The organism is Streptomyces sp. NPDC001828 (assembly GCF_042892175.1).
Taxonomy (GTDB): Bacteria; Actinomycetota; Actinomycetes; order Streptomycetales; family Streptomycetaceae; genus Streptomyces.
Map to the genome: position 1 here is coordinate 115,344 of NZ_JBIATV010000005.1, position 53,953 is coordinate 169,296.

The window sequence follows — 53,953 nt, forward strand, 5'->3', positions numbered from 1 at the left end:
GGGTGCGGGAGGCATCCTCAGCCCGTCCGGCGTTTGAGGACGAGCGTCCTTCAGGCGCGAACGGGGGTCTGGGGGCGGAGCCCCCAGGGTCTCTTCAACCCCCGGAGGGTTGCGGGAAGGGGCGGGGTGGGGCGACTCCCGGGGTCTGGGGCGGAGCCCCAGGGGGCTGGGGTGGGCCACCCCCTAGGCGTTCGGGCGGGCGGTGTCGGCGGCGGCCGCCGCCATCGCCTCCAGTTGGGCGAGGAGCGGCATGGGGTCCACCCCCACCGTCCCGGGAAGGAAGTCCGCGATCCGCTCCGGGGTCCAGGCGCCCTCCGCGTACCCCGCACGGAGCTCCCGAGGCTGTGCCCACACCGCGATCTTCGGCCCCGCGATCGTGTACACCTGCCCGGTGATCCCCTCCTCCCGCGCCCGCGAGGACAGCAGGTACACCACGAGCGCCGCCACGTCCTCCGGCGAGCCGATCTCCTTCAGCTCCATGGGGACGTTGGCCGACATCCGGGTGCGGGCGACCGGCGCCACCGCGTTCGCCGTGACCCCGTACTTGTGCAGGCCGAGCGCCGCGCTGCGTACCAGCGAGATGATCCCGCCCTTCGCCGCGCTGTAGTTGGCCTGCGCCACGCTGCCCTGGTGGTTGCCGCTGGTGAAGCCGATCAGCGTGCCGGAGCCCTGCTTGCGCATGACCGCCGAGGCCGCCCGGAACACGGTGAACGTGCCCTTCAGATGCGTGGCGACCACCGGGTCCCACTCCTCCTCGGACATGTTGAACAGCATCCGCTCGCGCAGGATCCCCGCGACGCACACCACCCCGTCGATCCGCCCGTACTGGGCGAGGGCCGTGTCGACGATGCGCTGGCCGCCCGCCATCGTCGAGATGTCGTCGGCGACGGCCACCGCCTCGCCGCCGGCCGCGAGGATCTCATTCACCACCGCGTCGGCGATCTCGCTGCTCGGCTCGCCGCCCTCGATCGAGACGCCGTAGTCGTTGACGACGACCTTCGCTCCCTCGGCGGCCGCGGCGAGCGCGACGGCCCGGCCGATGCCCCGCCCGGCCCCCGTCACGGCGATGACCCTGCCTGCCAAGAAGTTCCCCACGTCCGGCCCCTTCCCGCGGTTTCTGACGGACCGTTAGATTTTATGACCCGTCAGATGCTTCACCACAAGCCCCCGGGAGGGACGGGTATGTCACTGCCGCCCGAGTTCCACGAAATCGCCAAACGCGTCAACAACTGGGGGCGTTGGGGTGCCGACGACGAACGCGGCACGCTCAACCACATCGGCGACGAGGTCGTCCGGGAGGCGGCCGGCGAGATCCGCTCCGGGCTCCGCGTCCCGCTCGCGCTGCCCCTCCAGCAGGACGGGGTGCAGACCGGGGTCATTCCCGGGCGGGTCAATCCGCTGCACACCATGGTCCAGATCAACCAGGAGATCTTCGGCCCCGGCACGATCGCGTGCAGCGACGACGCGGTGACCTTCGGGCTCCAGGCCGCCACGCACTGGGACGCCCTGACCCATGTCTCGCACTCCGGGAAGATCTACAACGGCCGCCCCGCCGCCACCATCACCCCGCACGGCGGCGCCGAGTTCAGCGGCATCGACAAGCCCGGCCACGTCGTCTCGCGCGGGGTCCTGCTGGACGTGGCCCGCGCCAAGGGCCTCGACCGCCTCGCGGGAGGCCACGCGGTCACCCCGGAGGACCTGGCCGAGGCCGAGGAGTTCGCGGGGGTCACCGTGCGCGCCGGGGACATCGTCCTCGTACGCACCGGACAGATCCAGGTCTATCTGGCCGGGGACAAGCACGGCTACGGCTATCCGTCGCCGGGGCTCTCCGTGCGCACACCCGAGTGGTTCCACGCGCGGGACGTCGCGGCGGTCGCCAACGACACCCTGACCTTCGAGATCTTCCCGCCCGAGATCGAGGACCTGTGGCTGCCCGTGCACGCCCTGGACCTGGTGGAGATGGGCATGCTCCAGGGCCAGAACTGGAATCTGGAGGCCCTGTCCACCGCCTGCGCCGAGGCATCCCGGTACACGTTCCTGCTGAGCGCCATGCCCGAGCCGTTCGTCGGCGGCACCGGCACCCCCGTCGCCCCGGTGGCCGTCCTCTAGGACGGACCCGGGACTCAGGGGTGGCGGCCACGCATGCGCGCCCCGAGCGCGGCACCGCCGCCGCCACCCCGGCATCGGCGTACCGGCTCTGCCCCTCGGGTGCCCTGAGAGGAGCCTCGCCCTGCTGACCCTGACGCCGTGCCACGACCCGCACTCGCCGAGGCGTGCAGTCCTCGGCGTCCCCTCGCGACGAATCGCTCATCCCAGGGTGATCAGGCGGCCACCACCCGTCAACACCCCGTTAATGTTTCGCGCCTTATGCCGTATTTGTGACAGCGTGCGGGGGCTCATACGCACCGTTCCCGTACGCCCCGCCCGTGCGCCCCTGACGCTCCTTGAGCCCCGAGTGACCCGAACGCTCCGGCACCGAGGGGGTGACGGGCGCGTCGCGGTCCACCTCGCACCAGATGGACTTGCCCGCGCCCTCGGCCCGCCAGCCCCAGCGGTCGGCGAGCCCGTCGACGAGTTCCAGGCCGCGCCCGTTGGTGTCGTCGCCCTGCGCGTGGCGGGGTTTGGGCGGACAGCAACTGCGGTCGGCCACCTCGACCCGCACGGTGCCGCCCTCGGCCGGCCCGAGCAGCATCCGGAGCACCGCCGGACAGCCCGTGTGGACCACGGCGTTGGTGACCAGCTCCGAGATCAGCAGGATCAACGTCTCGGCGAGTGGCTCATCGAGCCCTATGCCGCAGCCGGCCAGCCGCGAACGTGCCCACTTCCGGGCCCGGCCCACCTCGGCGGGATCCGGCCCGACCTCCAACTGAACCTGAAGCACCTGCACCGTTCACACCATCCGAACCGGCGGACACATCGCCTCGCGCCTCACAGGGGACCACCATCGGGGTCACGGAACGTGATTCCCGTGGGAGACAGCATGGTTGACGTACAGTCACCGCAACAAGCGCTTCGGGCATATTCCAGCGCGAAGGAGTATGCGTGGTGCATACTGTGCGGCTCACCTTGCGGGAAACCGAACGGGAGCGCGTACGACGCCTCCGTGCGGCGCGAGCGGCGTGCGGTCCCGGACCCGGAGCCACCGCACTGGCAACACCGGGAGAGCCGCTCCACACCACCACTCGCATCCCACGGAGAGTACCGGAGAGCGCCCCCGACTCCGGCTCGTGACGACTGCGCCGGGCCGCCGATGTCGACGCATCGTGACCGTCGGCCCGGTCCGGCTCAACTCCCCGGTGGTGCCTGGAGTGCGGCCGCGAGGGCCTCGCACGCCTGCTCCGCCGACTGCCACTGCTCGGCCCGCACCCAGGCCCGCTTCAGGTGCAGATGCACATCGGCCTCCCAGGTGAACCCCATCCCGCCGTGCACCTGGAGGCAGTCCCGCGCCCCGCGCACGGCCGCCTCGTCGGCGAGCAGCTTGGCCCCGGCGATCTCACCGGCCTCCCCCGTCACGGCCGCCGCGTACACGGCGGCCCGCGCCAGCTCGGTGCGGACGAGCATGTCGGCGCAGAGGTGTTTGACCGCCTGGAACGCGCCGACCGGCTGCCCGAACTGGACGCGCTCCTTGGCGTGTTGGACCGCCATCTCCGTGACGCGCGCCGCGCTGCCGAGTTGCTCCGCCGCCGCCAGGAGGACGGCTTCGGGGTCGGTCGCCGTGCGGGTGCCGGGGATCCGGTGGAGGGGGGTCAGCGGGTCGACCGAGCGCAGGGGGGCCGCGCCCGAGGCGTCTCCCTGGACGTGGTCGGCCTGCGCGAGCCAGCCGACGAGCCCGCCGTCGACCCGGGTCACCACCGCCTCGCCGGTCGCCGCGCCCTTCACGGCGCCGGCCGCCAGATGGGTGGCCACCAGCGGGCCCGGCAGCAGCGCGCGGCCCGCCTCCTCGAACAGGAGCACCGCCTCGGGGAGCCCGAGCCCGACCCCGCCCTCGTCCTCGGGCAGCCGCAGCGAGAAGAACCCGGCCTCCCCCAGGGCCCGCCACAGCGCCCGGTCGAGCCCGGGCCGCCCGACCGCCGCCCGCAGCGCGTCCCGGTCGAACCGCGCCGTGAGCAGCTCGCGCATGCCCGCCTTCAACGCCCGCTGATCGACGGTGAGTTGGAAGTCCATCAGCGCCCCTTGGGCAGGCCGAGGATGCGCTCGGCGACGATGTTCCGCTGGATCTGCGAGGTGCCCGCGGCGATGGTGTACGAGAGGGACGAGAGGCGGTCCAGGGTCAGGGCCCGGTCCAGGTCGAGCGCGTCGGGCCCGAGGACACGGGCCGCGGTGTCGAACAGCTCCTGACGGGCGTGCGAATAGCGGAGCTTGAAGACGGATCCGCCGACGCCGGGCACCCCGCCGCCGCGCTGCGCCTCGCTCACGTTCCACTGGGTGAGCCGCCACAGCGCCGTGAACTCGGCGTTCAGGCACCCGAGTCGGCGGCGCAGCTCGCTGTCGTCCCAGCTGCCGTTCGCCCGGGCGGCCGCCGCGACTTCGGCGAGCGTGCGGCGGCAGGCCACCACCTCTCCCACGAAAGCGGTACCGCGTTCGAAGGACAGCGTCACCATGGTGACGCGCCAGCCGTCGTTCTCCGCGCCGACCCGGTTGGCGACCGGGACCCGTACCCCGTCGAGGAAGACCTCGGCGAACTCGGCGGATCCGGCCAGGGTGCGCAGCGGCCGTACGGTGATGCCGGGCGCGTCCATCGGCAGGGCCAGCCAGGTGATGCCCCGGTGCTTGGGCGCCTGCGGGTCGGTGCGCACCAACAGCTCGCACCAGTCGGCGACTTCGGCGTGCGAGGTCCAGATCTTCGAGCCGGTCACGACGTAGTCGTCGCCGTCCCGTACGGCCTTGGTGCGCAGGGCCGCGAGGTCGGATCCCGCGTCCGGTTCGCTGAAGCCCTGGCACCAGATCTCGTCGCCGCGCAGCACCGGCGGCAGCCAGCGGGCCCGCTGTTCGGCGGTGCCCTCGGCGGCGATGGTCGGGCCGGCGTGCAGCAGGCCGACGAAGTTCGCTCCCACGTAGGGCGCGCCCGCCTTCTCGGTCTCCTCCAGGTAGATGAGGTGCTGGGTGGGCGTGGCGCCCCGGCCTCCGGCCGCCTCGGGCCAGTGCAGGCCCGCGTACCCGGCGTCGTACAGCATCCGCTGCCAGGCGGTGTCGTAGGAGCGTCGCGCGGGCCAGTCCAACGGGTCCGGTTTCGGCGGGAGTTGGGGAAGCGCGCGGCTGAGCCAGGCGCGCAGCCCGGCCCGGAAGGCCTCTTCCTCCTCGGTGTACGTCAGGTCCATCGGCGCTCCCCGGGGCGGGCGGGGCTCATCGGCGGGACCGGTCGAGGTCGAGGCCGAGCATGCGGATGGCGTTGCCGCGCATCAGCTTGTAGACGGTCTCGTCGTCGAGCCCCTTCACATGGTCGAGGGCGACCTCCTTGGTGTGCGGGAAGGTCGAGTCGACGTGCGGGTAGTCCGTCTCGAAGGTGGCGTTGTCGCGGCCGACCACGTCCAGGGACGCCACCCCGTGCTTGTCGCGGAAGAAGCAGCAGAAGATCTGCCGGTAGTAGTACGTGGACGGCGGTTCGGGGATCAGATCGCGCACCCCGCCCCAGGCCCGGTGCTCCTCCCACACGTCGTCGGCGCGCTCCAGGGCGTACGGGATCCAGCCCATCTGGCCCTCGCTGTAGGCGAGTTTGAGGGTGGGGAACTTGACCAGGACCCCGCTGAAGAGGAAGTCCATCATCGACGCCATCGCGTTGTTGAAGCTCAGCGAGGCCTGCACGGCGGGCGGCGCGTCGGGGGACGCGGCGGGCATCTGCGAGCTGCTGCCGATGTGCATGTTGACGACGGTGCCGGTCTCCTGGCAGACCGCGAAGAACGGGTCCCAGTAGCCGGAGTGGATGGACGGCAGACCGAGGTGCGTGGGGATCTCGGAGAACGTCACCGCGCGCACCCCGCGTGCCGCGTTGCGCCGGATCTCGGCGACCGCGAGGTCGATGTCCCACAGCGGGATGATGCACAGCGGGATGAGCCGGCCCCCGCTGTCCCCGCACCACTCCTCCACCATCCAGTCGTTGTAGGCCCGCACGCAGGCGAGCGCGACCTCCTTGTCGTACGCCTCGGCGAAGGTCTGGCCGCAGAAGCGCGGGAAGGTCGGGAAGCAGAGCGAGGCCTCGACGTGGTTGAGGTCCATGTCGTCCAAGCGCGCCTTGGGGTCCCAGCAGCCGCGCCGCATCTCGGCCCGGGTGATCCCTTCGAGCGTCATGTCGTCCCGGTCGAAGCCGACGGCGGCGATGTTGCGCTTGTACGGGAACTTCAGGTCCTCGTAGATCCACCAGTCGGTGGGCGGCCCGTCCGGGTCCATGGTGATCTGGTACTTGCCCGCCACGTACGCCAGTTCACCGATTCCGGCGGTGAGCGGCCGCGGCCCGCGCTCGCGGTACTTGGCGGGCAGCCAGACGTCGAAGAGATGGGCCGGCTCGATCACATGGTCGTCGACGCTGACGATCCGCGGCAGTTCGGTCATGAGGTCCCCTCCGCACATCTGATGCTCCGTCAGATTGCAGGCTAGCCCCGCACCCCTGGACCAGCAAGGAGCGGGGGCCTACGCTCTCCGCCATATCTGACTGACCGTCAGTTCGAGTGCTCGGCAGGACCATTGGGGGCCCTCCATGACCGACACCGCACACGTACTGGACTCCTCGGGCACGCTGTGGGAGCTGATCGAGCGGCGCGCCGAACTGACGCCGGACCGCCCGGTCCTGCTCCAGGGCGACCGCACCCTCACGTTCGGCGCCCTGCGCGAGCGCTGCGAGCGGGTGGCGGCGGGCCTGTACGGCATGGGGGTGCGGGCCGGGACGATGGTGGCCTGGCAGCTGCCGACCCGCATCGAGACGGCGGTCCTGTCCTTCGCCCTGGCCCGGCTCGGCGCCGTCCAGTCCCCGGTGATCCCGTTCTACCGGGACCGCGAGGTGGGCTTCGCCCTGCGCGAGTCCAAGGCGGAGTTCTTCGCGGTGCCGGGGGTGTGGCGCGGCTTCGACCACACCGCCATGGCACGGCGGCTCGGGGCCCGCGGCGTCTTCGAGGCGTACGACGAACTGCCGGACGGGGACCCCGGGCCGCTGCCTGCGCCGCCGTCCGACGGGACCTCGGTCCGCTGGATCTACTGGACCTCGGGCACCACCTCCGACCCCAAGGGCGTGCTGCACACCGACCGTTCACTGATCGCGGGCGGCTCGTGCCTGGCGCACGCCCTGCACCTGTCGTCCGCCGACGTCGGCTCGATGGCCTTCCCGTTCGCCCACATAGCCGGGCCCGACTACACGGTGATGCTGCTGCTCTACGGCTTCCCCGCCGTGATGTTCGAGCACTTCGCGCTGCCGGACGCGCTGGCGGAGTACCGGCGTCACGGCGTGACGGTGGCCGGGGGTTCGACCGCGTTCTACTCGATGTTCCTGGCCGAGCAGCGCAAACAGCCCGGCGAGAAGGTCATCCCCTCCCTCCGGCTCCTCGCCGGCGGCGGGGCGCCGAAGCCGCCCGAGGTCTACCACGCGGTCGTACGGGAGATGGGCGTCCAGCTCACCCACGGGTACGGCATGACCGAGGTCCCGATGATCACGATGGGCGCCCCCGACGACACCGCCGAACACCTGGCCACCACCGAGGGCTGCCCCCCGCCCGGCATGGAGATCCGCATCACCGACGAGTCGGGCGCGCCGCTGCCGTACGGGGTGGACGGCGAGGTGCGGCTGCGCGGCGAGGCGGTGTGCCGGGGCTATCTCGACCCGGCGCAGTCGAAGGCCGTCTTCGACGCGGACGGCTTCCTGATCACCGGCGACGTGGGGCACGTGCGGGAGACCGGGCACCTCGTGCTCACCGGGCGGATCAAGGACATCATCATCCGCAAGGGCGAGAACATCTCCGCCAAGGAGATCGAGGATCTGCTCCACACCCATCCGGCGGTGGGCGACGCGGCCGTGGTCGGCCTGCCCGACCCCGAGCGCGGCGAACTGGTCTGCGCGGTCGTCGAACAGCCGCCCGGCGCGGCCGAGTTGACGCTGACCGAGCTCACCTCGTATCTGCGCTCCCAGGGGCTGTCGGTGCACAAGCTGCCCGAGCGCCTTGAGGTGGTGGAGGCGCTGCCGAGGAACGAGGCGCTGCGGAAGGTCCTGAAATACAAGTTGCGGGAGCGGTTCGGCGGGGCATGACCTCAGCGCCCCGCCACACCCCCACGAGGACCACGAGGACCTGACCGATGGAACTCTCCCGCAGACACCTCATACTCGGCGCCGCCGCCCTCTCCACGACGGCGCTCCTCCCGACGACGGCACGCGCCGCCGCGCGCCCGCGCGCGAGCGCGGACCCCGCCAACTGGATGGCGGCGCTGCCCGACAGCCGCTCGCTGCTCCGCATGACGATCCCCGGCACCCACGACTCCTGCTGTACCAACCCGAACAACGGCACCGAGTGGTCGCACACCCAGAACTGGGGACTGACCCAGCAACTGCAGCAGGGCGTCCGCTTCTTCGACATCCGCGCCAACGGGCTCGAAGGCCATCTGAACGACGCGTTCGGGATCTACCACGCCGCCTACTACCAGGGCATGACGTTCGGCGACGTCCTCACCCAGAGCGCGGCCTTCCTCGACAGCCACCCCGGCGAAGTCCTGCTGATGCGGCTCAAGAAGGAGAACGGGACCAACAACGACGTCGGCGCCAACTTCAAGAACGTGCTCAACGTCTACCTCGACCAGAAGGGCTGGCGCTCCCGCTTCCTGCTGACCGACCGGGTGCCCACCCTCGGCGAGGCGCGGGGCAGGATCGTGCTCATCGCCCAGTTCGACAACGACTGGCCGGTGCTCCAATGGCCCGGCGGCGACAACGACTTCCTGTCCAACCAGTACATCCGGCTCCAGGACGTCTACCAGGGCCTGTCCTGGCCGTCGAAGAAGACGGCCAAGGTGACCCAGCAGTTCGACAACGCCTTCTACGACCAGAACTCGGCGCAGCTCTACATCAACTTCACCAGCTACGCGGGCGGCGGCTGGCCCAAGGTCAACGCGGACGCGATCATGCCCGGCGTCCAGAGCTATCTGAACGCGCGCGTGAGCCAGCAGACCCACCTCGGCGTGGTGCCCATGGACTTCCCGGACTTCCACTCGGACACCCTGCGCACCCTGATCGACTGGAACTGGCACTGAACGCCGGGCGCCGGGCGGCCTAGGGCATCGTCGTGAAGTAGGCGGCGAAGGCGGCGACCGCGTCCGGTTCCGTGATGCGGCCGTCGCCGTCCCGGTCCAGGGCCACGGCCACGTCCGCCGCGGCCCTGGGCGAGACGCCGAGGGCCCGCAGCGCACGCTCGCAGTCGGGCACCGACACCGTGCCGGCGCCGGCCGTGTCGGCCACCGCGAACGCGGCGTGCAGGAACGGGCGGGCGATCTCGGTGAACCCGGTGGTGCGGTCCCGCAGGCGTTTGAGGGCGCCGCCCACGAACTCCTGCCGGGTGACCCGCTGATCGCCGTCCACATCGGCGATCCCGGCCAGGCCCTGCCACATCGCCTCCGCGCCGCCGTACAGTGCCTGCCCCCGATCGCAGCGGGCGGTGGTGCCGAACTCGGTGAGCAGCGCCTTGGCCGCCATCGAGAAGTCCTCGCGGTCGATCCAGCCGTTGCCGTCCTGATCGAAGGAGGCGAACCTCGCGGCCACCCGGCGTTCGTATTCCGCACTCTCGGGACTGTCCATACTGTCCATGTCGGGAGCGTACGACTCGTGGCGCCCGGACGAGAGGGTTACGGCCAGGCGTGCCACGCGGAGCGCGGCTATGCGGAGATCGGCTCGGCCAGGTCGTCGGCGGCCGAACCCACATCCCCGTACACCTCGAAGAGGCGGCGTACGCCGAGTGCGGCAAGCACCTTGTTCACGTGGCTGCCGTCGAGGGCCCCGCGCGCGGGCAGTATGAGGCGCAGCCGGCCCTGGCAGGAGCGCATCAGGCGACGGGCCGCGATCAGCACGCCGACCCCGATCGAGTCGCAGAACAGCACTCCGGACAGGTCGAGGACCAGGTCGCGGCGGCCGTCGGCGACCACGGCGTGCACCTGGCGGCGCAGGCCCGGCGACGTCACCAGGTCCAGCTCGCCGCTGACCCGGAGCACCGTCCACGTGCCCTGCTCGGACTCGTCCACTCTCAGCGTCACGCCACCGGTCCCTCTCTGTGCTGCCGTGCCCCCATCCTGCGCGGCTGCCCATGCCCCACCCAGGCGAAACACCGCCTTTATCATCCGGCGGCCGTGCGGGGGCGTACTTGAGGCAAACCTCCGTGCATTGTCAGCCCGTCGCATTACATTCGTAGGTACGCAGAGACGGGCGCACAGGGGCACACACGGGGAACGACAGGGTTGGGGAGCCTATGCCTAAGGACGCACCACCTCGGTGGGACCGCCGGATGCAGCAGCGGCTCGCGCGCGGCGAGGCCGCCGCCCTCGGCGAGCTGTACGACCGGTTCGCCTCCCTCGTGCACAGCCTCGCCCACCGCGTGCTCAGCGACGAGGGCGCGGCGGACGCGATCACCCGCGAGGTCTTCGGCTACGTCTGGGAGAACCCGGACGCCTACGACCCCAAGCAGGGCTCGATGCGCTCCTGGGTCGCCAAGCTGACCCAGCGCCAGGCCGTGCAGCGCCTTCGCCAGGACGAGACGTCCTCGTACGAGGAGAGCGGCGTGGGCTCGACCGAGGAGCTGGAGCAGAAGGTGCGGCGGGCCTCGGCGGCCGCCCGCGCCGACTACATCGTGACGTCGATGCCCGCCCCGCTGCGCGCCGCCCTGGAGCTGGCCTACTTCCAGCGCCGGGACTACCGCCAGGCCGCCGCCGACCTCAGCATCACCGAGGACGAGGCGCGCCGGCGCCTGCGCCTCGGACTGCAACTGCTCTCCTCGGCCAACACCCGGCCGCCGGAGGGAGCCGCACCGCCCGGATACGGGCGGGCCTGGTGACCGGGCCCCTGGAGCGGGGCGAGCCGGCGCCCGACGACGAGAACACCCCGCGCATACCCTCGCCGCGCTCGGCGGGCGACGACCTGACGGGCGGCCGGGGCGGCTCCGGCACGTTCGTGCCCGGGCCGCGCGAGGGTAACCGTTTCGGCCCGCCGGCCCCCGACCGCCGGGCCGAGTCGGACGCCGAGGGCAGGGCCGAGCCGGACCCCGAGCCGGAGACGCCGCCCCCGCCGGACCCCGAACCGCCGTCGCCGTCGCCGTCGTCGTCGTCGGCAGAGCCGGAAGCACCGGTGCACGAACCCGTTCCACCACGAACCGCGCCCGTCGCCGAGCCGCCTTCGCACACCGTGCTGAAGTCGCTGCTCGGCGCCTGGGCGCTGGCCGCGTGCTCCACCGAGGAGACCGACGCCGTCGAGGCGCACCTCACCGAGTGCGCGCCCTGCGCCGACGAGGCGCTGCGGCTGCGGGACGCGGTGGGCCTGCTGCACACCGAGCGCAGCCTCGACCTGGACCCGATGCTGCGCGCCCGCGTCCTGGAGAACTGCCTCGGCCGGCGCCCGGCCCGCATCCCGGTGCCCGCGTGGGCGGCCCCCTACGACGCCGAGGCCGCCCGGCTCGACGCCCTGCTCAATGACTTCGGGGACGCGGAGTGGCATGCGCCGGTGCGCCTCAAGTGGTTCGAGGAGGAGCGGCAGACCGCCCGGCGCACCACGGTCGCCGGGGTGATCGGGCATCTGATGGCCGTCGACGCGCTGGTGGCGACCGCGCTCGGGCTCGACGAGCCGGTGCCGCTGGACCCCGAGGAGGCGGCGGGCGGCCCCGCCGCGCGCACCGAGGCGCTGTGGCGGGCCGGGCGGTACCCGCTGACCCGCACGGTCCGCGAGCCCTGGCGCGAGCAGTCCCACGCGCTGATCCGCACGGTGTCGTTCGCGGGCCGCGGCGTGGCCGAACTGGCCGTTCCCTACGGGGAGTTCGCACTGCCCTTGCAGGACGCGATGCTCGACCGGGCCTTCGAGTGCTGGATCCACGCGGGCGACATCGCCGAGGCGGTGGACTACCCGTACGACCCGCCGTCCGGGGCGCATCTGCACCGCATGATCGACCTGGCCGCCCGCATCCTGCCCGCCACTCTGGCCGGCCGCCGCAGGGCGGGCCTGGCCTCGCCGGCGCGCGGACTGGTCACGGCCGGCTCCCCCGGCCGCTCGCTGCGCCTGGAGATCGAGGGCGTGGGCGGCGGCGACTGGCTCATCCCGCTCGACTCGCCGGCCGCCGTCGCGTCCCCCGACCGCGAGGTGGCCCATGTGGCCCTGGACGGCGTGGAGTTCTGCAAGCTGGCCGCGGGCCATGTCTCGCCGCAGGAGGCGGCCGCCGGTCAGCTCGGCGACCGCGAGGCCATCAGCGACGTCCTGTTCGCGGCCGCGTCACTGAGCAGGCTGTGACGCCGACGGGCGCGACGGCTACGCGAAGACGACCGTGCGGCGCCCGTTGAGCAGGATGCGGTGCTCGGCATGCCACTTGACGGCCCGCGCCAGCGCCTGGCACTCGACGTCCCGGCCGATCGCGACGAGCTGGGCCGGAGTGACCTCGTGGCCGACGCGCTCCACCTCCTGCTCGATGATCGGCCCCTCGTCGAGGTCGGCCGTCACGTAGTGGGCGGTCGCGCCGATCAGCTTCACGCCGCGCGCGTGCGCCTGGTGGTAGGGCTTGGCGCCCTTGAAGCTCGGCAGGAACGAGTGGTGGATGTTGATGATCCGCCCGCTGAGTTCCTTGCACAGGTCGTCCGAGAGCACCTGCATGTACCGGGCGAGCACCACGAGCTCGACCCGCTCCGCGCGCACCAGCTCCAGCAGGCGCGCCTCGGCCTCGGCCTTGGTGTCCTTGGTGACCGGGATGTGGTGGAAGGGCACGTCGTAGGAGGCGACGAGCTCGGCGAAGTCGGTGTGGTTGGAGACGACCGCCGCGATCTCGACCGGCAGCGCGCCGGACCGGGAGCGGAACAGCAGGTCGTTCAGGCAGTGCCCGAACTTCGACACCAGCAGGACGATCCGCATCCGCTCCTCGGGGCGGTGGATCCGCCAGTCCATCTGGAAGGAGTCGCCGACGGCCGCGAAGCTGGCGCGCAGCTTGTCGACGGTCACCGGGGCCTCGGCCGAGAAGTGGACCCGCATGAAGAAGAGGCCCGTGTCGCGGTCGCCGAACTGCTGACTGTCCTCGATGTTGCAGCCCGTGATGAACAGATAGCTCGACACGGCATGCACGATGCCCTGTTTGTCCGGGCAGGAGAGCGTGAGGACGTACTGGTCGGTCATCCAGGCAGGATGCCACAACCGGGCGCCCCGGCGGCCCCCGGCCCAGGATCCGGACCTCAGGCCGAGCGGGTCAGGATGCTCAGCACTTCGAGGGAGCGCGGCGGCGCGTCCGGGTCCTCCCCGTCACTCTGCGCGAGCCGCACATGCGCCTCACGCGCCGCACGCACCGCCTCGGGCCAGGCGTGGTGGGCGAGGTAGGCGGAGACGGGGGCGTCGGCGCCGACCTGGTGCATGATCCGCAGCACCCGCAGCACGGCGAGGTCGACGAGGGCGGCCTCGCCCGAGTCCCGGAAGATCGTGCCGACGTACTTCTCGGCCGACCAGTTGTCCAGCCAGGTGTCCTCGACCAGGCGGTACACGGCGTCGGTGACGTCCCCGTACCCTTCGCGCCCGGCCGCCCAGGTCTCCTCGTGGAAGACGGGGTCGGAGAGCATGTGCAGCGCGGACCGTACGTTCGTACGCCAGCGCCACCACGGCATGTCATTCAACGGCATGCCGCCCATGGTGGAGGAGCGACGGCCGCGACGGGAAGGGCTTGCTGAACCTTGCTGCACGTTTTCGATCGTACGTTCCCCCTCGCGCCCGCCCGACCGGCCCCCGCAATTCACCTGGGTGTCACCCTCAGTTGACGCGTGCTCACTTTCCCGTTACCCGTGAGGCGGAAGTGTGTGGGCACATGACCGGTTACGGAGGGCAGCGTCCCCGGGGCTCGACCCGGCCCCGCCGCTCGCTCAGTTCGATCAGCACGACGGCCACCGTGTTCGCCGCGTGTTCGGCGGTCGGAGCGGGCCTGTTGACCGGCTGCGGTGTTCTCCCTGGAGTCGCGGGGGGCTCCAGGGAGCCCATCACCGTCATGACCTGGGCGCCCGACGGCACCTCCGCCACCAACGCCCCCGGCATGCCGGCCATGGCCAAGGCGTTCGCCCGCTGGGTCAACGCCAACGGCGGCATCGACGGCCATGAGCTGAACGTCCTGACCTGCAACGAGCACAACACCCCGGCCGGCGCATCGGACTGCGCGCGCCGCGCGGTGAAGGAGAGGGCGGTCGCCGTCGTCGGCTCGTACAGCCAGTACGGCAGCGCCTTCCTGCCGCCGCTCGAAGTGGCCGGCATCCCCTACCTCGGCGGATACGGCATATCCGACCAGGAGTTCACCAGCGCGCTTTCCTACCCGGTCAACGGCGGCCAGGCCGCCCTGATCGCGGGCAGCGGCCGGCAGCTGGCCCAGGACTGCGAGCAGGTCTCCCTGGTGCGGCCCGACACCATCGCGGGCGATGTCCTGCCGACCGTCCTGGACGCCGGTCTGCTCGCCGCGCACCGCGAGCCCGTCGCCGACATCCGTACGACCGAGGACGCCGGCGACTACACCGCCGAGGCCCGGCGGGCGCTCGCCGGGGCCGGGGCGGATCCCGCGCTCGTGGGCCGGATCGGACGCAAGGCGGCGGCCCAGAAGGCCGGCAAGGGCTGTGTGACGGCCGTGCTCGGCGACCGCACCGAGACGTTATTCGACTCCTTCAGACGGGTCGAGAGCGACGAGCAGAAGGTGCGGGTCGCCTCCGTGATCGGCTCGATCGGCCAGCCGCTCATCGACCGCACCGGCGGCAAGGACGGCCCGTTCGAGGGGGCGTACGTCACCGGCTGGTACCCGGAGAGCGACGATCCGCGCTGGGATCCGATGAAGAAGGTCATCCGCGAACAGGCCTTCGGGGACAACGACATCGACGCGGCCGACGCGACCGTGCAGACCACGTGGATCGCGTACACGGTCCTGAAGAAGCTCGTCGAGTCGCTCGGGCAGGACTCGGTCCGCGCGGTGGACGTCGTGCGCACCCTCAACAAGGGCGTGATCGTGAACACCGGCGGGCTCACGCCCGATCTGCGCTGGCGCTTCGAGGACATGCTGGCGGCGCCCGACTTCCCGCGCGTCGTGAACCGCCAGGTCACCTTCCAGGTGGTGCGCCAGGGCCGTCTCGTCGCCCTCAAGAAGGGCTTCACGGACGTGAGTTCAACCCTGGAGACGTCCGCGGCCAACGGCTGAGACCGGGGCCGCCCGCCCCGGCCGGGGGCCCCTAGAGCTGGGTGGCCGCCCGCTTGGTCAGGCCGTACTTCGTGGCGATCGCGTTCCACAGGCCCGAGGCCTCCTGCTTGGACTTGGTCGCCTCGCCGCTGGACTTGTCCCCGGCGCCCGCGTCCTTGGTGCGCTTGGCGTGCCCGTCCTTGCAGTTCTTGCCCTTGTCCCCGGCGACCGCGTCCGACCAGGCCGCGTAGTGGTTGTCGGCCGCCGCCGAGGACTGCCAGGCCTTGGTGAGCGCGCCCGAGAGCCGGTCGTGGTCGGGCAGCTTGTCGAGGGCGAGGCCACCGAGCCGGGTCACCAGGTCGGCGCGCTGCTTGGCGGCGCCGCGCAGGGACGCGGAGGCCTGGTCGAGCTTGTCGCAGCGGCGGATGTCGGCGACCGCGCCGATCACCGCGTCCCGGCTGCTGCCGCTGTCGGCGAGCAGCTTGTCGAGCGCCTCGGCCTGCGCCTTGGCCGGGTCCGCGTCGGCGTCCTTCTTGCCGCCGCCGTCGCCGGTGGCGGGCGAGCTGACGGCGGCGGGCTGCTTGTCGTCCTTCTTGCCGTCGTCGCCGCCGCTGAGCAGCGCGCCGGCGCCGAGCCCGATCACCGCACAGCCCACCACGACGGCCGCGATGAGCCCGACCGGCGACTTGCGCCGACGCGGCTCCGGCTCGTACCCGGACTGCTGCGCGGGCGGCTCCTGGTAGGGCGGCGGCGCCTGGAACTGCCCGGCCGGACCCTGGCCGCCCTGCGTCGGCTGGTACGGCTGTTGCTGGGCCCTGTTCAGCGGTACGGACGGCTGGAAGCGGGGCAACTGCGCGTTGTCCGCGCCCTGTTGGGCTCCTCCGTCGGCGCGGAAGAGGCTGTCGAACTCGGCGGGCGGCGGCCGGTCGCCCGGCGCGCCCGGACGTATCCCGTACGGGGAGTCCTGCGGGGCCGGGGGCACCGGCGGCAGCACCTGGGTGGGGTCGGCGTTCTGGCCGGCGGACTGCGCGCCGAACCGGCCCGGCTCACCGGCGTGCTCGGGCGGCAGCGCCCCGGGCCCGCCCGGCACCGGCGCGAGGTACTGCGTGGCCTCGCTCCCGAAGTTCCCGGCGCCGCCCGGCACCGGCGCGATGTACTGGGTCGCCTCACTGCCCGAGTTCCCCGGGCCGCCGGCCACCGGGGCGATGTACTGCGTGGCCTCGCTCCCCGAGTTGCCCGCGCCGCCCGGCACCGGCGCGATGTACTGGGTGGCGTCGGAGTCCCCGTTCCCGGGCGGCACCGGGGCCAGGTACTGGGTGGCCTCGCCGCCCGAGTGGCCCGGCACGGGCGCGATGTACTGGGTCGCCTCCGCGTCCCGCCCGTTGCTCTCGGGCGGCAGCGGCTGCCCGAAGGTGGCCGGGCCCTGCGGCGGCGCGGCCTGGCCCTGCGGGCCCCAGGGCTGACCCCAGGGCTGGGCTCCAGGAGGCGCGGGCAGGGGCTCCCCGGCGCGGGGGCCGCTTCCGTCGGCGGGCAGCACGACACCCTCGTGCGCGGGCCGCACAGCCGGAAGCTGCGGCTCGTCACCCTGTCGGCTCTGCGTCACCGGAACTCCTGTACGTGGACCTACGGAATCGTCGGTTCACGCTACCGGGTCCCCCCACGCCCTTGCCAAGCCCTCCCTCAACCCTCCACTTTCAGGCCGCCCGGACCTCAGGCGGCCCGCACGGCCCGCACCCCCTTCGGGCCGCCCGGACCTCAGGCGGCCCGGCACCCTTCAGGCCGCCTGGACCTCCAGGCGCTCCCCGAACTCCCGTACCGCGGGCTCGTCCCCGTACGGCTCCAGGCGCACCTGGAGGTCTTCCAGGTAGTCCGCGCCCCGGTTGGAGCGCAGGGTGGCCAGGAGTTCCACCGCGCGGGTGCCCGTCGCGCACGCCTCCTCGACCTCGCGCTGCTGGACCTGCGCGGTGGCCAGCAGGACGAGCCCGATGGCGCGGCGCCTCGCCCGGGTCTCGGGATGCCCGGACAGCGACTCCTCGGCCCGCCTGGCCGCGGCCTCCGACTGGCCCAAGTCCCGGTGGCAGTGCGCCAGTTCGTCCGCGAGGTACGCGTGGTCGAAGTGCGCGATCCAGCTGGGGTCGTCGCCGGAATCGGGGTCCGCGGACTCCAGGGCGGTCAGCGCCCGGCCCGCCACCGCCTGGCAGGTACGCGCGTCGCCGAGCAGCGCGTGGCCGCGCGCCTCGGCCGCGTAGAACATGGCCTCGGCGCGCGGGGTGACGCGGCCGCGGGAGCCTTCCTGCGCGGCGCGCGCCAGTTGGGCGATCTCGCGCGGGTTGCCGAGCTGGGCGGCGAGGTGGCTCATGGACGCGGCCAGCACATATCCGCCGTATCCCCGGTCGTCGGCGGCCTGGGCGAGCCGCAGGGCCTGGATGTAGTAGCGCTGGGCCAGGCCCGGCTGGCCGGTGTCGACGGCCATGTATCCGGCGAGCTCGGTGAGCCGGGCCACCGCCGCGAACAACTGCCGCCCCACGGACTCCCGGTAGGACCCGGCGAGCAGCCCGGACACCACGCTGTTGAGGTAGTGCACGACGACCGGCCGCACATGGCCCGCCCCGAATTGGTGGTCGAGCCGCACCAGCGCGTCCGTCATCGCCCTGACCGCCTCGACGTCGGCGGCGCCGACCCGCTGCCCCGCATTGCGCGCGACCTGCGCGTCGGCCCCGGTGATCAGCCAGTCCCGGCTGGGCTCGACGAGCGCCGAGGCCGCCACGGTGGAGCCGGTCAGGAAATCGCGCCGCCCCACATCGCTGCGCCACAGCTCGCAGACCTGCTCGATCGCGCCGAGCACGGTGGGCGAGAACTGCAGCCCCACGCCCGAGGCGAGGTTCTTGCCGTTGGCCATGCCGATCTCGTCGATCGTGACCGTGCGGCCCAGTTTGCGGCCGAGCGCCTCCGCGATGATCCCCGGCGCCCGCCCCCTCGGCTGCTGGCCGCGCAACCAGCGCGCGACGGACGTCTTGTCGTAGCGGAGGTCGAGGCCCCGCTCCGCGCCGACCATGTTCACTCGACGGGCGAGCCCGGCGTTGGAACACCCGGCTTCCTGGATGAGCGCCTGCAGCCTTTCATTCGGCTGGCGGGCGACGAGAGGCCTGGCTGCCATGAGAACCCCCTGGAGCGGCAGTGATCAGCACCCTGATCATTGCCCTGCGAATATGCAGAGAAACGAGCGTTATCCGGAATATGGCGTCATTGCCAGCATTCCCGTGTGCTTCCCCCGCATATGGCTACCCTGCCTCCGTGGCACAGCCGCACGCGCGCCCCCGCCCATGCACCCATGCGCCCCATATGCAGGACCGATCCCGCTGATCCCACGGTCGCCACGCCCGTAACCGTCGGTGGTGGGCACAGTTGAGTGCGTCGTGGAAGAAACCATCACAGGCACGGGCACCGACACGGAATCCGCACAGATCCCCAAGCAGCGCGGCGAACAGCTCCTGGACAGCGCCGTACGGTACGCCGAGGAGCGGCACTGGGACGTCTTCCCCGGCACGTCCCTGGAGGCCGACGAGGGAGTCGAGCGCTGCTCGTGCGGTGACACGGCGTGTCCGAAACCGGGTGGGCACCCCGCCCGGCCGGACTGGGCGACCCAGGCCACCGGCAGCGCGGTCGCGGCCCGCCGGCTGTGGTCCAAGAGCCCCCGGGCCTCGATCCTGCTTCCCACCGGGCGCACCTTCGACGCCATCGACGTGCCCGAGTCGGCCGGATTCCTCGCGCTGGCCCGCATGGAGCGGATGGAGCTCACGCTCGGCCCGGTCACCTGCACCCCCGACCGCCGGATGCTGTTCTTCGTGCTGCCGGGTGCGGGCGCCAAAGTCCCGGATCTGGTGCGGAAGTTGGGGTGGGTGCCCGCCTCGGTGGACCTGATCACCCGGGGCGAGGGCGACTACGTGGCGGCCCCGCCGACCCGGATCGGCGGCTCGGGCGCGGTGCAGTGGGCCCGCCGCCCCACCCCCGCCAACCGCTGGCTGCCCGACGCGGAGGAGCTGATCAGCCCGCTCGCGTACGCCTGCGGCCGCGAGGCCGCCGACGCGAGGGCGCGCCGCCCCTAGCGCGAGTGCCACCCTCCACTCCTATGGTGTCCGGGTAGGCACCATCACGGGGATGAGAGGCACGGCCATGCCGGACCAGGCATTCGAAGGAACCGCGGACACGGCGGGCGGAGCGCGTACGGCGCCGCCCGCCGTCCGCGTACAGGGGCTGTGGAAGCGGTTCGGCGAGCAGATCGCCGTCGCGGGGATCGATCTGGAGCTGCCCGCGGGCAAGTTCATCGGTCTGGTCGGCCCGAACGGGGCGGGCAAGACCACCACCCTGTCCATGGTCACCGGGCTGCTCAGGCCCGACCAGGGCACGGTCGAGGTGGCCGGGCACGACGTGTGGCGCGACCCGGTCGCGGTGAAGTCCCGCATCGGCGTACTGCCCGAGGGGCTGCGCCTGTTCGAGCGCCTGTCGGGGCGCGAGCTGCTCGGCTACTCGGGCCGGCTGCGCGGACTGCCCGGCGCCGAGGTCGACAAACGGGCCGCCCAGCTCCTGGACGTACTGGACCTCGCGGGCTCCCAGCACAAGCTGGTCGTCGACTACTCGACCGGCATGCGCAAGAAGATCGGGCTCGCCGCGGCCCTGCTGCACAACCCCGAAGTCCTTTTCCTGGACGAGCCGTTCGAGGGCGTCGACCCGGTGTCCGCCCAGACCATCCGCGGCGTCCTGGAGCGCTACACCGCCTCCGGCGCCACCGTCGTCTTCTCCAGCCACGTCATGGAGCTGGTCGAGTCGCTGTGCGACTGGGTCGCCGTGATGGCGGCGGGCCGCATCCGCGCCCAGGGCACCCTGGCCGAGGTGCGCGGCGAGGCCGCCTCCCTGCAGAGCGCCTTCCTCGAACTGGTCGGCGCCGGCGGGCGCACCACCGGTGACTCCCTCGACTGGCTCGGCGGCGGTACCCGGTGACCGCGCCCTCGCAGAGCGCCGCCGCCCTGACGCCCGTCTTCGTACGCCTCAAGCTGTCGCTGCTCAGGAACGGACTGCGGCAGTCCGGTGGCCGCCGGGCCGCCTACATCACCTCGGCGGTCCTCGTGCTGCTCTTCGCGGCGCTGCAACTGCTCGGCCTGATCGCGCTGCACGGCAATGAGCACGCGGGCACCGTGGCGGTGCTGCTCGTGGCGCTGATGGCGATCGGCTGGACCGTGATGCCGCTCTTCTTCCCCAGCGGCGACGAGACCCTCGACCCGACCCGGCTCGTCATGCTGCCGCTGCGGCCGCGGCCGCTGGTCGGCGCGCTCCTCGTGGCGTCCCTCGTGGGCATCGGGCCGCTCTTCACGCTCTGTCTGGTCCTCGGCTCGGCGATCGCCGTGGCGCAGGGGATCGGCGCGGCCCTGGTCGCGGTGATCGCCGTGCCGCTCGCGCTGCTCGTGTGCCTGGCCCTGGCCCGCGCGGTCGCCGCCGCCAACACCCGTCTGCTGACCTCGCGCAAGGGCCGCGACCTCGCGGTGCTGAGCGGTCTGGTGATCGCGGTGGGCTTCCAGTTCGTGAACTTCGGCGCCCAGCGGCTCGGCGACTCCGGCGGCCTGTCCGCGCTGGACCCGGCCGCGGACGTGGTGCGCTGGCTGCCGCCGGCCGCCGCGATCGGCGCGGTGGACTCGGCGGGCGAGGGGGCGTACGGCCGCGCGCTCGTCCAACTCCTGCTCACGGTGGGCGCGTTGGGGCTGCTCCTGTACGCCTGGCAGCACTCCCTCGTGAAGCTGATGACCACGCCGGACGGCTCGACGCTCGCCGCGTCCGACGCCTCCCGCAAGGAGTCCACCGGCAAGGGCCTCGCCGGGCTGCTCCCCGAGGGCCGCACCGGCACCGTGATGCTGCGTACGCTGCGTTACGCCTGGCGGGATCCCAAGACCAAGGCCGCCTGGATCACCTCGCTGGCGATCGGCCTGATCGTGCCGGTCTTCAACGCCCTCCAGGGCGCGGGCACCGTGTACTTCGCGTGCTTCGCGACCGGCATGCTCGGCGTGCAGATGTACAACCAGTTCGGGCAGGACACCTCGGCGTTCTGGATGGTGCTCCAGACCATCTCCTCGACCCGGGACGCCTATCTGGAGCTGCGCGCCCGGGCGCTCGCGCTGCTGCTCGTGACGCTTCCTTACACGCTGCTCGTGGCCGCCGTGACGGCCGGGATGCTCGACGACTGGGCGAAGCTGCCGGAGGTCGTCGGGCTCGCGCTCTCGCTGCTCGGCGCGATGCTGGCGACGGGCTCGGTGGCGTCGGCGACGCTGGCGTACTCGATCCCGCAGGACAGCCGCAAGAACGTGGCGCCGGGGCAGGGCGGCATCGCGGCCCTGTCGATCTTCGGCGGGATGGTGGCGGGTGCGCTGCTGTGCGCGCCGATTATCGCCCTCGCGATCTGGCTGCACGTCTCGGGCAACCACGCGGGCCTGTGGCTGCTGTTGCCGCTGGGGGCGGCGTACGGGGCGCTCATCTGCTGGGCGGGCCTGAAGGTGGCGGCGCCGCGCACGGCTGCCCGCCTCCCGGAGATCCTGACGGCGGTCAGCTCGGGCTGATTCCAACCCCCTGGGGCTCCGCCCCCGGGGTGGGGGAACTGCGCGCGGCGCCGGGCCGGGCCGGGCTTCACGGGGTGAGGACCCCGTCGAGGAACGGCTCGACCGCGGTGCGCCAGCCGTCGGGCTGGTCGTAGTGGACGAGGTGGCCCGCGTCGGCCACCTCCGCGTACTGCCCGCGCGGCAGCACCCGGACCATCTCCTGGGCCTCCGCGCGGCCGAGCTCGCCGTCCAGGCCGCGCACCACGAGCGCGGGGCAGTCGACCAGCGCGAGCTCCTCCCAGTGCGCGTCGTACACCCAGGTCTCGCGGGAGGTCAGCATCTGGCGGCGGGAGAACACCGGGCGCCAGCCGTCGGCCCGCTCGGCCATGACCTCGGCGAAGAACTCGCCCCGTGCGGGGCTCGGGCGCTCGACCCAGGGGTCGTCCTCGCCGAACCACTTGCGTACGTCCGCGAGCGTGGCGAAGGGCAGCGGCCAGGACTTGAACCAGTCCTGCCACTCACGCTGGGAGGCCGCGCCGAGCGGAGAGGCCCGCATGTCGCAGATGACCAGGGCGCGGACCAGGTCGGGACGCTTGGCGGCGAGCTGCCAGGCGGTGAGGGCGCCCATGGAGTGGCCGATGAGGGTGACGGGGGCCAGGCCCAGCTGCTCGACGGCCGCCTCCGCGTCCGCCACGTAGACCTCGCGGGTGAAGGGGCCGTCCGCGGGCTTGTCGCTGCGGCCGTGGCCGCGCTGGTCGAGGGCGACCGCCCGGTGCTTCTCGGTGAGCCAGCGGGCCGTGGAGGCCCAGTGCGAGGCCCGGCCCATCAGCCCGTGGAGCAGTAAGACCCCCGGGGCCGGTTCGACCTCCGCGCGGGCCTTGGGCTGCTCCGCGAACTCCCAGGCGGCGAGGCGAACCCCGCCGGTCCCCGTCACATCGATGCGTCGCACCATGTGCCCTGGCACCCCCTTCAGCCCCCGAGTGGTCAGTTCACGGCAGAGTATCGAACCCCTATTCGAAAACTCGCGTCTCTCGCGCAACACCCCTCGTTCGAGTGACCACGCTCAAGGATTGACGGAACGTGCCGAGGGGAGATCTTCTCCGGGAGGCGGGCCGCTCGGGGAAGACGGTCCGCGGGGGTCGACCCTGGGAGCTCGGGGCTCCGGGTCGACACCGGGGAGGACAGGCCCCGGCGCCGCGAGGCGCCGGGGCCCTGGTCTTCCCGAAGCGGGTGGCCCGGCGCGAAGGCCCAGGCAGGCCGGGGTGCCGACGGTGGTGCGAGTGGTTCGAACGGCATCATGCTGCCGCCCCCCTCCCGTGCCGCACACCTCTGCGGTCATATGCCTCAAGCCACAGCCTCGCACGCGATCCGCCCGGCCGCTGCTATTCCACCCGGAAACCGGCCTTCCCCGCAAGCTTCCCGCACCCTTCACGAAGTGTGCCCAACTGCCCTATGGAGAAAGGGCGATGACGTTCCGTCATCGCCCTTCGACTCCTCGCGCGGCCCCTCGCCCGACCCCTCGCCAGGCTCAGCGCTTGGCTCAGCGCTTGGCGACGAAGACGTGCGAGGCGACGTCCGCGCCGAGCTCGGCGGCCTCGCCGCTGCTGCCCACCAGGACCCCGCCCGGCGACTGCGTCACGCTCACCACGGAGCCGGGCTGCACGCCCGCCCGCCGCAGCGTGTACATCAGCTGGGCGTCGGTCTGGATCGGCTCGCCGATCCGGCGCACGATCACCGTCTTGCCCTCGGGGCCCGGGTCGAGCTCACCGAGGCTGATGATGCCGTCCTCCAGGAAGGCGTCCGCCTCGGCCTTCTCGCCGAGCTCCTCGAGCCCCGGGATCGGGTTGCCGTACGGGGACTCGGTCGGGTGGCGCAGGAGCTCCAGGACGCGGCGCTCCACCGCCTCGCTCATGACGTGCTCCCAGCGACAGGCCTCCGCGTGCACCTGCTCCCACTCCAGGCCGATCACGTCGACGAGCAGGCACTCGGCGAGCCGGTGCTTGCGCATGACGCGCGTCGCCAGGCGGCGCCCCTCGTCGGTCAGCTCCAGGTGGCGGTCGCCCGCCACCTGGACCAGGCCGTCGCGCTCCATGCGCGCGACCGTCTGGCTCACCGTCGGGCCGCTCTGGTCCAGGCGCTCGGCGATGCGGGCCCGCATGGGGACCACACCCTCCTCTTCGAGCTCGAGGATGGTGCGGAGATACATCTCCGTGGTGTCGATCAGTCCGGACATACGTGCCCCTCGATGCTGTGACATAAAACGTCGTACCGCTGGCCCTGAATCAATTCTGACGCATAGCACTGACAACCGTGCCGCGACGGCCGTCCCCCATCTTGACCGGATACCCGCGCGCCCCGTATTGACAGGGGAAAGGTCCAGACCGCACCGTGATCGGCGCACGGTCGTAACCCCACCCCGGAAAGGGTCCTCGGCGATGAGCGAGAGCAAGCTGGCCGGTCGGTTCTTCGACGCCGCGATCGAGCTCCTGGGGCGGGTGCGGGACGAGGAGTCGCCGAACATCGCGGCCGCCGGGGCGCTGATCGCCGACACCGTCGAGGCGGGCGGCCGCCTCTTCGCCTTCGGCGCCGGGCACTCCTCCCTCGCCGCCCAGGACGTGGTCTACCGGGCGGGCGGCTTCGCCCTGATGAACCTGCTCGCGGTGCCCGGCGTCGTCGGCGTCGACGTCATGCCCGCCACGCTCGGCTCCGCCCTCGAGCGGGTCGACGGCCTCGCGGGCGCGGTCCTCGACTCCAGCCCCGCCAAGGCCGGCGACCTCCTCGTGATCATCTCCCTGTCCGGGCGCAACGCGCTGCCGGTGGAGATGGCGATGAACGCGCGGGCCCTCGGGCTCAAGGTCATCGGGGTCACCTCGGTGGCGTACGCCGAAGGCACCAGGTCGCGGCACGTCTCGGGGACGTTCCTGCTGGACCACTGCGACATCGTGCTCGACAGCAAGATCGCGGTGGGCGACGCCGAGCTGACCCACGACGGCATCGAGGCGCCCTTCGCGCCCGCGTCCACCGTGGTCACCAGCGCGCTGATGCAGGCCACGATGGCGGCGGCCGCCGAGTCCCTGGTGGCCCGGGGCATCGAGCCGCCGCTCCTTCGTTCGGGGAACGTCGACGGGGGCCACGAATGGAACGGCCGGGTCATGTCGGAGTACGGCGACCGTATCTTCTTCCGCCACTAAGCCCCGGGGGGGGTCAAAAGGCCCCTGGGGCTCCGCCCCAGACCCCGTATCGCGCCTTAAGGGCGCTCGTCCTCAAACGCCGGACGGGCTGAGGATGCCCATGCCACCGGCGCTGCCAGGGGCGCGGGGAACTGCGCGAACGGCCCCGCACGGTGGACGGACGAAAGCGGGGTTAGGGGCGCGGGGAACCGCGCACGGCGCCCGGGCCCCCGGCCACCACCCGCGCCCGGGCGGGTCAGGCGTTCAGGACCCCGGCGAGGTCCAGCACGCCGGCCACCCGCACCGCCACGCTCTCCGCGTACACCGCGTCCGGCCGCTCGAAGGCCGGCCGCGAGGGGCCGCGCAGGAAGGTCAGCACGCCCAGCGTGCGGCCGCGGCTGCGCAGCACCGCGCACAGGGCGTGGGCGGCGTCCTGCGGCCACTGGCGCTCGACCGCCCACTCCTGCGCCCGGGCCCCCGCGCTGGCCCGTACCGAGCCGATCCGGTCCACCGCCTGGAGCGCCGGGTGGCCCGCCGGATAGGGCACCGGGATGCCGCCGCCCGCCACCGCCGCGGCGGGCCCCGGAGCGCCGGCCGGGGTGGCCGCGACCCGTACCAGCCGTTCGCCCACCGCCAGGTCGACCAGGGCGTGGTCGGCGAAACCGGCCAGGGCGAAGTCCAGGTGGGAGGCCACCGCCTCCATCGGGTCCTCGCACTCGGCGGCGATCCGCGAGGCGCGGTGCAGCTGGTTGGAGCGGAAGCGGAGCCGGTCCGCGTCCTGTTCGGCGAGCCGGGCGTCGGTCACGTCCTGGAAGAGCCAGCCGACCCCGAGCGGTACGGGTTCCTCCGCCAGCGGTGACGAGAGCCGGAGGAATCCGCTGCGCCAGCAGCGCCGCCGCTCGCCCTCCGTGGTGCGCAGCGTCACCCACACCTCGGCGGGGGTCGCCGGGGCGCCCTCGGCCAGGACGTGCTGGAGGGCGCACTCCAGTTCCTCGACGCCCCGCACGATCAGCTCGCCGAGCGGGCGGCCGAGCAGGGTCGCGCGCCCGGTGCCGAGCGCGCGGGCGGCGTAGGCGTTGACGACGGTGGGCCGCAGGTCGACGTCGACCAGGACGACGCCCCAGGTCCCGTCCTCGGACAGGGCCTCGCTCAGCGCGATGGACCGCTCCAGGTCGATCTGCGCGTGCACCTCGCTGAACGCGCAGTACACCCCGGCCGGGGTGCCGTCCGCGCCCCGCACCCCCGCCGACTGCGTACGGACCAGGACGCGGCCGCCGTCCTTGCGCAGCAGGGCGAACTCGTGGACCTGGCGGCCCGGCGCGTCCATGACGGCCATGATCCGGCCGCGCACCTCGTCGGCGTCGGCGGCCCGCACGGCCCAGCCCGCGAATCCGCGCCGCCCGACGGCCTCGTCGGCCGGCCAGCCGAGGATCCGCTCGGCCTCGCGGTTCCAGTGGGTGACCACGCCGTCCGCGTCGAACGCGCAGAGCGCCGCGTCCATCCCGTCGAGCAGTGCGGCGAGGAGGTCCCCGCCGGGTTCCGGTACGGCCGTACTCGCGGGCCCGCCGCCGGGTCCGTCCGGAACCGGAGCACTGGCGGTCTCACTCCGGGAAGCACTCATCCTGGCACCCCCTGCAGGACGTGGTCGCCGCATTCACACGGCTGACGCGCGGGACTGACGCACGTCGGATCATTCAACTCGAACGTGACGCATCCCACACCGACTTCGGGGAAATCCCTTCCGGCCAACGTCGGTTACCGGCCGCGCCTGGACGGCCGCCGCCCCGCGTCCGCATAGTGACGGCCATGACTTCTCTCGTACGCCACGTGACCTTCGACTGCGCCGACGCCCACAGGCTCGCCTCCTTCTGGGCCGAGGCGCTCGGCGGCACCCTGGGCGAGGACGACGTCCCCGGCGACCCCGAGGCGCTCGTCACGGCCGACGGCATCGGGCTCCTGTTCATCGCGGTGCCGGAGCCGAAGTCGGTCAAGAACCGCGTCCACCTCGACCTCCAGCCCCAGGACCGCACCCGCGACGAGGAGGCCGACCGGCTCGTCGCCCTGGGCGCCACGGTGGTCGCCGACCACCGCGAGCCGGACGGCACGGGCTGGATCCTCATGGCCGACGTCGAGGGCAACGAGTTCTGCGTGGAGCGCAGCGCCGAGGAGCGGGCCCGCACCGGGAAATAAATGGGTTGAGGGGTGCCGGGAGCCTGCCTAATGTGTGGTGCACACGAGAAGGGAGGTGGTTTGACAGATGTATGCAAACCGGACGCGTGAGGTGACTGCGGGCTGACGCCTGCCAGTCGCACTCTTTGTGCGGTGCCGGCATGACGCCGGCCGAATTCCCAAGCAGTCACCGACCCGCGGGCTCGCCGGTACGTCCGGCCGGCTCCTCTCCGGAGGAACCCGAGCCCGCGGGTTTCTGCATGCCCGGGCCCGCCCGCGTCAGGGTGCGAGCCGCTCCACGCGCCAGGCCCCGCCCTCCGCCGCGTACCGCAGCCGGTCGTGCAGCCGGTTCTCGTGGCCCTGCCAGAACTCGACGGTCTCGGGCGCGACCCGGAACCCGCCCCAGCCCTCGGGCACCGGGACATCGCTGCCCTCGGGGTAGCGGGCCGCCAACTCCTCGTAGCGCACGGTCAGTTCGTCCCGGGAGGCGATCACCGAGGACTGGGCGCTGGCCCAGGCGCCGAGCCGGGAGCCGTGCGGGCGGCTGCGGAAGTAGCGCTCGGTCTCGTCCCTCGGGACCCGGGAAGCGGTGCCCGTGACGATGACCTGGCGGGCCAGCTGGTGCCAGGGGAAGAGCAGTGAGGTGTACGGGTTCGCGGTCAGCTCGGCGGCCTTGCGCGAGGCGTAGTTGGTGAAGAAGACGAAGCCGTGCTCGTCGTAGGACTTCAGGAGCACGGTACGGGTGGAGGGGCGGCCGTCGGGGGTGGCGGTGGCGACGACCATCGCGTTGGGCTCGTGCAGTCCGCCGGCCACGGCCTCCTTGAACCAGCGGGCGAACTGCCCCAGGGGCGTGGGGGCCAGGTCCTCCTCGGCGAGGAGGGTGGTGCGGTACTGCTCGCGCATCGCTGCGGGGTCCAGGTCGGTCACCCGCCCATCCTGCCGCACCGGCGCCCGGGGCCCGGCGGGGGCGCAGTTTGCCCGCGACGGCGGGGCGTTAACCCTGCGCCGCCGAATTGGGGCAGTGTGCCGGATGTCACGCTTCCCCGCATCGGCGGAACCCGCCAAACTCTCGGCTGGGCCACTGTGGCCTCCATACACGCGTTGAGACCCCCGGCGGGATTCCTGACCGCCGTACGGGGCATGACCGAGGGACCCGGGGCGGCACGGCCCGCCCGCAGCCCGTCGTACACATCCTGAGGAGCCGCCAGATGTCCGACTTCGTACCCGGACTTGAGGGAGTCGTCGCGTTCGAGACGGAGATCGCCGAGCCGGACAAGGAGGGCGGCGCCCTTCGCTACCGGGGCGTCGACATCGAGGACCTGGTCGGACACGTCTCGTTCGGGAACGTGTGGGGCCTCCTGGTGGACGGGGCGTTCAACCCCGGCCTGCCGCCCGCCGAGCCGTTCCCGATCCCGGTCCACTCCGGGGACATCCGGGTGGACGTGCAGTCCGCGCTCGCCATGCTGGCGCCGGTGTGGGGCCTCAAGCCGCTGCTCGACATCGACGAGGCCACCGCCCGCGACAACCTGGCGCGGGCCGCGGTCATGGCGCTGTCGTACGTCGCCCAGTCGGCGCGCGGGCAGGGCCTGCCGATGGTGCCGCAGGGGGAGATCGACAAGGCGGAGTCCGTCGTCGAACGCTTCATGATCCGCTGGCGCGGCGAGCCCGACCCCAAGCACGTCAAGGCGGTGGACGCGTACTGGACGAGCGCCGCCGAGCACGGCATGAACGCCTCGACGTTCACCGCCCGGGTGATCGCCTCGACCGGCGCCGACGTCGCGGCCGCCCTGTCCGGCGCGGTCGGCGCGATGTCGGGCCCGCTGCACGGCGGAGCGCCCTCGCGGGTGCTCGGCATGATCGAGGAGATCGAGCGGACCGGGGACGCCACGGCGTACGTGAAGCAGGCCCTCGACAAGGGCGAGCGCCTGATGGGCTTCGGCCACCGCGTCTACCGCGCCGAGGACCCGCGCGCCCGGGTGCTGCGCCGCACCGCCAAGGAGCTGGCCGCGCCCCGCTTCGAGGTGGCCGAGGCACTGGAGAAGGCCGCGCTCGAGGAGCTGCACGCGCGGCGGCCCGACCGGGTGCTCGCGACGAACGTGGAGTTCTGGGCGGCGATCGTCCTGGACTTCGCGGAGGTGCCGGCGCACATGTTCACGTCGATGTTCACCTGCGCGCGCACCGCGGGCTGGTCGGCGCACATCCTGGAGCAGAAGCGGACGGGTCGTCTGGTGCGGCCCTCCGCCCGCTATGTGGGACCGGGTTCGCGCGAGCCGCACGCCATCGAGGGGTACGCGGACATCACCGACATCGCCCGCTGAGCTCGGGGCACGGAGCGGGGACCCTCGCGTGGAGTAGCCGCCCGGTCACTCGGCGCGACAGCGCGCGGTGGCCGACCTAGCGTTCGGGATGTCAGGTTTGTCCACCGAACGTGGAGTTCATAGTGAGCATCCTCCGCCGCGCCGCCGTTGTGGCCGCGCTTTCCGCCGCCGTGATAGTCCCCGCAGCCGCGACCGCCCAGGCCGCCCCGCAGGCAGCCCCGCGCGTCGCGGCGCACGACCGTGACGACGACGGTGGCCGCGAGCACCACCATCACCATCACCACTGGCACGACCACAGTCTGCTCGGCCTCGGTCTGCACCTGCTCTGACCGAAGCTCAACCGCACGGGCACGCGCCCGGAACACCTCGTTCCGGGCGCGTGCCCGTGTCGCGTCGGGTCCGGCGGCGTACGTTCATTCCACCGAGGGCACGAGGCCCATGAGCGGGGCGAGCGGGTCGGTGAGCTGGGAGAGCTGGCCCAGGTCGTTGAGGTGGCTGAGCCCGGCCAGCTGGTTCTTGACCTTGGGCAGCTGGGCCGCGTACGGGGCCGGGATGTTGCTCGTCGCGAGGGTGTCGAGCTCGCTGACCGGGTTGACCGGCTTCACCAGGGTGTCGAGCGGGCCCGCGGCGCTCGCGGTCGTCGCGGCGATGCCCGAGGCACCGGCGGCGACGGCAAGGACTGTGGCGATTCGTCGTGTTGAGATCACGCCTGCACAACGGGCCGCGACAGCACCGGACACGGGCGGCCCCCGCTCTCACCCGACAGGCCTACCCACTCGAACGGCCCCGCCCGGGCACGGCCGCGCCGAAGACAGCAGCTCCTGTCCGGGGGGAGTAGAGCCCCGGGCAGGAGCTGCTGGCGCACTGTCCGCGCCGCGACACGGATCCTGTTCCGCGCGGTCCAACGAACCGTGCGGAGAAACGTTCTGCCGGACGGCCGGGCTCGCCGCCCGCACCGGTGGCCGGGGGCGTACTACAGGCCGTTCGACCAGGCGTAAGTCTTCGGGACCGGATGCTTGTCGCCGTCCCGCGCGAAGACGAGGGCGATCTCGTCGTGCTCACGCAGCACGAGCGCCGCGGGATTCCCGGCCGCCCGGCGCCCGTTGACGTACGCCGTGAGATGGCGGCCGCCGCCCGCGTGCAGGCCGCCGATGCGCTTCGCGTCGAGCGGGACCCGCCACTCCGCCATGAACTGGCCGAGGGTGAACACGGCCTTGCGCGGCGACTCGACGTGGATCACGCCGCTGGTGTCGTGGGTGTGCAGCGGGCTGATCCGGCGGCGCGGCTCGTCGATGCCGATGGCGGCGGGGACGGTGACGGGCCGGCCGTCGACGAGGACGTCCAGATGGGTGTGGGTGTGCTGCACCACTCCCTCGGCCGGGAGCATCTCGAGACCCGCCGCCGCGACCGCGGCCGACGCGTCCGCCGGCGCGGGCCACGGCGGCAGCGCGTCCTGAGCCACGTCCACGCCGTGCGGGTCGGGCCGTACGGGCGCGGCCTTGGCGCCCCCGGCCGCGAGGGCCGAGACGGCCGCCACGGCGAGCAGCGCGGTGAGCGCCCGGCCGAGCGGGGCCACGGCGAGGACGTTCCTGGGCGGACGGGACATGTGCCAACTCCTGTACGTAGAGCGCTGCTTGGGCCTGCCGGGACTCAGAACGTCGCGGTCGCGGCGGGCGCGCCCTGGAGCGCGGGGGCGGTCACGCCGGCCTCGGGCAGGACGATGGCGGGGAGCCCGAACAGGGCGGTGCGCGGCTCGCTGAGCGGGGCGCCGAGGTCCGCGCCCGGGGTGATGGTGTGCAGCGTGGTGTCCGGGCTGACCAGGGCGGGGGTGCCGAGGTTGCGGCCGCTCAGCGGGTCGGGCACCGGCGTGTCGATCTGGGTGTTCGGCAGCGCGGACTCGACGGGGATCGCGGGGACCATGTTGTGCGGCAGCAGGTTGCCCTTCACATAGCGCGGGCCGTCCGGGGCGCCGGGGACGGGCAGCGGCAGGCCGGTGTGCAGGGTGGGGGCATCGAAGGGCAGGACCGTGTTCAGGGTGCCGAGGGGGACGGTGACCGGAACGGCGGGGGCTGCCGCGGCCGGTGCCACGGCGGCCGCGGTCGCCATGCATGCCATGATGCCCGCCAGGCCCGCGCGTGAAGTGATTCCCATGGGTGTTCTCTTCCTTCCCTGGTGGCCTACTCGGCCGTGTCTTTCAGCAAGAACGATCCCGGCGGCGGTATCACTGCAAAGTTCCCCTGCTTGCAGCAACGGGGACCCCGTGCGCGGGGCTTGGGGCCACGGGGCGTGCCCTCCGCCCGGCTCGTGCGTTGTAGGCGGCATGAACGTACGTCGATACCTCGCGGCCGCCGCGGCCGGAACCGCCCTCGCCGCCGTCATCGCCCCCTCCGCGCACGCCTTCGACCTCGGCGGCACCCTCAGCGGTGCGGCGCGCACCACCAGCGCCGCCGGTGCCCAGCTCAAGCCCGCCGCGAACAGCGTCGTCGGGGACAAGGTGGGCCAGAAGGTGACCGCGGTGAAGGACGGCGTGAAGGCCGGCGGCGAGGCGGTGAAGGCCGCCAACGACGCGGTCAAGGCCGGTCACGCCCTGGTCGGCTGACCCTCCCCTCGACCGCGACTCCCTTGTCCGACAGTGTTGTTCGACAGCCGCGCGGCGGCCAGGACGGTGCGAGCGTGACTCACCCCCGGACGGTACCGGCCCCCCGTGGCGCCTCGGCCGATCTCGCCGACCCGGCGTTCTGGAAGCAGCCGGCCGCACAACGCCTGGCGGTCTTCGCCGAGTTGAGGCAACGGCCCCGCCCGGTGTTCTTCACCGAACGCCGGGCCGGCCGGCGCCGCCCCGAGCAGGGCTTCTACGCCCTGGTCCGGCACGCCGACGTACTGAAGGCGAGCCGGCTCCCCCGGGTGTTCGCGAGCGCGCCGGGGGTCACGTCGCCGGAGCCGGCCCGCTGGGTGCGGGCCGTGTTCGGCGATTCGATGGTCAATCTCGACGGCGCCGACCACACCCGTCTCCGGCGCATCGTGCAGCAGGCGTTCACCCCGCGCCTGCTCGCCGCCACCGAGGTCAGCATCCGTGAGCTGGCCGTACGCATCGTGGACGACATGGTCGCCGAGCGGCCCGACGAGTTCGTCTCGGCGGTGGCGTCCCGGATGTCGTTCGAGGTCATCTGCGCGATGCTCGGCGTGCCCGACGCCTACCGCCGCCGCATCGCCCGCCAGATCGACCGGGCCTCCGAGCACGCCGGGGTGCGGCGCGGCATCGGCGCCCGGCTGATGAGCCCCGGCAAGGGGCTGCGGGCGCTGGCCCGGATGCAGCTGACGGTGGCCCGCCTCGGGCGCGAGCGGCGCAAGAACCCGACCGGCGACCTCATCTCGGCCCTGGTGTGCGCCGACGTTGACGGCCAGCGGCTGACATACCGTCAACTCGGCTCGTTCTTCTCGCTGTTGCTGGTCGCGGGCGTCGAGACGACCCGTAACGCCATCGCCCACGCCCTGTCCCTGCTGACCGACCATCCCGACCAACTGGCCCTGCTGCTGGACGACTTCGAGCGGTACGCGGACGGCGCGGTCGACGAGATCGTGCGCCACTCGACGCCCATCATCCAGTTCCGCCGGACCGTCACCACGCGCTATGTGCTCTCCGGACACACCTTCCTGCCCGGCGACAAGGTGATGCTCCTGTACGCGTCGGCCAACCGCGACGGGGACGTCTTCACCGAACCGGACGCCTTCGACATCACCCGGGACCCCAACCCGCACCTGGGCTACGGGGGCGGCGGCCCGCACTTCTGCCTGGGCGCGCACCTGGCCCGCCTGGAGATCAAGGCCGTACTGCGTGAACTGCTGACCCGGCCGCTGGCCGTACGCACGCTCGGCGAGCCGGAGTTGGGCACCTCCAACTTCGACCACCGGGTGCGCAAGCAGCGCTTCGCCTTCGACGTGCCCAGGCCGTGAACCGCCCGGCCGCCGCGCACCCTCACCGGGCGGGCGGCGTTGTACCGGGCATGAACACTCACCACCGCTTCAAGGCCGTCACCGTCGCCGCGTCCCTCCTGCTCCTGGCCGCCCCGGGCATCGCCGCCGCCGACAACGGGGTCGCCGGGCAGGGCAGCGTCAGCGAGTTCGGGCAGCCCAAGGTCCTCGGCGGCAAGGGCAAGATCGGCGAGACCCTGACCTCCGGCGTCGCCTCGCTGAGCGGGGCGCTCCAGCGCGGAGGCGCCGCCTCCCCGGGCCACTGACGCCCGGCCCCCGCCGCGCCGCCGCCCCCCGGGGCCCCGAGCGCTCCGCCCCGGCCGCCCGGACCGCGTGGAAGCCCGCACTGTGCGTGCTGGCGCTGCTGCTGTCGTTCCTCGTCCCGCTCGCCTCCGACAGCGGGCGTCAGGGGCCGGTGCCGCCCCCGTCCGGCAACGCGGCGAGCATCTTCACGGGCTCCGGCGGCGACGGCGTCGGCAGGCTCGCGGCGGCCGAGAAGTGGCGCGGCCGGGGCCCGCTGCTCGCGGGCCACACCTATCTGCCGGGCGGCACCTGGCACGACATCGAGGGGTCGCCGGCGCTGCTCGGCCCCTGGGCCCGCTGGCGTCACGAGCGCGCGGACCGCGTCTTCGTCCTCAATGTGCCGATGCTCGACCACAACGAGGACGGCCTGCCCGACGCGCGGGTGGCGAGCCTGCTCGGGCAGGGCGCCCGAGGCGCCTTCGACGGCCACTTCCGGGCGCTGGCCGAGCACCTGGTCCAGCTCCAACTTCCGGACACCATCGTGGTGTTGGCCTGGGAGATGAACGGGGTCACCTACACGCACCGGTGCGGCCCGGACCCGGCCGCGTGGCGGACGTACTGGCGTCGCGTCGTGACGGCGATGCGCTCGGTGGCGGGGCAGCGCTTCCGGTTCGACTTCGCGCCGAGCCGGGGACGCGACGCGGTGCCGTGGACCGAGTGCTACCCGGGGGACGCCTTCGTGGACATCCTCGGCATGGACGCGTACGACCAGCCCGCCGGCATGTCGTTCGCCCAGCAGGTCGAGGAGCCGTACGGGCTGCGGGCCCAGGTGGACTTCGCCGCCCGGCACCACAAGCCGGTCTCGTACCCGGAGTGGGGCCTGTTCCGCAACGGCGACGACCCGGCGTACGTGCGCGGAATGGCCGCCTGGTTCCGCAGATACCGGCCCGTCTACCAGACCCTGACCGACTACTGCCCGCACGGGCTGTGGGAGTGCGGCATCAACCCACGGGCGGCGCACGCCTATCGCGGCGCCCGGTGACCGCGCCCCGCGCCCTGTCCGGCGCTGGGCCGTGCGGGGGCCGGGGGCTGCGCCGGACGGGTTGTCTGTCGGCTGCGGCGCGCGTGGCCGGGGCGCCGGGGCGGGGCGGGTCCGACCCAATTACGCGTATCAGCATCTGATTCCCCCACCCCGCTCTCTCTGTTGAAGGGTCACAGGCATGGACAAGTTCTCGGGAACCGTGACGCGGGCCGCCCTCGCCGCGGCGCTCCTCTCCGTCCTTGGCACCGGGTACGCGGCACACGCCGCCGGCCACCCCGCCCCGGCCCCGCCGCAGCTCGCCCACGCCGGCGCCGACTCCAGGGCCTCGCTGCTCGGCGCGCTGAGCGTGGGCGCGGTCGTCACCGGCACGGCGGCGGTGGCCCTCTCCCGGCGCGCCTCGCGCAGCCGGTACGGCAAGTAGCGGCAAAGCCTGCGCCGATCGGGCCGTGCAGAACCGTTTTGCACGCAGGTGTCCGTTACCTATGCCCGATCGGCACGTTGAAGTGAAATGACGACTGCGTGTCTGCGGTCGCGTGTCCATATCAAGGAGAACTTTGATGTCTCGTATCGCGAAGACGGCCGCCGTCGTCGCCGGAGCAGGCGCCATGGCGCTGGCCGGTGCGGGTATTGCCTCCGCCGATGCTGGCGCCGAGGCCGTCGCTGCGAACTCCCCCGGAGTCCTTTCCGGCAACCTGCTCCAGGTTCCGGTGCACGTCCCGGTCAACCTCTGCGGCAACTCGGTCAACGTCATCGGTCTGCTGAACCCCGCGTTCGGCAACACCTGCGTCAACGCCGACAGCCACCACGAGGGCGGCTACGGGGGCTGAGTGCCCCCGCTCCGGCCGGGCGCCTCGCGGCGGCCCGGCCGGTCACGCACCACGGCAGTACCGCGGCCTCCCGGATCTCTCCCCCCGGGAGGCCGTCGCCGTGTCAGGCGTACCGGTAGATCCCGGTGTGGTCCAGCAGTGCCGCCGGCGGCACGTCCCACGGCGGCATCGGCTCGTGCAGGGCCGCCACCCGGCCGTGCTGGGGGTCTCCGGACGGCGGCGGCACATCCGGCAGATAGCGCTTGGACTTCGGGTGCGCGGCCTGCCAGCGCGACCACAGGCTGTCGATGTAGGCGTGGTGCAGCCAGAACACCGGGTCGTTGACGGAGGCCCCGCCCAGCATGACGCCGCTGACCCAGCGGTGCACCCGGTTGTGCATGCGGAAGCGGGCGCTGCCCGACATCCCCGTCGTCCAGCCCTCCATGCGGTTGCGGAACCCGGACTTGCTGGTGGAGTCCCAGGGCGCCACGTCGTACACCGGGTCGGCCAGCGTCCGGGCCACGTCGGCGACGACGGGCAGGTCCACGGGGTCCCTGGGGCGGCCCAGGTCCCGGGTCAGGAAGCGGCTCTCGGTGACGTCGACCGCGAGCTCCCACCTGCCGTGCCCGTACGCGAACGGCCCGGTCATGACCTGGAGGTCGCCGCGCCGGCCGTTGCCGCCCATGAAGTCCTCGGACCACAGCGAAGAGGCGGGCGAGCGGTCGCGCGTCCAGTCCCAATAGGGCACGGTCACACGGGGGTTGACCTTCTGCAGGGCCCGCTCGAACTCGAGCAGGAACTGGCGGTGCCAGGGCAGGAAGGACGGCGCCATGTGCGCGACCCGCAGCCCGTCGTCGCCGTCCGGGACGTAGAACTCGATGTGGATGCGCACGAACTCGTCGTAGGCGCCGCTGCGTTTGAGTTCGAGCACCGCGTTCACGAAGGCCTTGCGCTCGGCGCTCGTCAGGTTCCGCTGGTTCTTACGCGTGTACACCACGGCCCGCTCCCCCCTGGTGGCTGCCGTGCACGGGTACGGCGGCGAGCCTGGCGGGGCCCAGCTCGCGCGCGGCCGCGCGGGCGGCCTCACGTGCGGTGGCGTACGACTCGTAGTGGTCGACCGAGCTCAGATAGCTGCCGTCGGCACGCCGCATCAGGTCCAGCTGCCTGCCGTCCACGAACACGGCCACCTCGGCGCCGGCCGCCCGGAGCGGCCGGCCCTGGACGCGGTGTCCGGCGTACATCTCGTCGAAGGCGGCGCCCTCGTCGGGCTCCGGCCCGGCCGCGCCCGCGGGCTCGCCGTACGGGGTGGCGCCCGGGATGCGGGAGAGGGCCGCCGCGGTGAAGGCGGCGGTCGCCGAGACGAACGCGGCACGCAACAGGCCCCGACGGGCGAGCTGCCAGGCGGTGCGGGGCGGGGGCGCGCCGGGCCCCGCGGGTTCGGGGACGCGGCCCCGGGGGCGGGTGCGGCCCGGCCCCGATGGGCGCCAGAAGTGCGTCGCGTCGTTCATCGGCGTCTCCCTCGTGCTCGCCGGAGCGGACGGGTCCGGCACACACGTGGGCCCCGGAAACCGTGCTGGTTCCGGGGCCCGTCCAAACGTCCGCTCCTTGTCCGATGCCGGGTTCGACGACACCCGGAGTCGCAGGAAACGGCCGCCGCCGTCGGCGCGCGGCAGCCGGCGCTCCCCGGGCCGGTACTGGCTGCACGGCCCGGGGAGGCTTCAACCATGCGACTGGTCAGTCGGGTCAACGCCGACGGGCGGCCACCGTGGCGGCGGGTGCGGTCGATTCACGCGGTCGGAGCAACGTTCCTGCCGGGCTCAGCCGGTCCAGAAGTCCCACCAGCGGGTCAGGATCAGCATCCCGACGACCCCGATGTGCAGCACGGGCACCGCCCAGCCGAACTCGGCGAACAGGCTGCGTGCCCAACTCGGCGTGGACAGTGCGCCCTTGACGACATTGAGGCCGGTCACGCCCCAGAACAGCACGATGGTGGCGACCCACGCCAGGCAGCACCACAGGCACAGCGCGTTGATCCGGTACAGCGACTCGAACTGCAGCCAGCTGACGAACCCGACCCCGAGCAGCGCCCCCGCGTTGAGCGTCCGCCAGTACCAGTGCCCGAACCGGCCGCCGCCGAGCAGGCTCATGCCGGCACAGCCGACGATCCCGTACGCGACCAGGCCGAGCATCGGGTTGGGGAAGCCGAAGACGGAAGCCTGCGCGCTCTTCATGATGTTGCCGCAGGAGATCACCGGGTTGAGGCTGCACCCGGGTACGAAGTCGGGGTTCCGCAGCAGTTCGAACTCGTCGAGGGTGATGACCCACGAGGCGAGGAGGCCTGCCGCGCCGGCGAGGACGACCATCCAGGCGAAGCCCCGCCCGGCGCCGAAGGCGGCGACCGCGGGTGGGGGGCCGGACGAGTCGGTGGCGGGAGCCTGCTGCGGGATCGTCCCGGGGAGGGGCATGGCTTGCGTCTCCGTTCTCGTCCGGCGGTGGGGTGCGGTCAGCCGCGCAGGCGGCGGACGGGGAGCACGCAGTGGCCAGCGGTGGTGATGGTGTCCTCGTCGCCCGCGAACGCCTTCAACTGCTCGTCGCCGACGGCGATTCCGGGCACGCCCTCGGGCCAGGAGCGGGTGGCGAACATGAACTGGACGGTGCCGCGCTCCTCGGCGGCGGCCAGCCACTCGGGCGGCACCGGGCACTGGGCGTTGAGCGTCGGCATGGTCAGAACGGCCTGGCCGCCCTGGACGATGAGGGTCACCGGGAACGAGCCGCCCTGGGACTGGTCGACGACGCTGCCGGCCGGCATGCCGATCTCGTCGAGCAGCGACCGCGCCGCGGCCTCCGCACCCTCGGGGCCCTCGGCTCCGTCACCGAGGGAGTACGCCATGAGGAAGGGCACATCGCCGGATCCGTCGGGGGATTCACCGCTCCACGCGATGACGATGAGCGAGCCCAACAGGGCTGCCCTGGAAGGCTGTACGGCACTGGTGGCTGAAGTCATGCCGGGACTCTAGGACATTCCGGGCCGAGCCCTTCGCAGCTGTCACCCATCTGGATGAACCGTCCTTCACCGCTCTTCCCGGCCCCTCGCGCGGCCGCCCGCGCCCGGACGCAGCGAAGCGGCTCCGGGATCCCCAACTCCACGAAGCCGCTCACCATGAACCGCGCCGAACCGGCGTCAACCGGCCCTGTATCAGTCCGAGTTGACGCAGGTGTTGCCGAACGAGGGGTTCAGCAGACCGATGACGTCGACCGTGTTGCCGCAGACGTTGACCGGGACGTGGACCGGGACCTGCGCCATGTTGCCGGACAGGACGCCGGGCGAGTTGGCGGCCACGCCCTGCGCGCCCGCGTCGGCGAAAGCCGCACCGGAGGCGGCACCGGTGGCGAGACCGGCGGCGGCGAGGGCGAGAGCCGTCTTCTTGGCAGTGTTCATGATGGAACCTTCCATTCGGGGGTTGCCTCAGCGTAGGCAAATGGCCGGGAGCCGCCGGAAGCGAACACGCCGGGTTTATTGTCTTTCCCTCGTACAGCGCACGAAGGGCCGTACGGCCCATCAATTCACCGCCGGGAAAGACCCGTTCGTGTGCGGTCAGCCGCCGAGCGGAACTCCGCCGAGGAGCTGGCCCGGGTTGGGCGCCCCATTGGTCTTGTTGAGGTCGCGCGCCGTGCTGCCCACCGTGTGCAGCAGGGAGTCGTCCGACTTGGGGTCGAGCAGGTTGGTGCGGAGCGGCGACGCGTCGACCATGTTCGGCGCGGAGGACACGTTCTGGGCGATCGTGTCGAGGCCGCCGTTGAGGCTCATGGGCGGGAGGTCGCCGGCCGCGAAGGCCGGCGCCGCCGCCCCCACCACCGCGAGGGATCCGGCGAGTACGGCGGCAACCTTCATCGACTTCATCATCAATCCTTCCGCGGCGAGTTCCGTCGCCGAACCGTGCTGGTGCATGAATGCATTGCGCTGCTTCGACTTGGGTAACGACTCCCCGACGCCCGGGAAACTCTTCGGTACCGGATTCATGGCCTGCCACCCAATTGCGGGGACCCGCAGATACTCGTATGAGCTTTCATGAATTCCACTGCCCGGACGGCCAGTTGGCGGCGGCGGACAGCCGGGAGCGCCGGTCCCGTCGGTGACGGTCCGGCGCTCCGGGGGTACGGCTCAGGCGGGCAGCTTCGGCACGGCGTCCGTGGGCGCCTTGGGCACACCCGGCAGGTTGGGCACCGGCAGACCGCTGCCGGTCACGACGGCCAGGACGAGGCCGACGAGGCCGGTGACCACCGCGGTGGCCGCGGGAACGATGCCCCCGGCATTGGCACTGGTGACCGCCTTCAGGAGGTCGTCCACGCCCTTCTGGACCGCCGTGACGGCGTCGCCCTTGATGTCGTCCGGCGCGGGCGCCTGCTCCGGCCCGCCCAGCGGCACGGCCGGAAGACCCGAGGCGGCCGGCGGGATGGCCGGCGCGGCCGGGGGCTTGGCCGGGGCCACCGGCTTCACCGCGTCGAGGGCGCTCGTGGCCTTGCCTGCCAGCGCCGTGACGTCGGCCGGCGACCCGCCCTTGAGCACGCCGGTCAGCAGATCCGCGACGGGCGCGAGGGCCCCGCCGAGGCCGCTCAGCGTCCGGGCCTGGCCGAGCAGGGCGTCGGAACCCGGGACCGGCGCGTCGGCACGGACCGAGCGCGGGGGCGGGAAGTCGGCCGCCATCGCGGTCCCGGCGGACCCGACGACGATCGCGGTCGACAGGGCCACTGCGGCCAGGCGCCGCGGTGTTCGTGCACGCATGAAACGGTTCTCCTTCGGTGAGCGAGCGAGTTTCCCTCACCGTGCGCGCGCCCTTAACCCCTCGCAACCGCGTAGTCATCCTGAGCGACCATCAGACTTCCGCCACGCCGAGCCCAACTGGCACAACCCCCTGCCGGCACACCTGGGCGGCTACCGCCATCCGGGGCAGCGCGAAGCCCCGGCGGCTCCCTGGAGAGGAGCTGCCGGGGCTTCGGCGAGGAACTACTTGTTGATGCAGGTGTTGCCGAACGCGGGGTTCAGCAGACCGATGACGTTCACGGTGTTGCCGCAGACGTTGACCGGGATGTGGACGGGGACCTGCGCCATGTTGCCGGACAGGACGCCGGGGGAGTTGGTGGCCGCGCCGTGCGCACCGGCGTCGGCGGCGGCGATGCCGGCCCCACCGGCGATGGCGGCAACGGCAGCGGTGGACAGGACCAGGGCCTTCGCGGTACGCGACATGGAGAAGCACTCCTAGATTGAGAAAGTCATTGACCGGGTGTTTGTCACTCGACCTACACCTCAACGCGGACCCGGCCCCCCGGTTTTGCCCCTAACGGGTGAACCAGGGTTTTGGGGGCCGCGAATATGGCCAGGGGGCGCGTCCGGACCGATGCCGCGAGTCGCGGCCCGGTCCGGCGACGTCACCCCTGGGGACTACTTGTTGATGCAGGTGTTGCCGAAGTTCGGGTTCAGCAGACCGATCACGTTCACGGTCAGGCCGCAGGCGTTGACCGGGACGTGCACCGGGACCTGGAGCAGGTTGCCCGACAGGACGCCGGGCGAGTTGGCGGCCACGCCCTGCGCACCGGCGTCGGCGCTGGCCATGCCCGCACCGAGCATCACGACGGCGGCGCCGGCGCCCGCCGACACGACAGACTTTGCAATTCGATTCATCGCTTTTTCCTTTCGGGTGGAGATGGGGCCACCGATACAACGACCGTGTCGTCAATGGGATACGCACGATCGCCCGAAGGGGACACTCCGTCCACACATTCCTGACCGGACCGGGTTGTAAATACGGTTACAGTTGCCCCCCGCCGGGCCGCGCCACGTATGAGATCTTCGGCGGCCGGAGCGCCGCCCATACGGAATTCAAGAGCGGCCGCACTACGGGGAGAGCCCCGCGGCACCTTTGTTCAGCTTTCTTTTCGAGCGCCAGGACCGGAGTGACCGCGCATGCCGACGAGAGCGAACACCCCCGGGGGGCCCGATGGGCCGGGGTCCGGAGGGCAGTTGAGTGTCCTGCACCTGGTTCAGCCCGTTGAGGGGGGCGTAGCCCGAGTCGTCACGGACTTGGTGCGGGACCAGCTGCGCAGCGGATTCCGGGTCACCGTGGCATGCCCCGAGGGAGGCCCGTTGAGCAACGAACTGACGCGTCTGGGTGCCCGGGTGCACCCGTGGCGGGCCACCCGCTCGCCCGGCCCCGCGCTGCTCGGCGAGACCCTGCGGGCGGGCCGGCTCATCCGGCGGGTGCGCCCCGACGTGATCCACGCCCACAGCGCCAAGGCCGGCGTCGCGGCCCGGCTCGCGGCACGCGGCCGGGTGCCCACCGTCTTCCAGCCGCACGCCTGGTCGTTCGAGGCCGTCGGCGGCATCACCGCGCTGCTCTCCCGGGGTTGGGAGCGCGCCGCCGTGCGCTGGACCGCGCGGATCGTGTGCGTCAGCGAGGGCGAGCGGGCCACCGGGGTGCGGGCCGGTGTGGTCGCGCCCTGCTCGGTGATCCCCAACGGTGTGGACCTGGACCACTACCGGGCCGCCGACGAGGCCCCGCCCGCCCAGGGCGCGCCGCTGGTCGTGTGCGTCGGACGGCTGTGCCGCCAAAAGGGCCAGGACGTCCTGCTCGCCGCCTGGCAGCAGGTGCGCGCGGCCGTACCCGGCGCGCACCTCGTCCTGGTCGGCGACGGCCCGGACCTCGCGGCGCTGCGTACGGCCGCGCCCGGCTCGGTCTCCTTCGTCGGCTCGGTCGGCGACACCGCCTTCTGGTACCGGGCCGCCGACCTGGTCGTGCTGCCCTCCCGCTGGGAGGGGATGGCGCTCGCGCCCCTGGAGGCGATGGCGTGCGGCCGGCCGGTGGTGGTCACCGACGTCGGGGGATCCGCCGAGAGCCTGCCGCCCGGGCAGGCCCCGCTCTGCCTCGTACCGCCGGACGCACCGGGCGAGTTGGCGGCCGCGATGACGCGACTGCTGACGGACCCCGCGCTGCGCACCGATCTGGCCCGCCGGGGCCACGCCCACGTATCCACCACCCACGACGTGCGGCAGACGGCCCGAAGCATCGCGGAGGTGTACCGCGACGTGGCCGTTCTGCAGCGCTCCGAGCACAGGGAACCCATCAGCCAGTGACCGCGGAAAGCATCGTCCCTTCCGCCGGGGGGCCGCCCCACGGGACCGGGATGTCATCGGGAACCGTTTCGGTGGTCACGCCCCGCGAGGCGCCGGACCACTTCGCCTTCGTGGCCGGGCGGCCGCGCTCCGTCAGCCCGTTCGTGTCCGTGCTGCTCGCGACGGACTGCGCGGCCGGGCTGCTCGGCCTGCTCGCGCTGCCGTACACCGGCCTCCCGCCGGGCCCCGCCGGGCTGCTCGTGGCCGGCGTGCTCGCGCTCAACGCCCAGGCCGGGCTCTACCGGCCGACGATGGCACGGGGGGTGCTCGCCGATGTGCCCGCGCTCTTCGTCCGCACCCTGATCGCCTGGTGCCTGCTCGCCACCGTCCTCACCCGCCAGAGCTCCCTGGTCCACGAGCCGAACGCCGCGCCCCTCACGGTGGCGGCGGTGGCGGCCGGCTGCGCCATCCACACCCTGGTGAGCTGCGCGGGGCGCGGCGGCGCGCTGTGGCTGCGCCGCCGCCAGGGCGCCCGCAGGCCCCGCCCCGCCCTGGTGGTGGGCCCGGCGGCCAGCGCCGTACGGGTCACCGCCGCGCTCGCGCGCCGGGCGGGCGGCGGCATCCGGCCGGTCGGGGTGGTCGTGCCGCCTGCCGAGGCCTCCGTCGAGGCCGGGGTGCCGGTGCTGCGCAGCCTGGAGGAGGTCCAGCGCGCCGTCATCCAGAACGGGGTGCAGGACTGCCTGTTCACCTACGCCCCCGAGACCACAACTCCCGTACCCCCGGCCTTTCTTGAGGCCATGGGCTGCACCCTGTGGCAGCTCGATACGCGGGCGCCCGGGCAGACCGTGCCGCGCCAGCAGGCGGACGAGCTGGCCGCCTTCCCCTGCCACCCGCTGACCAGCACCCCCGCCTCCGCCCCCGGCCTCTTCTTCAAGCGGCTCGCCGACCTGGCCCTCACCCTGCCCGCGCTGATCGTCGCCGCCCCCGTCCTCGCGGTGTGCGCGCTGGTCCTCCGCCGCAGCGACGGGCCGGGCGTGCTGTTCCGGCAGGAGCGCATCGGGGTCGGCGGGCGGGCGTTCACCCTGCTCAAGTTCCGCACCCTGCGCCCCGACACCGCGCACGAGGCCGCCACCCGCTGGAACATCGCCGACGACCAGCGGATGAGCCGCGCCGGGAACTTCATGCGGCGCACCTCCCTGGACGAGCTGCCCCAGCTGTGGAACGTGATCCGGGGCGACATGAGCCTGGTGGGCCCGAGGCCCGAACGCCCCTATTTCGTCGCCCAGTTCAGCCAGGCACACCCCGGCTACGCGGCCCGGCACCGGATGCCCGTCGGGCTCACCGGCCTTGCCCAGGTGCAGGGGCTGCGCGGGGACACCTCGATCGAGGACCGGGCGCGCTACGACAACTACTACATCGACCACTGGTCGCTGTGGCAGGACCTGTGCATCCTGCTGCGCACCGCCGTCTGCCTCGTCCGCCCGACAGGGAGCTGAGCGTGCACGCCGTCGCGGCCGCGCCGCCGCTGCCGCTGCCCGCCCCGTCGCGCCGGGCCGCGCACCTGCTGCCCCTGCTCGCCGTGATCACCCTGCTCGCCACTCCCCCGCTGGGCGGCGACGGCTCGGCCACCGCCGCCGACGCGGCCTGCGGAGTGCTCGTGGTGTGGGCGTTCCTGCGGGTCCTGCGCTCGGGCGAACGGCCGCTGAGCCGCCGGGCCGCGATCGTCATGGGCCTTCCGGTGACCGGGATCTGCGTGGCCGCGATGGGCGCCGCCGACCCCGGCACCGCGATCGCCGGGCTCGGCCGCTACCTCCAGATCTTCGTGCTCGTGCCGCTGGCCGTGCTGCTCCTGCTGCGCGACCGCGACGACTTCCGGCTCGCGGCCGCTGCCGTGGTGGCGCTCGCCCTGTTCGAGGGCGGCGTCGGCGTCCAGCAGTTCCTGACCCACACCGGCGCCTCCTACATGGGCGAGGACATCCGGGCCGTCGGCACCTTCGGCGCCTCCGACATCATGGGCATGGCCACCGTGGTGTCCTGCGGGCTGCTCTGCGCGCTCGGCCTCGCCCTCGACCCGGCGCCCGGCGCGAGCCGCACCCGGCGCCGGGCGGCGCTCGGCTGCGCGGCCCTGCTGCTGCTGCCGCTCGCGGTGTCGTTCAGCCGGGGCGCCTGGATCGCGACGACCGCCGCCGTCTGCGCGCTGCTGCTGCTCTCCGGGGTGCGCCGCGCGCTCGCCGTCCTCGCGGTCACCGCGGCGGCCACCGTCGTCCTGGTCGGCGTGAGCGGGTCCGGCACCCAGATGCTCCAGGAGCGGCTCGCCAGCATCACCCAGGTCGAGAGCGCCCCCGACCAGTCCGTCACCGACCGGTACACCATGTGGGCGGCAGCGGAACTGATGTGGCGTCAAAGTCCACTCACCGGCGTCGGGTTGAAGGGATTCCCGGAGCACCGGGACTCCAGCTCCTCGCTCGCCCTGTCGTCGGGCAGCGACACCGCGGGCGCGGGCGCCGCCTTCAAGCGCCAGCCCCTGCTCTCGCCGCACAACATGTACCTCCTCGTCCTGAGCGAGCAGGGCCTCATCGGCGTGGTCACCCTCGTCGGCGGCTGGGCCGCCCTCCTGGTCACCGGGGTCCGCCGACTGCACCGGGCACGGAAGGCGCGTACCGCGATGGACTGCGGTCTGGTCGCCACCGGGCTGCTGACCTGGCTGCTCGTCGACTTCTTCTACGGTGACATCGGCGGCCCCTCCACCGCCCTGACCGCGCTGGTCCTGGGCCTCGCCGCCTGGTGGGGCCTTGGCCGAGGGGCGGCGCGCCCGTGACGGAGACCGCCCCGCCGCTGCTCCCGGCGCCCGCCGCGCCTCCCGAACCCGGCACGTCCGGGCGGCTGTTGGCGCGCGCCGCGTTCCTCACCGCCGTCCTCACCGTCGCCGGGGCACTGCTCGGACTGCTGCGCGACCAGGCCTTCGCGCACGTCTTCGGCGCCGACACCGACACCGACGCCTTCCTGGTCGCCTGGACGGTCCCGGAGGTCGCGGCCACCCTGCTGATCGAGGACGGCCTGGCCTTCGTCCTGGTGCCCGCGTTCAGCCTCGCCCTGGTCGGCCGGGGCCGGCACGCGGGCCCCGACCCGGTACGCGCCCTGGTCGCGGCCACGCTGCCCCGGCTGATGCTGGCCCTGGCCGCGGGCGCCGCCGTGCTGATCGCGGCGGCCCCCGCCGTGGTCGCCGTCCTCGCGCCCGGCCTGCCCGCCACCGGTCTCGCCGTCGACTGCACGCGCCTCACCGCGACCTGCGTGTTCAGCTTCGGACTCACCGGCTACTGCAGCGCCGCCCTGCGCGGACACGGCCGCTTCCTCGCGCCCGCCTCGATCTACGTGGCGTACAACGTGGGCATCATCGGGCTGCTCCTGCCGCTCGGCGGGGCCTGGGGGGTGCGGGCCGCGGCGGCCGGGGTCGCGCTCGGCGGCGTCCTCATGGTGGTCGTCCAGGTACCGGCGCTGTGGCGCAGCTGGCGGCAGCGGGAGGCGGCCGTCGCGCTGCCCGCCGCGCGCGTGCCCGACGGGCAGGCGCCCCGGGCGCTGCGGCTCGCGCTGGTCGCCCCGGTGGTGGTGTTCGCGCTCAGCCGCCAGACACAGGTCCTCATCGAGCGCTTCCTCGCCGCGCCGCTGCCCGCCGGGGCCATCTCGCACCTGAACTACGCCCAGAAGGTGGCGCAGATGCCGATGGTGCTCTCCCTGATGCTGTGCACGGTCACCTTCCCCGTCATCGCGCGCGCCCTCGCGGCGGGCGACACCGAGCGGGCCAGGCGCCGGGTGGAGAGCGACCTGATCGTGGCCGGCACCATCGTGCTGCTCGGCGCCTCGGTGGTGGTGGCCTGCGCGCCCGAGATCATCCAAGTCCTTTTCCAGCGCGGCGCGTTCACCCTCCACGACACCGACGCGACCGCCGACGTCATGCGGGTGTACGCGCTCGGCCTGCTCGGCCAGACCCTGGTCGGGGTGCTCGCCCGCTCGTACTTCTCCGAGGCCCGCCCCCTGTGGTACCCGGCCTGCGCCATGCTGGCCGGCCTCACCGCGACGGCCGTCGCGGGCGCGCTCGCCGTACCGGTGTGGGGCGCCCCCGGCATCGCCGCCGCCAACGCGCTCGGCATCTCGCTGACCGCGCTGCTGCTGCTCTGGGGCAGCGGCCGGCGCCGTACCGCCCTCTCGGTGCGCTGGGTGGGCGGACAGCTGGCCCGGCTCGTCGTGGCCGGCTCCGTCGCCACCGCCGCCTGCTGGTGGGGGGCGACCCTCACCCCAAGTCCCTTGTCCGCTCTGGTCATTGGGTCCGTCTTCGCCGTCGTGGCGTTCACCGCCACGGCCCGGCTGCTGCGGGTCCGGGAGTTCTGTCTGCTGTTCCGTCCCGTCACACGAAAGCTCTGGCATGCCCGTTGACACGGCAGTCGGCGACCCGAGGGGTCCACTGACTGGTTCGAGACCGCGCCCCGCCGCACCGCTGTGGGTGGCCATGTACCACTCGGTGACCCACACCACGGACGATCCGTACCACATCACCGTCTCGCCGCCCCGCCTCGAACGCCAGCTGCGCTGGCTGCGCGGGCACGGCCTGAAGGGGGTGAGCATGGCCGAACTGCTGCGCGCCCGGGCGTCCGGCACCGCCCGGGGCCTGGTCGGGCTCACCTTCGACGACGGCTACGCCGACTTCACCACCGAGGCCCTGCCGCTGCTCCGCCGCCACGAGTGCACGGCCACCGTGTTCGTGCTTCCCGGGCTGCTCGGCGGCGTCAACGACTGGGATCCGCTGGGCCCGCGCAAGCCGCTGCTCGACGAGCGCGGCATCCAGCAGGCCGCCACCTGGGGCATGGAGGTCGCCTCGCACGGCCTGCGCCACCTGGATCTGACCCACACCGACGAGGACACCCTGCACCGCGAGGTGCGGGAGAGCCGAAAGCTGCTGCACGACCTCACCGGGCACGAGGTGACCGGCTTCTGCTACCCGTACGGGGCCGTCGACGTACGCGCCGTCGACGCGGTCCGCGCGGCCGGCTACACGTACGCCTGCGCGATCGACCCCGGCCCGCTGACCGGCCGCTACGCGCTGCCCCGCGTCCACGTCGGCGAGCGCGACAACGGCTGGCGCCTGCACCTCAAGCGCGGCCTGCACCGCTGGCGCCGGGACGAGCCGGCCGACCTCCCGGAGGGCACGTGAAGGTCCTGCACGTCATCACCGGCCTCGGCGTGGGCGGCGCCGAGCAGCAACTGCGTTTGCTGCTGCGGCACTTGCCGTACGAGTCCGACGTGGTGACCCTCACCAACCCCGGCACCGTGGCCCGCGCGATCGTCCGCGAGGGCGGCCGGGTGCGCAACCTCGACATGGCGGGCAACCGCGACCTGGCCGCGCTGCCCCGGCTCACCAAGCTGATCGCGCGCGGCCGCTACGACGTGGTCCACACCCATCTGTACCGGGCCTGTCTGTACGGCCGCCTCGCGGCGAAGCTCGCCCGGGTCCGTACGATCGTGGCCACCGAGCACTCCCTGGGCGAGGCCCGCATCGAGGGGCGTCCGCTCGGGGCCGGGGTGCGCCGCCTCTACCTCGCGAGCGAGCGGCTCGGCACCACGACGGTCGCCGTGTCCCCCACCATCGCGCACCGCCTCGCCCGCTGGGGCGTGCCCGAGCGCCGCATCCAGATGGTGCCGAACGGGGTCGACGCGGCCCAGTTCGCCTTCAGCCCCGCCGCCCGCGCCGCCGTACGCCGCCAACTCGGCCTGCCCGCAGGAGCGTTCGTGGTCGGCGCGGTCGGCAGGCTCGCCGCGGGCAAGCGGTTCCACACCCTCATCGACGCGATCGCCGAACTCCCCGACGCCTGGCTGGTGTTCGCGGGCGGCGGCGAGCAGGAGCAGCCCCTGCGGGCCCGCGCCGAGCGGCTCGGGGTGGCCGCCCGGGTGGTGTTCGCGGGCGAGTGCGTCCAGGACGGCACCACCCCGGCGGGCCACCGCCCCAGCCTGGCCGGGGTGCTCTCGGCCGTGGACTGCCTGGCCTCGCCGTCCGGCGAGGAGGCGTTCGGCCTGGCCGTCGTGGAGGGCCTGGCCGCCGGGCTCCCGGTCGCGTACGTGACCTGCCCGGCGATCGACGACCTGCCGGCGGCCTCGGCGCCCGGCGCGCTCCGCACGGGCCGCACCGCCGCCGCGTTCACCGCCGCCCTGGGCGAACTCCGGCGCGCCGGCCGCCCCCGCCTTCCCGTGCCCGACGCGGTGCGCCGCTACTGCGTGACCGCGACCTCGGCCCAGCTGGTCCGGGTGTACGAGGCGGCCGCGGCCCGGGCGCCGCTGCCGCACCCCGCGTACGCCCCGGCACCGGACGCGGGGGCACCCGCCCCGGCGGGCCCCGCGCCGGCCGCGCCGACGCACACCTCCCCGACGAACTCCGCGACGAACTCCCCGATGAACTCCTCGGAGAAAGAAGAGTCCAGATGAGCAGATTCTCCGGCCCGCGGCAGCGTCAGAGCGCCCGCGGCCCGCGCGCCCGGTCGCTGCCGCGCTGGTGGCCGCTGCCCGTGTGCGCGCTGCTCGGCGCGACGGCCGGCGGCCTGTACGGCGCGGTGAAGACACCGGAGTACAGCGCGACCAGCTATGTGGTGGTCACCCCCGGCGAGAAGTCGGACCCGTCGGTCGCCCTCGGCTTCGCCCAGGCCTACGGCCGGGTCGCGACCGAGGTCGCCGTCATCGGCGACGCCCAGATCTGGGCGGGGGTGAGCGAGACCATGCTCCGCAACAGCGTGCAGACCGCGACCTCCCCCGACGCCCCGATGATCGCGATCACCGCCACCTCGGGGCGGGCCGCGGACGCGGCGGGCATGGCGAACGCGGTGGCCCGCGCGCTGACCCTGAACGGCACCCACACCCAGGCCGACACCGGGGTGCGGGTCGTGCAGTTCTCGCGCGCCGTCAAGCCGCTCGCCCCCTCCTCCCCATCGGCGGGACTGACCGCCCTGGTCGGCGGCTGCGCGGGCGGTCTGCTCGGCGGCCTCGGCCTGCTCGCCCGGCCGCGCCGCCGCCCCGAGGACGCGCCGGAGACCGAGCGCGCGGCCTCGGTGCCGAGCCCGGCCGGGGCGGCGTCCGTACCGCAGGAGGTCGGCTAGTGTCCGGCCTGCGCGTGGAGGTGTGCGCCGACGACCTCCGCTTCGCCGACCTCGCCGCCAACTGGCTCCAACTGCATCGCAGTTGCGCTGCCGCGACCCCCTTCCAGAGTCACGCCTGGCTGCACTCGTGGTGGCTCTCGTACGGGGTGCGCGGGCGGCTGCGGGTCCATCTCGCCCACAAGGACGGCCGGTTGGTGGGCGCGGCCCCGCTGATGCGGGTGCTGCGCCCGCTGCCGGCCCTCGTCCCGCTCGGCGGCCCCATCTCCGACTTCACGGACGTACTCCTGGCCGACGACTGCGCCGAGGAGGCCGCGGCCGCCCTCACCGGCGCCCTGATGCGCTCGGCACGCGGCGCCCTGATCGACCTCGGCGAGGTGCGGCCGGGCGCCGGAGCCGAGCTGCTGCACGCCAACTGGGCTGGCCCGAAACACCAGTTGACGGACTCCCGCTGCCTGGAGCTGCCCGTCGCCGGCATGGACACCCTGCTTGGCCGGCTGCCCAACAACCGCGCCCAGCGGGCCCGCGCCAAGCTCCGCAAGATCGACGCGCTGGGCATCGAGCAGCGCGACGTACCGCCGGAGGAGGTGCCCGGCGCGCTGCGTACGCTGCTCGAACTGCACGGGCTCCAGTGGCAGGGGCGCGGGGTGACGCGCGAGCACCTGCGGCCCCGCTTCGAGGAGCACCTGGCGCGCGCGGTGGGCGAGATGACCCGGCAGGGCGACGCGGTGGTCACCGAGTTCCGCCTCGACGGCGAGGTCGTCGCGTCCGATCTGACCCTGCTCTCACCGGCCCTCGCGGGCGGCTATCTGTACGGGGCCCACCCCGGCCTGCGCGGCCGCAAGGTGGACGTGGCCACGATGCTGCTGCGGTCGTGCGCCCAGCGGATCGACGGCAGCGGCCGCGGCGCGCTGAGCATGCTGCGCGGTAACGAGCCGTACAAGCAGCACTGGCGGCCCGAGGTGCGGGTCAACCAGCGGTTCCTGCTCGCACGGCGGCGCACCCTGCCGCTGCTGTGGGCCGGCGTTCTGCACGCGCGGCTGCGGCGCCGGGCGGGCGCCGCGCTGCGGGCACTGCGGCAGTGGCGGGACGACCGGGGCCGCCCCGCCACGGAGGCCTCGGGGCCGTCAGCTCCTGCGTGAGAACCAGTCGAGGCGCATGCAGAGCTTGCCTCCCATCCAGTACTCGACCCAGGCGCCGAGGTCGATCGGCGAACACTTGCCGGACGGCACCGAACCGACCGGGGTGGCCGGGATGGCCGGAGTGGCCGGCTTCGGGCTCGGGCTCGTGACCGGGCTCGTGCTCGGAGCCGGCGCCGTGCTCGGGCTGGTGCTCGGGTTCGGGCTCGGCAGGGTCGAGGGCTGGGGGCTGGTCGTCGGGGCCGGGTTGGGGGACACCGGGGGCTGGGTGGGCTCGGTGCGGCCGTACAGGAGCGAGCGGTAGAGCTCCGACGCACGCGGGTTGTCCGAGCACCCCCACACGCCGTGCGGGCAGTAGTCGGTGATCGTGTTGTACACCGGCTTGTGCGCGTCCATCCAGGCCAGCATGCGCCGCATGTACTCGGCGTTGTCCCCGTTGCGGAAGAGCCCCCACTCCGGGTACGAGATCGGCTTCTTGTGGGCGGCCGCGAAGTCGACGTGCTGCTGCAGCCCGTACGGCTCCTTGATCTGCTTGTCGAAGTCCACTCCGCGCGGCTGGTCGTAGGAGTCCATGCCGATGATGTCGACGAGGTCGTCACCCGGGTAGCACTCGGTCCACGGCACGGCGTCACGCCCTCGGCTCGGCGTGAAGTCGAAGCGGAACTTCTGCCCCGGCACCGAACGCATCGTGGTCACCGCGTTCTTCCAGTACTTCTTCCACGCCGCCGGGTCCGGCCCGCAGCGGTGGGTGTACGTGGTGCCGTTCATCTCCCAGCCGAGCACGATCACGGTGTCCGGGATCTTGAGGTCGACCAGCCGCTCGGCCAGCCGCTTGAAGTGCGCGTCGAAGTCCCCGGCGGCACCTCTCGCCAGCAGGTGGCGCACCCGGACGTCGGGGATCTCGGCCTCGTTCAGCGCCTGCATCGGCACGTTGAGGACGAGGGTGCGGTCGGCGCGCTCCCTGCGCCAGGTGGCCCAGTCGTCCAGGAACCCGGCCCGGCCCTCGATGTCCGACCACGTGTTCCCGGGCAGATAGGTGTGCCCGACCTTGATGTCGGTCCCGCCGAGCCACTTCTGCAGCGCGGCGATGCGCCGTACACCGAGGGTGCCGGAGTCCAGGAAGGCGCCGAAGTCCGCGGTGGCGGGGTGGGCGGGGGCGGCGGGCTGGGCGGGGGGAGGGTCGGCGCCGCTCCCCGGTCGTTGTACGTCGACGCCGGGCGCCAGTGCCAGACTGAAAAGGGCACCCGCCGCCAGAACACTCGTAGTGAAGGTGGCCGCTCTATGACGTCGCCGACGCATGTGCGCTCCCTTGGTTCTGAGGCCTCCCCGGATTCCCGGTTGGAAAATATTCTTATTGCGCCGATAGGGAAGATAAGCAGCGAACGCGATAAGCCGCCCGAAAGGGTGTATGCCGGATTCCCTCCCGCCACAGGGTCCCCTGAGGCCCCCTCAGATCCGGCCCCGGCGGGGGCGAATGCGCCACCGTTCCGGTCATGCGGGCACGCCGAAGGGCCCGGCTCCCGAGAGGGAGCCGGGCCCTTCGAAGCAGAAGGTCGGCACTCGAACGAACAACGCGCGCGACGCCAACCCTGCCTTTCCGCAAGCTGGTTGACGAGTGTCCCCGCCCGGCCCCCACCCCGAGCCCTCGGCCGTCACTTGCCGCGGGTGGGGGTCCTGGCGGACGCCTCGGGATCAGACGCGGGCCATGGCCCTACCGCGCCGGTAGAGCACCCCTCCCCCCAACACGAGCCCAGCGGCCCCGACCCCGGCAGCCACCATCCCGGCCCCCGCCCCGGTCGCGGCAAGCTGCGGCCCGCCCGACACGTGAGCGGCAGCGGGCGGCGCGACCACCCGAGCCGCTGAACGCGAGTGCGGCGCGGCCTGGGGGTACGGGTGCGGCAGCTGAGCGGGGGGTGCGGGGTGCGCCGGCGGCGCGGGGTGGATGGGAGGTGCGGGGTGGGCCGGGGGTGCGTGATGCACCGGGGGTGCGTGGTGCCCGGGCGGGGCCTGGTGGGCCGGGGGTGCGTGGTGCACCGGAGGTGCGTGGTGCACGGGCGGAGCCTCGTGGACCGGAGGTGCGTGGTGCACGGGCGGAGCCTCGTGAACCGGAGGTGCGTGGTGGATCGGGGGGGCCTCGTGAACCGGCGGAGCCTCGTGAACCGGAGGCGCGTGATGCACCGGCGGAGCCTCGTGAACCGGAGGCGCGTGATGCACCGGCGGAGCCTGGTGGACCGGCGGAGCCTGGTGGACCGGCGGAGCCTGGTGAGCCGGAGGCGTGTGGTGCACCGGAGGCGTGTGGTGCACCGGCGGAGCCTGGTGGACCGGAGGCGCGTGATGCACCGGCGGAGCCTGGCGAACAGGCGGAGCGTGATGCACCGGCGGAGCCTGGCGAACAGGCGGAGCCTCATGCACGGGCGGGGCCTGACGGACCGGCGGAGCCTGACGGACCGGCGGGGCGTGATGGACGCGCGGCGCGTGGTGGGGCCGTGGCGCGGGCGGGGTCTCCCCGGGGCCGGACTTGCAGTGGCCGCCCATCGCCGGGTTCATCAGACCCGCCGCACTCGCGGTGTCCCCGCACGCCTGTACCGGCGCATCGGCCGGCGCTCCCGCCGAGTTCCCCGTCAGCACGCCCGGCGAGCCGCTCGTCACGGAGCTCGCCTGGCTGGCGGCGCCCCGCCCGTAATCGCGCCCGTACGAGCCCTCGTCCGGACGCGGGCCCGCGTAGGGACCGCCGTGCTCACCGTATGGACCGCCGTACTCCCCGTACGAACCGCCGTGCTCCCCGTACGCACCGGCGCGGCCGCCCTCGTCCTCGCCCGCCCGCTCGGCCACCCCGTCGGCCGCCCGTTCCGCCGCGCTCTCCACGGCCGGCGAGACCGTCTCGCAGTGGTTGCCGAACGAGGGGTTGAGCGCTCCGACCGGATCGACGGAGTTCCCGCA

56 protein-coding genes (1 of these 56 running past the window's edge) are annotated in these 53,953 nt (G+C 73.1%); 27 read left to right on the top strand and 29 right to left on the bottom strand.

Annotated elements, in window-relative coordinates; genetic code table 11:
- Window positions 1–183: 183 nt before the first annotated feature.
- Window positions 184–1,095, bottom strand: coding sequence for an SDR family NAD(P)-dependent oxidoreductase (locus tag ACFYZA_RS16850; protein ID WP_388491146.1), 912 nt, complete (start codon window positions 1,093–1,095; stop codon window positions 184–186).
- Between the two features lie 87 nt (window positions 1,096–1,182).
- Here ACFYZA_RS16850 and ACFYZA_RS16855 point away from each other — a divergent pair, with 87 nt between their 5' ends.
- Window positions 1,183–2,109, top strand: coding sequence for a cyclase family protein (locus ACFYZA_RS16855; protein ID WP_382581965.1), 927 nt, complete (start codon window positions 1,183–1,185; stop codon window positions 2,107–2,109).
- Between the two features lie 256 nt (window positions 2,110–2,365).
- Here the strand turns inward: ACFYZA_RS16855 and ACFYZA_RS16860 are convergent, their stop codons facing one another.
- From ACFYZA_RS16860 to ACFYZA_RS16875, 4 genes are all read right to left on the bottom strand, one after another.
- A complete protein-coding gene (locus tag ACFYZA_RS16860; RefSeq protein ID WP_388491150.1) occupies window positions 2,366–2,887 on the bottom strand; it encodes an ATP-binding protein in 522 nt (173 codons plus the stop codon).
- Window positions 2,888–3,285: 398 nt separating this feature from the next.
- Window positions 3,286–4,164 (bottom strand): acyl-CoA dehydrogenase family protein, encoded by an 879-nt coding sequence (locus ACFYZA_RS16865; protein ID WP_388491153.1) that lies wholly within the window; start codon window positions 4,162–4,164, stop codon window positions 3,286–3,288.
- Window positions 4,164–5,318, bottom strand: a complete 1,155-nt coding sequence (locus ACFYZA_RS16870) for an acyl-CoA dehydrogenase family protein (RefSeq protein WP_388491155.1) — start codon at window positions 5,316–5,318, stop codon at window positions 4,164–4,166. Before ACFYZA_RS16870 ends, ACFYZA_RS16865 begins: the two co-directional genes overlap by 1 nt.
- 25 nt (window positions 5,319–5,343) lie before the next feature.
- The gene (locus ACFYZA_RS16875) at window positions 5,344–6,546 is read right to left on the bottom strand and encodes an amidohydrolase family protein (RefSeq protein WP_388491157.1); all 1,203 of its coding nucleotides are present in this window, start codon (window positions 6,544–6,546) and stop codon (window positions 5,344–5,346) included.
- A 145-nt stretch (window positions 6,547–6,691) separates the two neighbouring features.
- Here ACFYZA_RS16875 and ACFYZA_RS16880 point away from each other — a divergent pair, with 145 nt between their 5' ends.
- Window positions 6,692–8,227 (top strand): class I adenylate-forming enzyme family protein, encoded by a 1,536-nt coding sequence (locus ACFYZA_RS16880; RefSeq protein WP_388491160.1) that lies wholly within the window; start codon window positions 6,692–6,694, stop codon window positions 8,225–8,227.
- A 47-nt stretch (window positions 8,228–8,274) separates the two neighbouring features.
- Window positions 8,275–9,219: a phosphatidylinositol-specific phospholipase C gene (locus ACFYZA_RS16885; RefSeq protein ID WP_388491162.1), complete on the top strand. Its 945-nt coding sequence runs from the start codon at window positions 8,275–8,277 to the stop codon at window positions 9,217–9,219.
- A gap of 19 nt (window positions 9,220–9,238) precedes the next feature.
- Here the strand turns inward: ACFYZA_RS16885 and ACFYZA_RS16890 are convergent, their stop codons facing one another.
- Both ACFYZA_RS16890 and ACFYZA_RS16895 read right to left on the bottom strand, forming a co-directional pair.
- Complete coding sequence (locus ACFYZA_RS16890; protein WP_388491537.1) at window positions 9,239–9,760, bottom strand: EF-hand domain-containing protein; 522 nt, start codon at window positions 9,758–9,760, stop codon at window positions 9,239–9,241.
- A 77-nt stretch (window positions 9,761–9,837) separates the two neighbouring features.
- Window positions 9,838–10,212: an STAS domain-containing protein gene (locus ACFYZA_RS16895; protein WP_382581987.1), complete on the bottom strand. Its 375-nt coding sequence runs from the start codon at window positions 10,210–10,212 to the stop codon at window positions 9,838–9,840.
- Between the two features lie 212 nt (window positions 10,213–10,424).
- On the opposite strand from ACFYZA_RS16895, the gene ACFYZA_RS16900 reads away from it, so the two are divergent.
- Window positions 10,425–11,006, top strand: coding sequence for a sigma-70 family RNA polymerase sigma factor (locus ACFYZA_RS16900; protein ID WP_167159097.1), 582 nt, complete (start codon window positions 10,425–10,427; stop codon window positions 11,004–11,006).
- Window positions 11,000–12,445 (top strand): zf-HC2 domain-containing protein, encoded by a 1,446-nt coding sequence (locus ACFYZA_RS16905; protein WP_388491540.1) that lies wholly within the window; start codon window positions 11,000–11,002, stop codon window positions 12,443–12,445. The genes ACFYZA_RS16900 and ACFYZA_RS16905 overlap by 7 nt, the downstream gene beginning before the upstream one ends.
- Before the next feature lie 18 nt (window positions 12,446–12,463).
- Here ACFYZA_RS16905 and purU read toward each other — a convergent pair whose 3' ends face one another.
- Together purU and ACFYZA_RS16915 are read right to left on the bottom strand one after the other, a co-directional pair.
- Entirely contained in the window at window positions 12,464–13,315 is an 852-nt protein-coding gene (purU, locus tag ACFYZA_RS16910; protein ID WP_382581991.1) for a formyltetrahydrofolate deformylase, read from the bottom strand.
- Between the two features lie 56 nt (window positions 13,316–13,371).
- Window positions 13,372–13,818, bottom strand: coding sequence for a hypothetical protein (locus tag ACFYZA_RS16915; protein ID WP_100573966.1), 447 nt, complete (start codon window positions 13,816–13,818; stop codon window positions 13,372–13,374).
- A gap of 173 nt (window positions 13,819–13,991) precedes the next feature.
- Here ACFYZA_RS16915 and ACFYZA_RS16920 point away from each other — a divergent pair, with 173 nt between their 5' ends.
- Window positions 13,992–15,353 carry an ABC transporter substrate-binding protein gene (locus tag ACFYZA_RS16920; RefSeq protein WP_388491164.1) on the top strand — a complete coding sequence of 454 codons (1,362 nt, stop codon included), beginning with the start codon at window positions 13,992–13,994 and terminating at the stop codon, window positions 15,351–15,353.
- Between the two features lie 31 nt (window positions 15,354–15,384).
- On the opposite strand, the gene ACFYZA_RS16925 is transcribed toward ACFYZA_RS16920, so the two are convergent.
- Together ACFYZA_RS16925 and ACFYZA_RS16930 are read right to left on the bottom strand one after the other, a co-directional pair.
- Window positions 15,385–16,935, bottom strand: coding sequence for a hypothetical protein (locus ACFYZA_RS16925; protein ID WP_388491166.1), 1,551 nt, complete (start codon window positions 16,933–16,935; stop codon window positions 15,385–15,387).
- 171 nt (window positions 16,936–17,106) lie between these two features.
- Window positions 17,107–18,489 carry a transcriptional regulator gene (locus tag ACFYZA_RS16930; protein ID WP_388491168.1) on the bottom strand — a complete coding sequence of 461 codons (1,383 nt, stop codon included), beginning with the start codon at window positions 18,487–18,489 and terminating at the stop codon, window positions 17,107–17,109.
- A 259-nt stretch (window positions 18,490–18,748) separates the two neighbouring features.
- Between ACFYZA_RS16930 and ACFYZA_RS16935 the strand changes: the two genes are divergently transcribed.
- The 3 genes from ACFYZA_RS16935 (at window position 18,749) to ACFYZA_RS16945 (ending at window position 21,934) form a co-directional block, all read left to right on the top strand.
- Window positions 18,749–19,438, top strand: coding sequence for a bifunctional DNA primase/polymerase (locus ACFYZA_RS16935; RefSeq protein ID WP_382582002.1), 690 nt, complete (start codon window positions 18,749–18,751; stop codon window positions 19,436–19,438).
- Between the two features lie 67 nt (window positions 19,439–19,505).
- The gene (locus ACFYZA_RS16940) at window positions 19,506–20,330 is read left to right on the top strand and encodes an ABC transporter ATP-binding protein (protein ID WP_382582679.1); all 825 of its coding nucleotides are present in this window, start codon (window positions 19,506–19,508) and stop codon (window positions 20,328–20,330) included.
- Window positions 20,327–21,934 carry a transporter gene (locus ACFYZA_RS16945; RefSeq protein ID WP_388491171.1) on the top strand — a complete coding sequence of 536 codons (1,608 nt, stop codon included), beginning with the start codon at window positions 20,327–20,329 and terminating at the stop codon, window positions 21,932–21,934. Before ACFYZA_RS16940 ends, ACFYZA_RS16945 begins: the two co-directional genes overlap by 4 nt.
- A 67-nt stretch (window positions 21,935–22,001) precedes the next feature.
- Here ACFYZA_RS16945 and ACFYZA_RS16950 read toward each other — a convergent pair whose 3' ends face one another.
- Window positions 22,002–22,865: an alpha/beta fold hydrolase gene (locus ACFYZA_RS16950; protein ID WP_382582008.1), complete on the bottom strand. Its 864-nt coding sequence runs from the start codon at window positions 22,863–22,865 to the stop codon at window positions 22,002–22,004.
- 588 nt (window positions 22,866–23,453) lie between these two features.
- Window positions 23,454–24,146, bottom strand: a complete 693-nt coding sequence (locus tag ACFYZA_RS16955; protein ID WP_100573958.1) for a metal-dependent transcriptional regulator — start codon at window positions 24,144–24,146, stop codon at window positions 23,454–23,456.
- A gap of 202 nt (window positions 24,147–24,348) precedes the next feature.
- Here ACFYZA_RS16955 and ACFYZA_RS16960 point away from each other — a divergent pair, with 202 nt between their 5' ends.
- The gene (locus ACFYZA_RS16960; RefSeq protein WP_382582011.1) at window positions 24,349–25,104 is read left to right on the top strand and encodes an SIS domain-containing protein; all 756 of its coding nucleotides are present in this window, start codon (window positions 24,349–24,351) and stop codon (window positions 25,102–25,104) included.
- 235 nt (window positions 25,105–25,339) lie between these two features.
- Here the strand turns inward: ACFYZA_RS16960 and ACFYZA_RS16965 are convergent, their stop codons facing one another.
- Window positions 25,340–26,704 (bottom strand): PAS domain-containing protein, encoded by a 1,365-nt coding sequence (locus ACFYZA_RS16965; protein ID WP_382582014.1) that lies wholly within the window; start codon window positions 26,702–26,704, stop codon window positions 25,340–25,342.
- 185 nt (window positions 26,705–26,889) lie between these two features.
- Between ACFYZA_RS16965 and ACFYZA_RS16970 the strand changes: the two genes are divergently transcribed.
- On the top strand, window positions 26,890–27,273 hold the full coding sequence (locus tag ACFYZA_RS16970) for a VOC family protein (protein WP_382582017.1): 384 nt from the start codon (window positions 26,890–26,892) through the stop codon (window positions 27,271–27,273).
- 258 nt (window positions 27,274–27,531) lie between these two features.
- Here ACFYZA_RS16970 and pdxH read toward each other — a convergent pair whose 3' ends face one another.
- On the bottom strand, window positions 27,532–28,155 hold the full coding sequence (pdxH, locus tag ACFYZA_RS16975) for a pyridoxamine 5'-phosphate oxidase (protein WP_382582682.1): 624 nt from the start codon (window positions 28,153–28,155) through the stop codon (window positions 27,532–27,534).
- Between the two features lie 305 nt (window positions 28,156–28,460).
- Between pdxH and ACFYZA_RS16980 the strand changes: the two genes are divergently transcribed.
- On the top strand, window positions 28,461–29,570 hold the full coding sequence (locus ACFYZA_RS16980; RefSeq protein ID WP_382582020.1) for a citrate synthase 2: 1,110 nt from the start codon (window positions 28,461–28,463) through the stop codon (window positions 29,568–29,570).
- A gap of 122 nt (window positions 29,571–29,692) precedes the next feature.
- The gene (locus ACFYZA_RS16985) at window positions 29,693–29,899 is read left to right on the top strand and encodes a hypothetical protein (RefSeq protein WP_388491176.1); all 207 of its coding nucleotides are present in this window, start codon (window positions 29,693–29,695) and stop codon (window positions 29,897–29,899) included.
- An 84-nt stretch (window positions 29,900–29,983) separates the two neighbouring features.
- On the opposite strand, the gene ACFYZA_RS16990 is transcribed toward ACFYZA_RS16985, so the two are convergent.
- The 3 genes from ACFYZA_RS16990 to ACFYZA_RS17000 form a co-directional block, all read right to left on the bottom strand.
- The gene (locus tag ACFYZA_RS16990) at window positions 29,984–30,277 is read right to left on the bottom strand and encodes a hypothetical protein (protein WP_382582026.1); all 294 of its coding nucleotides are present in this window, start codon (window positions 30,275–30,277) and stop codon (window positions 29,984–29,986) included.
- A gap of 266 nt (window positions 30,278–30,543) precedes the next feature.
- On the bottom strand, window positions 30,544–31,176 hold the full coding sequence (locus ACFYZA_RS16995) for a hypothetical protein (RefSeq protein ID WP_382582029.1): 633 nt from the start codon (window positions 31,174–31,176) through the stop codon (window positions 30,544–30,546).
- Window positions 31,177–31,220: 44 nt separating this feature from the next.
- The gene (locus ACFYZA_RS17000) at window positions 31,221–31,721 is read right to left on the bottom strand and encodes a hypothetical protein (protein ID WP_382582032.1); all 501 of its coding nucleotides are present in this window, start codon (window positions 31,719–31,721) and stop codon (window positions 31,221–31,223) included.
- Between the two features lie 169 nt (window positions 31,722–31,890).
- Here ACFYZA_RS17000 and ACFYZA_RS17005 point away from each other — a divergent pair, with 169 nt between their 5' ends.
- The 6 genes from ACFYZA_RS17005 to ACFYZA_RS17030 all read left to right on the top strand — a co-directional run bounded on the left by ACFYZA_RS17005 (window position 31,891) and on the right by ACFYZA_RS17030 (window position 35,654).
- Window positions 31,891–32,169 carry a hypothetical protein gene (locus ACFYZA_RS17005; protein ID WP_100573950.1) on the top strand — a complete coding sequence of 93 codons (279 nt, stop codon included), beginning with the start codon at window positions 31,891–31,893 and terminating at the stop codon, window positions 32,167–32,169.
- 74 nt (window positions 32,170–32,243) lie between these two features.
- Window positions 32,244–33,524, top strand: a complete 1,281-nt coding sequence (locus ACFYZA_RS17010; protein ID WP_388491179.1) for a cytochrome P450 — start codon at window positions 32,244–32,246, stop codon at window positions 33,522–33,524.
- Between the two features lie 50 nt (window positions 33,525–33,574).
- Entirely contained in the window at window positions 33,575–33,808 is a 234-nt protein-coding gene (locus ACFYZA_RS17015) for a hypothetical protein (RefSeq protein ID WP_382582038.1), read from the top strand.
- A gap of 86 nt (window positions 33,809–33,894) precedes the next feature.
- Window positions 33,895–34,827, top strand: coding sequence for a glycoside hydrolase family 26 protein (locus ACFYZA_RS17020; RefSeq protein WP_388491182.1), 933 nt, complete (start codon window positions 33,895–33,897; stop codon window positions 34,825–34,827).
- 178 nt (window positions 34,828–35,005) lie between these two features.
- A complete protein-coding gene (locus ACFYZA_RS17025) occupies window positions 35,006–35,248 on the top strand; it encodes a hypothetical protein (protein ID WP_382582043.1) in 243 nt (80 codons plus the stop codon).
- Between the two features lie 136 nt (window positions 35,249–35,384).
- A complete protein-coding gene (locus ACFYZA_RS17030) occupies window positions 35,385–35,654 on the top strand; it encodes a chaplin (RefSeq protein WP_382582046.1) in 270 nt (89 codons plus the stop codon).
- Window positions 35,655–35,757: 103 nt separating this feature from the next.
- Here ACFYZA_RS17030 and ACFYZA_RS17035 read toward each other — a convergent pair whose 3' ends face one another.
- The 9 genes from ACFYZA_RS17035 to ACFYZA_RS17075 all read right to left on the bottom strand — a co-directional run bounded on the left by ACFYZA_RS17035 (window position 35,758) and on the right by ACFYZA_RS17075 (window position 41,313).
- Window positions 35,758–36,630, bottom strand: coding sequence for a tyrosinase family protein (locus ACFYZA_RS17035; RefSeq protein ID WP_388491185.1), 873 nt, complete (start codon window positions 36,628–36,630; stop codon window positions 35,758–35,760).
- A complete protein-coding gene (locus tag ACFYZA_RS17040; RefSeq protein ID WP_388491187.1) occupies window positions 36,614–37,141 on the bottom strand; it encodes a tyrosinase family oxidase copper chaperone in 528 nt (175 codons plus the stop codon). The genes ACFYZA_RS17035 and ACFYZA_RS17040 overlap by 17 nt, the downstream gene beginning before the upstream one ends.
- Window positions 37,142–37,450: 309 nt before the next feature.
- Entirely contained in the window at window positions 37,451–38,098 is a 648-nt protein-coding gene (locus tag ACFYZA_RS17045; protein WP_388491189.1) for a vitamin K epoxide reductase family protein, read from the bottom strand.
- 38 nt (window positions 38,099–38,136) lie between these two features.
- The gene (locus ACFYZA_RS17050) at window positions 38,137–38,637 is read right to left on the bottom strand and encodes a DUF5949 family protein (RefSeq protein WP_382582057.1); all 501 of its coding nucleotides are present in this window, start codon (window positions 38,635–38,637) and stop codon (window positions 38,137–38,139) included.
- Window positions 38,638–38,829: 192 nt separating this feature from the next.
- A complete protein-coding gene (locus ACFYZA_RS17055) occupies window positions 38,830–39,072 on the bottom strand; it encodes a chaplin (protein ID WP_382582060.1) in 243 nt (80 codons plus the stop codon).
- 156 nt (window positions 39,073–39,228) lie between these two features.
- Complete coding sequence (locus tag ACFYZA_RS17060) at window positions 39,229–39,582, bottom strand: hypothetical protein (RefSeq protein ID WP_382582063.1); 354 nt, start codon at window positions 39,580–39,582, stop codon at window positions 39,229–39,231.
- Window positions 39,583–39,795: 213 nt separating this feature from the next.
- The gene (locus tag ACFYZA_RS17065; RefSeq protein ID WP_388491192.1) at window positions 39,796–40,416 is read right to left on the bottom strand and encodes a hypothetical protein; all 621 of its coding nucleotides are present in this window, start codon (window positions 40,414–40,416) and stop codon (window positions 39,796–39,798) included.
- 222 nt (window positions 40,417–40,638) lie between these two features.
- Window positions 40,639–40,878 carry a chaplin gene (locus ACFYZA_RS17070; RefSeq protein ID WP_100573938.1) on the bottom strand — a complete coding sequence of 80 codons (240 nt, stop codon included), beginning with the start codon at window positions 40,876–40,878 and terminating at the stop codon, window positions 40,639–40,641.
- 195 nt (window positions 40,879–41,073) lie between these two features.
- Window positions 41,074–41,313 (bottom strand): chaplin, encoded by a 240-nt coding sequence (locus tag ACFYZA_RS17075; RefSeq protein ID WP_167159057.1) that lies wholly within the window; start codon window positions 41,311–41,313, stop codon window positions 41,074–41,076.
- Window positions 41,314–41,595: 282 nt separating this feature from the next.
- On the opposite strand from ACFYZA_RS17075, the gene ACFYZA_RS17080 reads away from it, so the two are divergent.
- Genes ACFYZA_RS17080 through ACFYZA_RS17115 form a run of 8 tightly spaced genes read left to right on the top strand, consistent with a single transcriptional unit; the run spans window position 41,596 to window position 51,016 of the window.
- The gene (locus ACFYZA_RS17080) at window positions 41,596–42,762 is read left to right on the top strand and encodes a glycosyltransferase family 4 protein (RefSeq protein ID WP_388491195.1); all 1,167 of its coding nucleotides are present in this window, start codon (window positions 41,596–41,598) and stop codon (window positions 42,760–42,762) included.
- Window positions 42,763–42,812: 50 nt separating this feature from the next.
- On the top strand, window positions 42,813–44,237 hold the full coding sequence (locus ACFYZA_RS17085; RefSeq protein ID WP_382582073.1) for a sugar transferase: 1,425 nt from the start codon (window positions 42,813–42,815) through the stop codon (window positions 44,235–44,237).
- Between the two features lie 2 nt (window positions 44,238–44,239).
- Window positions 44,240–45,559, top strand: a complete 1,320-nt coding sequence (locus ACFYZA_RS17090) for an O-antigen ligase family protein (RefSeq protein ID WP_388491198.1) — start codon at window positions 44,240–44,242, stop codon at window positions 45,557–45,559.
- The gene (murJ, locus tag ACFYZA_RS17095) at window positions 45,556–47,172 is read left to right on the top strand and encodes a murein biosynthesis integral membrane protein MurJ (protein WP_388491201.1); all 1,617 of its coding nucleotides are present in this window, start codon (window positions 45,556–45,558) and stop codon (window positions 47,170–47,172) included. Before ACFYZA_RS17090 ends, murJ begins: the two co-directional genes overlap by 4 nt.
- Window positions 47,162–47,947, top strand: coding sequence for a polysaccharide deacetylase family protein (locus tag ACFYZA_RS17100; protein ID WP_382582082.1), 786 nt, complete (start codon window positions 47,162–47,164; stop codon window positions 47,945–47,947). The genes murJ and ACFYZA_RS17100 overlap by 11 nt, the downstream gene beginning before the upstream one ends.
- Window positions 47,944–49,212 carry a glycosyltransferase gene (locus ACFYZA_RS17105; protein WP_382582085.1) on the top strand — a complete coding sequence of 423 codons (1,269 nt, stop codon included), beginning with the start codon at window positions 47,944–47,946 and terminating at the stop codon, window positions 49,210–49,212. The genes ACFYZA_RS17100 and ACFYZA_RS17105 overlap by 4 nt, the downstream gene beginning before the upstream one ends.
- Window positions 49,209–49,877 (top strand): lipopolysaccharide biosynthesis protein, encoded by a 669-nt coding sequence (locus tag ACFYZA_RS17110; protein WP_382582088.1) that lies wholly within the window; start codon window positions 49,209–49,211, stop codon window positions 49,875–49,877. The genes ACFYZA_RS17105 and ACFYZA_RS17110 overlap by 4 nt, the downstream gene beginning before the upstream one ends.
- Window positions 49,877–51,016, top strand: coding sequence for a GNAT family N-acetyltransferase (locus ACFYZA_RS17115; protein ID WP_382582091.1), 1,140 nt, complete (start codon window positions 49,877–49,879; stop codon window positions 51,014–51,016). The genes ACFYZA_RS17110 and ACFYZA_RS17115 overlap by 1 nt, the downstream gene beginning before the upstream one ends.
- Here the strand turns inward: ACFYZA_RS17115 and ACFYZA_RS17120 are convergent.
- Together ACFYZA_RS17120 and ACFYZA_RS17125 are read right to left on the bottom strand one after the other, a co-directional pair.
- On the bottom strand, window positions 51,002–52,312 hold the full coding sequence (locus ACFYZA_RS17120; RefSeq protein ID WP_388491205.1) for a glycosyl hydrolase: 1,311 nt from the start codon (window positions 52,310–52,312) through the stop codon (window positions 51,002–51,004). The genes ACFYZA_RS17115 and ACFYZA_RS17120 overlap by 15 nt on opposite strands.
- A 393-nt stretch (window positions 52,313–52,705) precedes the next feature.
- Window positions 52,706–53,953 carry the 3' portion of a chaplin family protein gene (locus tag ACFYZA_RS17125; protein ID WP_388491544.1) on the bottom strand. 111 nt of this gene lie beyond the right edge of the window, so only the last 1,248 of its 1,359 coding nucleotides appear in the window; its start codon lies off the right edge, out of view — the gene reads right to left on this strand; it ends in the stop codon at window positions 52,706–52,708.

Excerpts from the sequence above, each read along its gene's own strand:
- ACFYZA_RS16855 (WP_382581965.1), top strand. The coding sequence starts at position 1,183 with ATGTCACTGCCGCCCGAGTTCCACGAAATCGCCAAACGCGTCAACAAC.
- ACFYZA_RS16865 (WP_388491153.1), bottom strand. The coding sequence starts at position 4,164 with ATGGACTTCCAACTCACCGTCGATCAGCGGGCGTTGAAGGCGGGCATG.
- ACFYZA_RS16870 (WP_388491155.1), bottom strand. The coding sequence starts at position 5,318 with ATGGACCTGACGTACACCGAGGAGGAAGAGGCCTTCCGGGCCGGGCTG.
- ACFYZA_RS16875 (WP_388491157.1), bottom strand. The coding sequence starts at position 6,546 with ATGACCGAACTGCCGCGGATCGTCAGCGTCGACGACCATGTGATCGAG.
- ACFYZA_RS16880 (WP_388491160.1), top strand. The coding sequence starts at position 6,692 with ATGACCGACACCGCACACGTACTGGACTCCTCGGGCACGCTGTGGGAG.
- ACFYZA_RS16885 (WP_388491162.1), top strand. The coding sequence starts at position 8,275 with ATGGAACTCTCCCGCAGACACCTCATACTCGGCGCCGCCGCCCTCTCC.
- ACFYZA_RS16890 (WP_388491537.1), bottom strand. The coding sequence starts at position 9,760 with ATGGACAGTCCCGAGAGTGCGGAATACGAACGCCGGGTGGCCGCGAGG.
- ACFYZA_RS16900 (WP_167159097.1), top strand. The coding sequence starts at position 10,425 with ATGCCTAAGGACGCACCACCTCGGTGGGACCGCCGGATGCAGCAGCGG.
- purU (WP_382581991.1), bottom strand. The coding sequence starts at position 13,315 with ATGACCGACCAGTACGTCCTCACGCTCTCCTGCCCGGACAAACAGGGC.
- ACFYZA_RS16915 (WP_100573966.1), bottom strand. The coding sequence starts at position 13,818 with ATGGGCGGCATGCCGTTGAATGACATGCCGTGGTGGCGCTGGCGTACG.
- ACFYZA_RS16920 (WP_388491164.1), top strand. The coding sequence starts at position 13,992 with ATGACCGGTTACGGAGGGCAGCGTCCCCGGGGCTCGACCCGGCCCCGC.
- ACFYZA_RS16930 (WP_388491168.1), bottom strand. The coding sequence starts at position 18,489 with ATGGCAGCCAGGCCTCTCGTCGCCCGCCAGCCGAATGAAAGGCTGCAG.
- ACFYZA_RS16940 (WP_382582679.1), top strand. The coding sequence starts at position 19,506 with ATGCCGGACCAGGCATTCGAAGGAACCGCGGACACGGCGGGCGGAGCG.
- ACFYZA_RS16950 (WP_382582008.1), bottom strand. The coding sequence starts at position 22,865 with ATGGTGCGACGCATCGATGTGACGGGGACCGGCGGGGTTCGCCTCGCC.
- ACFYZA_RS16955 (WP_100573958.1), bottom strand. The coding sequence starts at position 24,146 with ATGTCCGGACTGATCGACACCACGGAGATGTATCTCCGCACCATCCTC.
- ACFYZA_RS16960 (WP_382582011.1), top strand. The coding sequence starts at position 24,349 with ATGAGCGAGAGCAAGCTGGCCGGTCGGTTCTTCGACGCCGCGATCGAG.
- ACFYZA_RS16965 (WP_382582014.1), bottom strand. The coding sequence starts at position 26,704 with ATGAGTGCTTCCCGGAGTGAGACCGCCAGTGCTCCGGTTCCGGACGGA.
- ACFYZA_RS16970 (WP_382582017.1), top strand. The coding sequence starts at position 26,890 with ATGACTTCTCTCGTACGCCACGTGACCTTCGACTGCGCCGACGCCCAC.
- pdxH (WP_382582682.1), bottom strand. The coding sequence starts at position 28,155 with ATGCGCGAGCAGTACCGCACCACCCTCCTCGCCGAGGAGGACCTGGCC.
- ACFYZA_RS16980 (WP_382582020.1), top strand. The coding sequence starts at position 28,461 with ATGTCCGACTTCGTACCCGGACTTGAGGGAGTCGTCGCGTTCGAGACG.
- ACFYZA_RS16995 (WP_382582029.1), bottom strand. The coding sequence starts at position 31,176 with ATGTCCCGTCCGCCCAGGAACGTCCTCGCCGTGGCCCCGCTCGGCCGG.
- ACFYZA_RS17000 (WP_382582032.1), bottom strand. The coding sequence starts at position 31,721 with ATGGGAATCACTTCACGCGCGGGCCTGGCGGGCATCATGGCATGCATG.
- ACFYZA_RS17005 (WP_100573950.1), top strand. The coding sequence starts at position 31,891 with ATGAACGTACGTCGATACCTCGCGGCCGCCGCGGCCGGAACCGCCCTC.
- ACFYZA_RS17015 (WP_382582038.1), top strand. The coding sequence starts at position 33,575 with ATGAACACTCACCACCGCTTCAAGGCCGTCACCGTCGCCGCGTCCCTC.
- ACFYZA_RS17025 (WP_382582043.1), top strand. The coding sequence starts at position 35,006 with ATGGACAAGTTCTCGGGAACCGTGACGCGGGCCGCCCTCGCCGCGGCG.
- ACFYZA_RS17030 (WP_382582046.1), top strand. The coding sequence starts at position 35,385 with ATGTCTCGTATCGCGAAGACGGCCGCCGTCGTCGCCGGAGCAGGCGCC.
- ACFYZA_RS17040 (WP_388491187.1), bottom strand. The coding sequence starts at position 37,141 with ATGAACGACGCGACGCACTTCTGGCGCCCATCGGGGCCGGGCCGCACC.
- ACFYZA_RS17045 (WP_388491189.1), bottom strand. The coding sequence starts at position 38,098 with ATGCCCCTCCCCGGGACGATCCCGCAGCAGGCTCCCGCCACCGACTCG.
- ACFYZA_RS17050 (WP_382582057.1), bottom strand. The coding sequence starts at position 38,637 with ATGACTTCAGCCACCAGTGCCGTACAGCCTTCCAGGGCAGCCCTGTTG.
- ACFYZA_RS17055 (WP_382582060.1), bottom strand. The coding sequence starts at position 39,072 with ATGAACACTGCCAAGAAGACGGCTCTCGCCCTCGCCGCCGCCGGTCTC.
- ACFYZA_RS17060 (WP_382582063.1), bottom strand. The coding sequence starts at position 39,582 with ATGCACCAGCACGGTTCGGCGACGGAACTCGCCGCGGAAGGATTGATG.
- ACFYZA_RS17065 (WP_388491192.1), bottom strand. The coding sequence starts at position 40,416 with ATGCGTGCACGAACACCGCGGCGCCTGGCCGCAGTGGCCCTGTCGACC.
- ACFYZA_RS17070 (WP_100573938.1), bottom strand. The coding sequence starts at position 40,878 with ATGTCGCGTACCGCGAAGGCCCTGGTCCTGTCCACCGCTGCCGTTGCC.
- ACFYZA_RS17075 (WP_167159057.1), bottom strand. The coding sequence starts at position 41,313 with ATGAATCGAATTGCAAAGTCTGTCGTGTCGGCGGGCGCCGGCGCCGCC.
- ACFYZA_RS17080 (WP_388491195.1), top strand. The coding sequence starts at position 41,596 with ATGCCGACGAGAGCGAACACCCCCGGGGGGCCCGATGGGCCGGGGTCC.
- ACFYZA_RS17085 (WP_382582073.1), top strand. The coding sequence starts at position 42,813 with ATGTCATCGGGAACCGTTTCGGTGGTCACGCCCCGCGAGGCGCCGGAC.
- ACFYZA_RS17100 (WP_382582082.1), top strand. The coding sequence starts at position 47,162 with ATGCCCGTTGACACGGCAGTCGGCGACCCGAGGGGTCCACTGACTGGT.
- ACFYZA_RS17110 (WP_382582088.1), top strand. The coding sequence starts at position 49,209 with ATGAGCAGATTCTCCGGCCCGCGGCAGCGTCAGAGCGCCCGCGGCCCG.
- ACFYZA_RS17120 (WP_388491205.1), bottom strand. The coding sequence starts at position 52,312 with ATGCGTCGGCGACGTCATAGAGCGGCCACCTTCACTACGAGTGTTCTG.